At 49.6% G+C, this 57671-nt stretch carries 60 protein-coding genes and 1 riboswitch (2 of these 61 only partly in view); of the genes, 26 read left to right on the top strand and 34 right to left on the bottom strand.

The genetic code is table 11. From position 1 onward, the window contains the following. The 11 genes from croR to FD09_RS05025 form a co-directional block, all read right to left on the bottom strand. Positions 1-136, bottom strand: partial view of a response regulator transcription factor CroR gene (croR, locus tag FD09_RS05075; RefSeq protein ID WP_057818986.1) — the 5' end (the start) only. Its footprint begins 554 nt before the window's first position; 136 of the gene's 690 nt are visible here — the first part of the coding sequence; the start codon lies at positions 134-136; its stop codon lies off the left edge, out of view. Positions 137-224: 88 nt separating this feature from the next. Beyond that, positions 225-587 carry a hypothetical protein gene (locus FD09_RS05070; protein WP_057818984.1) on the bottom strand — a complete coding sequence of 121 codons (363 nt, stop codon included), beginning with the start codon at positions 585-587 and terminating at the stop codon, positions 225-227. A 343-nt stretch (positions 588-930) separates the two neighbouring features. After that, entirely contained in the window at positions 931-2412 is a 1482-nt protein-coding gene (gene guaB / locus FD09_RS05065; protein ID WP_057818982.1) for an IMP dehydrogenase, read from the bottom strand. 130 nt (positions 2413-2542) lie between these two features. Continuing rightward, complete coding sequence (locus FD09_RS05060) at positions 2543-3316, bottom strand: DUF1129 family protein (RefSeq protein ID WP_057818979.1); 774 nt, start codon at positions 3314-3316, stop codon at positions 2543-2545. A 26-nt stretch (positions 3317-3342) separates the two neighbouring features. Beyond that, positions 3343-4443 (bottom strand): redox-regulated ATPase YchF, encoded by a 1101-nt coding sequence (gene ychF / locus FD09_RS05055; RefSeq protein ID WP_057818977.1) that lies wholly within the window; start codon positions 4441-4443, stop codon positions 3343-3345. A gap of 58 nt (positions 4444-4501) precedes the next feature. After that, on the bottom strand, positions 4502-4747 hold the full coding sequence (locus tag FD09_RS05050) for a DUF951 domain-containing protein (RefSeq protein WP_057818975.1): 246 nt from the start codon (positions 4745-4747) through the stop codon (positions 4502-4504). A gap of 24 nt (positions 4748-4771) precedes the next feature. Further along, positions 4772-5644: a ParB/RepB/Spo0J family partition protein gene (locus FD09_RS05045; protein ID WP_057818973.1), complete on the bottom strand. Its 873-nt coding sequence runs from the start codon at positions 5642-5644 to the stop codon at positions 4772-4774. Further along, the gene (locus FD09_RS05040; protein ID WP_057818971.1) at positions 5634-6401 is read right to left on the bottom strand and encodes a ParA family protein; all 768 of its coding nucleotides are present in this window, start codon (positions 6399-6401) and stop codon (positions 5634-5636) included. The genes FD09_RS05045 and FD09_RS05040 overlap by 11 nt, the downstream gene beginning before the upstream one ends. A 15-nt stretch (positions 6402-6416) precedes the next feature. Beyond that, complete coding sequence (locus FD09_RS05035) at positions 6417-7415, bottom strand: nucleoid occlusion protein (RefSeq protein ID WP_057818969.1); 999 nt, start codon at positions 7413-7415, stop codon at positions 6417-6419. Positions 7416-7426: 11 nt separating this feature from the next. Beyond that, positions 7427-8188: a 16S rRNA (guanine(527)-N(7))-methyltransferase RsmG gene (rsmG, locus tag FD09_RS05030; RefSeq protein WP_057818967.1), complete on the bottom strand. Its 762-nt coding sequence runs from the start codon at positions 8186-8188 to the stop codon at positions 7427-7429. A gap of 89 nt (positions 8189-8277) precedes the next feature. Further along, entirely contained in the window at positions 8278-8856 is a 579-nt protein-coding gene (locus FD09_RS05025) for a GNAT family N-acetyltransferase (protein ID WP_057818965.1), read from the bottom strand. 367 nt (positions 8857-9223) lie between these two features. Here FD09_RS05025 and FD09_RS05020 point away from each other — a divergent pair, with 367 nt between their 5' ends. The 3 genes from FD09_RS05020 to FD09_RS05010 are packed head-to-tail and all read left to right on the top strand — an operon-like array spanning position 9224 to position 10691. After that, a complete protein-coding gene (locus FD09_RS05020) occupies positions 9224-9613 on the top strand; it encodes a DUF4430 domain-containing protein (protein ID WP_420806839.1) in 390 nt (129 codons plus the stop codon). A gap of 10 nt (positions 9614-9623) precedes the next feature. Further along, a complete protein-coding gene (locus FD09_RS05015) occupies positions 9624-10151 on the top strand; it encodes an ECF transporter S component (RefSeq protein WP_057818962.1) in 528 nt (175 codons plus the stop codon). A gap of 3 nt (positions 10152-10154) precedes the next feature. Further along, entirely contained in the window at positions 10155-10691 is a 537-nt protein-coding gene (locus FD09_RS05010) for a cob(I)yrinic acid a,c-diamide adenosyltransferase (protein ID WP_057818957.1), read from the top strand. Positions 10692-10966: 275 nt separating this feature from the next. Here FD09_RS05010 and FD09_RS05005 read toward each other — a convergent pair whose 3' ends face one another. Continuing rightward, positions 10967-11395: a hypothetical protein gene (locus FD09_RS05005; RefSeq protein ID WP_057818954.1), complete on the bottom strand. Its 429-nt coding sequence runs from the start codon at positions 11393-11395 to the stop codon at positions 10967-10969. 166 nt (positions 11396-11561) lie between these two features. Here FD09_RS05005 and FD09_RS05000 point away from each other — a divergent pair, with 166 nt between their 5' ends. The 5 genes from FD09_RS05000 to FD09_RS04980 all read left to right on the top strand — a co-directional run bounded on the left by FD09_RS05000 (position 11562) and on the right by FD09_RS04980 (position 17109). Then, a complete protein-coding gene (locus FD09_RS05000) occupies positions 11562-12119 on the top strand; it encodes a CvpA family protein (RefSeq protein ID WP_057818953.1) in 558 nt (185 codons plus the stop codon). Between the two features lie 80 nt (positions 12120-12199). Next, entirely contained in the window at positions 12200-12889 is a 690-nt protein-coding gene (locus tag FD09_RS04995; RefSeq protein ID WP_057818951.1) for a type 1 glutamine amidotransferase, read from the top strand. A gap of 640 nt (positions 12890-13529) precedes the next feature. Beyond that, positions 13530-15818 carry a 5-methyltetrahydropteroyltriglutamate--homocysteine S-methyltransferase gene (gene metE / locus FD09_RS04990; RefSeq protein WP_057818949.1) on the top strand — a complete coding sequence of 763 codons (2289 nt, stop codon included), beginning with the start codon at positions 13530-13532 and terminating at the stop codon, positions 15816-15818. Then, positions 15796-16671, top strand: coding sequence for a methylenetetrahydrofolate reductase [NAD(P)H] (metF, locus tag FD09_RS04985; protein WP_057818947.1), 876 nt, complete (start codon positions 15796-15798; stop codon positions 16669-16671). Before metE ends, metF begins: the two co-directional genes overlap by 23 nt. A gap of 75 nt (positions 16672-16746) precedes the next feature. Next, complete coding sequence (locus tag FD09_RS04980; RefSeq protein ID WP_057818945.1) at positions 16747-17109, top strand: DUF1801 domain-containing protein; 363 nt, start codon at positions 16747-16749, stop codon at positions 17107-17109. 51 nt (positions 17110-17160) lie between these two features. On the opposite strand, the gene FD09_RS04975 is transcribed toward FD09_RS04980, so the two are convergent. Both FD09_RS04975 and FD09_RS04970 read right to left on the bottom strand, forming a co-directional pair. Continuing rightward, on the bottom strand, positions 17161-17481 hold the full coding sequence (locus tag FD09_RS04975; RefSeq protein WP_057818943.1) for a hypothetical protein: 321 nt from the start codon (positions 17479-17481) through the stop codon (positions 17161-17163). 179 nt (positions 17482-17660) lie between these two features. Then, positions 17661-19118 carry an NCS2 family permease gene (locus tag FD09_RS04970; RefSeq protein WP_057818941.1) on the bottom strand — a complete coding sequence of 486 codons (1458 nt, stop codon included), beginning with the start codon at positions 19116-19118 and terminating at the stop codon, positions 17661-17663. Positions 19119-19369: 251 nt separating this feature from the next. On the opposite strand from FD09_RS04970, the gene FD09_RS04965 reads away from it, so the two are divergent. The 9 genes from FD09_RS04965 (at position 19370) to FD09_RS04925 (ending at position 26311) form a co-directional block, all read left to right on the top strand. Next, positions 19370-19846: a DUF2975 domain-containing protein gene (locus tag FD09_RS04965; RefSeq protein ID WP_057818939.1), complete on the top strand. Its 477-nt coding sequence runs from the start codon at positions 19370-19372 to the stop codon at positions 19844-19846. Between the two features lie 13 nt (positions 19847-19859). Beyond that, positions 19860-20072, top strand: coding sequence for a helix-turn-helix domain-containing protein (locus FD09_RS04960; protein WP_057818936.1), 213 nt, complete (start codon positions 19860-19862; stop codon positions 20070-20072). Between the two features lie 78 nt (positions 20073-20150). Beyond that, positions 20151-20849 carry an EAL domain-containing protein gene (locus tag FD09_RS04955; RefSeq protein ID WP_235812211.1) on the top strand — a complete coding sequence of 233 codons (699 nt, stop codon included), beginning with the start codon at positions 20151-20153 and terminating at the stop codon, positions 20847-20849. Between the two features lie 37 nt (positions 20850-20886). After that, positions 20887-22254 carry an FAD-dependent oxidoreductase gene (locus tag FD09_RS04950; RefSeq protein ID WP_057818935.1) on the top strand — a complete coding sequence of 456 codons (1368 nt, stop codon included), beginning with the start codon at positions 20887-20889 and terminating at the stop codon, positions 22252-22254. Positions 22255-22259: 5 nt separating this feature from the next. Further along, on the top strand, positions 22260-23402 hold the full coding sequence (locus FD09_RS04945) for a GGDEF domain-containing protein (protein WP_162261478.1): 1143 nt from the start codon (positions 22260-22262) through the stop codon (positions 23400-23402). A gap of 59 nt (positions 23403-23461) precedes the next feature. Continuing rightward, on the top strand, positions 23462-23611 hold the full coding sequence (rpmG, locus tag FD09_RS04940; protein WP_022529859.1) for a 50S ribosomal protein L33: 150 nt from the start codon (positions 23462-23464) through the stop codon (positions 23609-23611). A gap of 73 nt (positions 23612-23684) precedes the next feature. Continuing rightward, on the top strand, positions 23685-24194 hold the full coding sequence (locus tag FD09_RS04935) for a GNAT family N-acetyltransferase (RefSeq protein ID WP_201782854.1): 510 nt from the start codon (positions 23685-23687) through the stop codon (positions 24192-24194). A 193-nt stretch (positions 24195-24387) separates the two neighbouring features. Then, positions 24388-25296 (top strand): glycosylasparaginase, encoded by a 909-nt coding sequence (locus FD09_RS04930; protein WP_057818928.1) that lies wholly within the window; start codon positions 24388-24390, stop codon positions 25294-25296. Between the two features lie 121 nt (positions 25297-25417). After that, entirely contained in the window at positions 25418-26311 is an 894-nt protein-coding gene (locus FD09_RS04925) for a cation diffusion facilitator family transporter (protein ID WP_057818926.1), read from the top strand. Between the two features lie 59 nt (positions 26312-26370). Here FD09_RS04925 and FD09_RS04920 read toward each other — a convergent pair whose 3' ends face one another. From FD09_RS04920 to FD09_RS04875, 10 genes are all read right to left on the bottom strand, one after another. Further along, the gene (locus tag FD09_RS04920; protein WP_057818924.1) at positions 26371-27201 is read right to left on the bottom strand and encodes an ABC transporter permease; all 831 of its coding nucleotides are present in this window, start codon (positions 27199-27201) and stop codon (positions 26371-26373) included. A gap of 2 nt (positions 27202-27203) precedes the next feature. Then, positions 27204-28145 carry an ABC transporter ATP-binding protein gene (locus FD09_RS04915; protein WP_057818922.1) on the bottom strand — a complete coding sequence of 314 codons (942 nt, stop codon included), beginning with the start codon at positions 28143-28145 and terminating at the stop codon, positions 27204-27206. 1044 nt (positions 28146-29189) lie between these two features. Beyond that, positions 29190-29597: an Asp23/Gls24 family envelope stress response protein gene (locus FD09_RS04910; protein WP_157053684.1), complete on the bottom strand. Its 408-nt coding sequence runs from the start codon at positions 29595-29597 to the stop codon at positions 29190-29192. A gap of 33 nt (positions 29598-29630) precedes the next feature. Next, the gene (locus FD09_RS04905; protein ID WP_235812210.1) at positions 29631-30071 is read right to left on the bottom strand and encodes an Asp23/Gls24 family envelope stress response protein; all 441 of its coding nucleotides are present in this window, start codon (positions 30069-30071) and stop codon (positions 29631-29633) included. Between the two features lie 34 nt (positions 30072-30105). Further along, a complete protein-coding gene (locus FD09_RS04900; RefSeq protein ID WP_057818921.1) occupies positions 30106-30288 on the bottom strand; it encodes a DUF2273 domain-containing protein in 183 nt (60 codons plus the stop codon). A gap of 16 nt (positions 30289-30304) precedes the next feature. After that, positions 30305-30847 (bottom strand): alkaline shock response membrane anchor protein AmaP, encoded by a 543-nt coding sequence (gene amaP, locus FD09_RS04895; RefSeq protein ID WP_057818919.1) that lies wholly within the window; start codon positions 30845-30847, stop codon positions 30305-30307. A 235-nt stretch (positions 30848-31082) separates the two neighbouring features. After that, positions 31083-31508: a hypothetical protein gene (locus FD09_RS04890; RefSeq protein ID WP_057818917.1), complete on the bottom strand. Its 426-nt coding sequence runs from the start codon at positions 31506-31508 to the stop codon at positions 31083-31085. A gap of 105 nt (positions 31509-31613) precedes the next feature. Beyond that, entirely contained in the window at positions 31614-32828 is a 1215-nt protein-coding gene (locus FD09_RS04885; protein ID WP_057818915.1) for a homoserine dehydrogenase, read from the bottom strand. Beyond that, positions 32815-33948, bottom strand: a complete 1134-nt coding sequence (locus FD09_RS04880; protein ID WP_057818913.1) for a homoserine O-acetyltransferase/O-succinyltransferase family protein — start codon at positions 33946-33948, stop codon at positions 32815-32817. Before FD09_RS04880 ends, FD09_RS04885 begins: the two co-directional genes overlap by 14 nt. A 33-nt stretch (positions 33949-33981) precedes the next feature. Next, a complete protein-coding gene (locus FD09_RS04875; protein ID WP_057818911.1) occupies positions 33982-35346 on the bottom strand; it encodes an aspartate kinase in 1365 nt (454 codons plus the stop codon). Between the two features lie 188 nt (positions 35347-35534). On the opposite strand from FD09_RS04875, the gene FD09_RS04870 reads away from it, so the two are divergent. Then, the gene (locus tag FD09_RS04870; RefSeq protein ID WP_057818909.1) at positions 35535-36620 is read left to right on the top strand and encodes an aspartate-semialdehyde dehydrogenase; all 1086 of its coding nucleotides are present in this window, start codon (positions 35535-35537) and stop codon (positions 36618-36620) included. A 49-nt stretch (positions 36621-36669) separates the two neighbouring features. On the opposite strand, the gene FD09_RS04865 is transcribed toward FD09_RS04870, so the two are convergent. After that, positions 36670-38331, bottom strand: a complete 1662-nt coding sequence (locus FD09_RS04865) for a glycoside hydrolase family 13 protein (RefSeq protein ID WP_057818907.1) — start codon at positions 38329-38331, stop codon at positions 36670-36672. 969 nt (positions 38332-39300) lie between these two features. On the opposite strand from FD09_RS04865, the gene FD09_RS04860 reads away from it, so the two are divergent. The 4 genes from FD09_RS04860 to FD09_RS04845 all read left to right on the top strand — a co-directional run bounded on the left by FD09_RS04860 (position 39301) and on the right by FD09_RS04845 (position 43340). After that, positions 39301-40137, top strand: coding sequence for a MetQ/NlpA family ABC transporter substrate-binding protein (locus tag FD09_RS04860; protein ID WP_420806838.1), 837 nt, complete (start codon positions 39301-39303; stop codon positions 40135-40137). 32 nt (positions 40138-40169) lie between these two features. Next, positions 40170-41513: a M20/M25/M40 family metallo-hydrolase gene (locus tag FD09_RS04855; protein ID WP_057818903.1), complete on the top strand. Its 1344-nt coding sequence runs from the start codon at positions 40170-40172 to the stop codon at positions 41511-41513. Between the two features lie 85 nt (positions 41514-41598). Beyond that, positions 41599-42660, top strand: coding sequence for a methionine ABC transporter ATP-binding protein (locus FD09_RS04850; RefSeq protein ID WP_057818901.1), 1062 nt, complete (start codon positions 41599-41601; stop codon positions 42658-42660). Further along, on the top strand, positions 42660-43340 hold the full coding sequence (locus FD09_RS04845; protein WP_057818899.1) for a methionine ABC transporter permease: 681 nt from the start codon (positions 42660-42662) through the stop codon (positions 43338-43340). The genes FD09_RS04850 and FD09_RS04845 overlap by 1 nt, the downstream gene beginning before the upstream one ends. A gap of 74 nt (positions 43341-43414) precedes the next feature. On the opposite strand, the gene FD09_RS04840 is transcribed toward FD09_RS04845, so the two are convergent. The 4 genes from FD09_RS04840 to FD09_RS04825 are packed head-to-tail and all read right to left on the bottom strand — an operon-like array spanning position 43415 to position 47277. Further along, positions 43415-44329, bottom strand: coding sequence for a DNA/RNA non-specific endonuclease (locus FD09_RS04840; protein ID WP_057818897.1), 915 nt, complete (start codon positions 44327-44329; stop codon positions 43415-43417). A 2-nt stretch (positions 44330-44331) separates the two neighbouring features. After that, entirely contained in the window at positions 44332-45114 is a 783-nt protein-coding gene (locus FD09_RS04835; protein ID WP_057818895.1) for a YibE/F family protein, read from the bottom strand. Further along, the gene (locus FD09_RS04830) at positions 45114-46205 is read right to left on the bottom strand and encodes a YibE/F family protein (protein ID WP_057818893.1); all 1092 of its coding nucleotides are present in this window, start codon (positions 46203-46205) and stop codon (positions 45114-45116) included. The genes FD09_RS04835 and FD09_RS04830 overlap by 1 nt, the downstream gene beginning before the upstream one ends. Beyond that, on the bottom strand, positions 46195-47277 hold the full coding sequence (locus tag FD09_RS04825; protein WP_057818891.1) for a zinc-binding alcohol dehydrogenase family protein: 1083 nt from the start codon (positions 47275-47277) through the stop codon (positions 46195-46197). Before FD09_RS04825 ends, FD09_RS04830 begins: the two co-directional genes overlap by 11 nt. Before the next feature lie 193 nt (positions 47278-47470). On the opposite strand from FD09_RS04825, the gene FD09_RS04820 reads away from it, so the two are divergent. Both FD09_RS04820 and FD09_RS04815 read left to right on the top strand, forming a co-directional pair. Then, positions 47471-48472, top strand: coding sequence for a sodium:calcium antiporter (locus tag FD09_RS04820; protein ID WP_235812209.1), 1002 nt, complete (start codon positions 47471-47473; stop codon positions 48470-48472). A 32-nt stretch (positions 48473-48504) separates the two neighbouring features. Continuing rightward, positions 48505-48762, top strand: a complete 258-nt coding sequence (locus FD09_RS04815; RefSeq protein WP_057818887.1) for a hypothetical protein — start codon at positions 48505-48507, stop codon at positions 48760-48762. Here the strand turns inward: FD09_RS04815 and FD09_RS04810 are convergent. Continuing rightward, on the bottom strand, positions 48736-49638 hold the full coding sequence (locus FD09_RS04810; protein ID WP_057818884.1) for an ROK family protein: 903 nt from the start codon (positions 49636-49638) through the stop codon (positions 48736-48738). The genes FD09_RS04815 and FD09_RS04810 overlap by 27 nt on opposite strands. Before the next feature lie 161 nt (positions 49639-49799). On the opposite strand from FD09_RS04810, the gene FD09_RS04805 reads away from it, so the two are divergent. Continuing rightward, positions 49800-51209 carry an MFS transporter gene (locus FD09_RS04805; protein ID WP_057818882.1) on the top strand — a complete coding sequence of 470 codons (1410 nt, stop codon included), beginning with the start codon at positions 49800-49802 and terminating at the stop codon, positions 51207-51209. Positions 51210-51940: 731 nt separating this feature from the next. Here the strand turns inward: FD09_RS04805 and thiT are convergent. Continuing rightward, positions 51941-52540, bottom strand: coding sequence for an energy-coupled thiamine transporter ThiT (thiT, locus tag FD09_RS04800; RefSeq protein WP_057818880.1), 600 nt, complete (start codon positions 52538-52540; stop codon positions 51941-51943). 48 nt (positions 52541-52588) lie between these two features. Further along, positions 52589-52684: riboswitch (TPP riboswitch) on the bottom strand. Between the two features lie 135 nt (positions 52685-52819). On the opposite strand from thiT, the gene FD09_RS04795 reads away from it, so the two are divergent. After that, positions 52820-53719: an alpha/beta hydrolase gene (locus tag FD09_RS04795; protein WP_057818878.1), complete on the top strand. Its 900-nt coding sequence runs from the start codon at positions 52820-52822 to the stop codon at positions 53717-53719. Between the two features lie 45 nt (positions 53720-53764). Here the strand turns inward: FD09_RS04795 and FD09_RS04790 are convergent, their stop codons facing one another. The 3 genes from FD09_RS04790 to FD09_RS04780 form a co-directional block, all read right to left on the bottom strand. Continuing rightward, on the bottom strand, positions 53765-55162 hold the full coding sequence (locus FD09_RS04790) for a zinc ribbon domain-containing protein (RefSeq protein ID WP_083487540.1): 1398 nt from the start codon (positions 55160-55162) through the stop codon (positions 53765-53767). A 269-nt stretch (positions 55163-55431) separates the two neighbouring features. After that, positions 55432-57315 (bottom strand): ABC transporter ATP-binding protein, encoded by a 1884-nt coding sequence (locus FD09_RS04785; protein ID WP_415650093.1) that lies wholly within the window; start codon positions 57313-57315, stop codon positions 55432-55434. After that, positions 57305-57671, bottom strand: partial view of an ABC transporter ATP-binding protein gene (locus FD09_RS04780; protein ID WP_057818871.1) — the final stretch only. Its footprint extends 1400 nt past the window's final position; only the last 367 of its 1767 coding nucleotides appear in the window; its start codon lies beyond the right edge, outside the window; its stop codon occupies positions 57305-57307. The genes FD09_RS04785 and FD09_RS04780 overlap by 11 nt, the downstream gene beginning before the upstream one ends.

The following is a 57671-nucleotide window of genomic DNA, read 5'->3' as shown; positions in this document are numbered from 1 at the left end:
CGGGATTGGTGGCCAGCTTGGTCATTGCCTCCTTACCGGAATACGCCAAGACAGAATCATAGCCCTCGTTTTTTACATAAATATTCAGCAATTCTACAATTTCTTTATCGTCATCCACAATTAGTATTTTGGTCATAAAAGCACTCCGTTCACCTTAGAATAAAATCACTGTTTTTATGATAGCAAACCAAGATTAAGAAAAGCTGAAGACGACTCAAGTAATTTCACTCGCCCTCAATGTCTGCCAAACGATCCAGCCCTTTTTGCAAATCAGTCATCGTGATCCCCGCAGCCGCCCGCTTCTCTGGCGTCAATCGCGTCAACGCATCATACAGCCACAGGCCCAATTTAACATATTCATCGGTTTCCATGGCATATTGAATCTTCAAAAACTTGCTTAAGGCGCCCTGATAATCTTCCTCTGTCAGCATCTTGCGAAAACTCTCTTGGTAGGGCAGCGGCGGCTTATCTGCCGGAAAAATCACTGCCGACTCCGGATCCCCCTCGGCGCGCTTACCCAAAATATACCCCATACTCCCTGCAATACCTTTAATCTGCCGCAGTAGAAAGTCTGTTTCTTCAGCCATGTTGAACACTCCTTCAAGATTCAAGATAAAGAATGTGATAAAAGCACATTGGATCGTGACATATCTAGTGCCAATGCGGAGCAAGCGAAGGTGGCAGGGGGCTCAGCCGTGCAAACCACACCGCACGCGGTTTTTGCGCGCGGATGTGGTTAGGCGTCTTGAAGACCGCGCACTTTGCGGGCTTCAAGCGCCGTCACAGCGTTCCAGCCCCCCTGCCACCGTAGCTTGCGGAGCATTGGCACGGCCGGCAAGGACAACTCTTCCCCTGTTACTGCCATTGTATCCTAGTTTTGCAGGCAAACAAAAACCGTTGCCTGCGATAAGACAACGGTTTATTAAAAGATTAAGCCCGACTATAATTCGGTGCTTCCTTGGTGATCTGCACATCATGCGGATGACTCTCCCGCAAGCCCGCGTTCGTGATCCGAACAAATTGCGCGTTGTCCCGCAGGCTGGCCAAGTTTTCCGCCCCCACATAACCCATGCCAGACCGGACGCCGCCCATCATTTCATACAATACATCAGCGACAGCACCCTTCGCTGCTACCCGGCCTTCGATACCTTCCGGCACCAGTTTCTTCGTTTCGTGCACCCCGCTTTGGAAGTAACGATCAGAAGAGCCTTGGGCCATGGCTGCTAAGGAACCCATGCCTCGATAGGACTTGAAGCGGCGGCCTTGATAAATTTCAAACTCGCCCGGAGCTTCGTCGGTGCCAGCCAGCATACTGCCCAGCATGACGGCCCAGCCACCAGCAGCTAAGCCCTTGACAATATCACCGGAGTACTTGATTCCCCCATCGGCGATGATGGCCTTGCCGCGTTTGCGGGCTTCTGTAGCTGCGTCATAAATGGCGGTAATCTGGGGAACCCCAACACCGGCAACAATCCGTGTAGTACAGATCGAACCGGGGCCGATGCCGACTTTGACAATATCGACGCCAGCATCGAATAATGCGGCCGTACCTTCGGCGGTGGCAACATTCCCGGCAATCAAGGTCTTGTTCGGGAAAGCGGCCCGAATTTCCTGAATCTTCTTCAACACACCAGCGGAGTGACCATGGGCAGTGTCGATGATGACAGCATCCGCGCCTGCCTCAAACAGTGCGCTGGTCCGTTCCATTGTGTCTTTGGTCACTCCGACAGCACCAGCAGCAAGCAGGCGGCCGTGACTATCTTTGGCAGCCTGGGGATAGTTTTTCACATTTTCAATATCCTTGATCGTGATCAACCCGCTGAGGCGGCCATCGTTATCAACCAACGGCAATTTTTCGATCCGATGTTTCTGGAGAATCAGTTCTGCTTCGTCTAAAGAAGTCCCGACTGGTGCAGTCACCAAGCGGTCTTTAGTCATGACGCTATCGATGGTGACAGAGTAGTCATCGACAAAACGCAGGTCCCGGTTGGTGACGATGCCGATCAATTGGCGAGATTCTTCGTTGTCCACGATGGGCACGCCGGAGATGTGATACTTTTGCATCAAGGTATCGGCGGCTAGCACCGGCCGATCTGCGGTTAAGAAGAACGGATCAGTGATGACGCCGCTCTCACTACGCTTAACTTGCAGCACTTGGTCCGCTTGGGCCGTGATGGTCATGTTCTTGTGAATGACCCCCAAGCCGCCCTGCCGGGCCATGGCGATGGCCAACGGGGCTTCTGTCACGGTATCCATACTGGCCGAAAGAACCGGAATGTTCAGCTTCAGGTTATCAGCCAACTGTACGGACAAATCCACATCCCGCGGTAACACATGGCTTTCCGCCGGAATCAATAACACATCGTCGAACGTTAACCCTTCTTTGGCAAACTTGGTATCCCAATTAGACATCGACTATACCTCCAGAAATTTTTACCTTGTAGAATAACAGGAACAATTCGAATTGTCAACACTGCATTGATAAATAAAAAACGAACGATTGCATATGAAATGTAATCGTTCGTTAATTGTTAATCCATAATTATTTGCTTGGCCGCGGCGGTAAGCTCGGCGCGAAAATCGAGTCTTTGACGTGGAAATAACGGCGGAATACATACCGGCCACCCAAAGCAATGGCTGCAAAAATAATCAGCCCTATTGGCGGCAGGATCGGATTGATCACAGCCGGAATAAATGGTGCCAGTCCCAACACAGCGAAAACGACAACGATCACAAACATGACGTAAACAATTGTCTTGCCCATCTTAGGTCGTTCACCCTTGGGAATGCGCATATAGTCATTCAATTTAGTCAACGCAAAACCCCAGATGATAGAGATCATAATGATGCTGATCAACCCCCCGGTGGATCGATTGGTGGCGCTGGATGTCTTGGTAAACATACCCACGATGCCGTACATCCCTGCTAAAGCGCCCATAAACATCAAAGTGCTGTCCGTGAGTTTCTTCCAGAATGGCGTCTTTTGAACCGGCGCCGGTTTATGAATGATACTGTTGGCTTTCACTGTGGGCGCACCATACAACTGGTTGGCCGGTGTGCCGCGGCGCTGGGCCTTCAAAATATCCGGCAGCAGCGGCGCCATTTCTGTATCAATCTTTTGGTCTGAATAGCCCTCATCGCTTAATAACTTCCGCATCTTGAAGACATAATCGCTATTTCGTTTGGACAAGTTATCGGTGATTTCTTGCACACTCATGGTATCGATCTGTTTGTCCATTTCTTCTAGTTTACTTGAATTTGCCACCCGCTCCTGTTGCTTATCGTGGGCTTGGGCGTTACGTTCCCGTGGATCCAATTGCACACTCTCCTCATTGCTACGCATTAAACGTTGAACCGGAACTCAATGATGTCGCCATCTTGTACCAGATATTCTTTACCTTCCAACCGTAACCGGCCGGCTTTGCGGACGGCTTCCATGGAACCATACTTATCTAAATCACTGAATGAAACAGTTTCAGCCCGAATGAAGCCTCGTTCAAAGTCGGAATGAATGACCCCAGCCACTTGCGGTGCCTTCATGCCTTTGTGGAATGTCCATGCTCGGGTTTCAGGACCACCAGCGGTGAAGAAGGTAGCCAGGCCCAGCAAGTGGTAAGACGCCCGGATCAAGCGATCCAAACCGGATTCTTCGACGCCCTCTGCCTCCAAGAAGTCCTGCTTATCCGCATCGGGTAATTCAGCGATTTCTTCTTCTGTTTTGGCAGAAATTGCAATGGCTTCCGCATTGTCTTTGGCTGCGTAATCTTTTACAGCTTGATAATACTTGGATTGATCTGGGTCGGCCATGTCGTCTTCGGCGATGTTGGCCACATAGAGCACCGGCTTGGCGGTGAGCAGGAACAACCCCTTCACGATCTTTTGCTCATCCTTGTTGAATTCGATGGACCGGACTGAACCGCCCTCTTCAAGGACAGGCTTAATCTTTTGCAAAACCGCAAACTCGGCGAGGGCTGCCTTATCCCGGGTCTTAGCCACTTTTTCAACCTTGGAATACCGCTTGTTCACGGAGTCCAGATCGGCGATACTCAATTCCAAGTTGATGGTTTCAATGTCGTCCACCGGATCCACTTTGCCGGTGACGCTGGTGATATCATCATCATCAAACGCCCGCACAACATGGACGATGGCGTCCACTTGGCGAATGTTCTCCAAGAACTTGTTACCAAGGCCCTCACCCTTGCTGGCGCCTTTGACAATCCCGGCAATATCCGTGAATTCAAACGTGGTGTGGACAATTTTTTTAGCCGGAATAATCTCATCAATCCGGGCTAACCGTTTGTCGGGTACTTCGACCATGCCCACATTGGGGTCAATGGTCGCGAAGGGATAGTTGGCCATTTCGGCCCCGGCCTTCGTAATTGCGTTGAACAATGTAGATTTGCCCACATTGGGCAAACCCACGATACCTGCTGTTAAAGCCATTGCAAAATTTACCTACCTTCATCAATTATCATTCGTTGCGGTGGATGAGCAATCCGGTTTAGGGCTTTGTGTCATCCAATGGCCGCGGTTGTACATAATGGGGCTCATTAGCCACATCCACCGCCGCGGCAGTAACCAAAACCTTCTTCATTTTCTTCGTGAATTCTGTGCGGGGCATCATAATCATGTGTCCACAGCCCATACATTTCACCCGAATATCCATGCCCAGGCGCAAGACTTCCCAGCGGTTGGTCCCACAGGCATGAGGTTTCTTCATTTGTACCAGATCACCAAGGGCAAACACATTCTGGCCTCCTTCGTCAATGCGTTAGTCGTCTAAACTGATCGAGAGCATATCCAGGATCCGGTTCAAGTCATCTGTGGAAACATAGGGAATTTCAATGCGTCCCTTGCCGGCTTTGCCTTCCTGAATCGCCACTTTGGTTTGGAACCTCTCCCGCAATTGTTTCTCCGTGGCCGCCACAAACTTGGAACGGTGGGGCTTGGCAGTCCGCTTTTGCGGTTGTGTGTGATTCATTTCGCTGACCAATTTTTCCAGTTGGCGAACAGTCAAGGATTCTTTGATCGTCTTTTTGGCCACCGGAATAATCTGGGTCTTGTCTTTCAAGCCCAAAAGTGTCCGGGCTTGACCCATGGACAATGTACCATCCGCCAATTGGCTCTTCACCGGTGTTGGCAAAGACAGAATCCGTAAATAGTTGGCAATATAAGGTCTGCTCTTGCCTAACCGTTCGGAGACTTCTGCTTGCGTCAGATGCAGGCGTTTGAGCATCATGTCATAGGCTTCGGCCTCTTCCAACGGATTAAGGTCTTCCCGTTGCAAGTTTTCCAAAATGGCCGCCTCCATCATGGTGCTGTCGTCCAATTGCCGAATAATAGCTGGAATCGTTTTCTTCTGGGCAATCTTAGACGCCCGCAAGCGCCGTTCACCGGCGATCAATTCATAGCCGTTGACACTTTTGCGCAAAATGACCGGTTGTAATACCCCATTTTGGACGATTGAGTGCGCCAGTTCCTGCAACCCCTCATCGGTAAACCGTCGCCGTGGTTGATACGGATTCGGTCGAATATCCGCCACCGGCAGTTCTTCCACCATTTCTTGCGCCTTATCGGCGGCATCCATATCGGCGAACAGGGCATCAATGCCCCGGCCGAGTCCTTTACGTTTCTTAATCGCCATAGCGGCGCACCACCTCTTTTGCCAATTCCCGATAGGCTTTTGCACCCCGAGAACTGCTATCATAATCAATAATCGACTCCCCGAAGCTCGGAGCCTCTGCTAACCGCGTTGCCCGCGGGATCACAGTCTTGAAAACCTTGTTTGCAAAGTGTTGCTGCACTTCGCTCACCACTTGCGCAGACAAATTCGTCCGGGCATCAAACATCGTCATTAATACACCCAAAATATCCAAATCTGGATTAAAGTGTTTGCGCACTAGGTCAATGGTTTGCAACAGTTGGCCTAAGCCCTCCAATGCATAATACTCGCTTTGGACTGGAATCAGGATCTGGTCGGAGGCCGTGAACCCATTAATCGCCAACTGCCCCAATGAAGGGGGACAATCAATTAAGACATAATCATAATCGCCCAACACCGGCGCGAGACCGCCTTTAAGCCTAGTTTCTCGGGCAATTTGAGTCGTCAACTCCACTTCCGCCCCAGCCAGTTGCAATGTGGCCGGTACAATATCTAAACCCGTCCGAGACGTGTGTTTGATAGCGGGCGCCAGGGGCGCTTCGTCAATCAGTACCTCATAAATATCATGGGTGATGTCGCTCTTGGCAATGCCGACCCCGCTGGTAGCGTTCCCCTGAGGGTCAATATCCACCAACAAGACCTTGCTGCCCATTTCTGCTAAAGCGGCACCCAAATTAATGGCGGTCGTCGTTTTTCCCACGCCGCCCTTTTGGTTGGCTACTGCCACTACTTTTGCCAAACCGGCACCCTCCCCTTACGCTTCATTTTCTGCTGATGCTGATGCTTTAGATGATTTTTTGGCGGCTGATTCTTCTTTGGTGGCCACCGTAATCGTAATATGGTGACCAGCGGCATCATCGCTTTCTTGAATCGTGACCGGAATACCGGCCTCACGCACCATGGCAACAGATTTTTTGATCGTATTGATGGCCACCCGGGGATCTGTATTATGCGCACTGATCGGTTTGCGTGTCTTCGGTTTGGCCGCAGTCGGCTTATCGGACACATTCCCCTCATCTGGCGCCTGAGCCGGAACCGGTGCATCACCCATTTCAGCCGGTGCTTCCATCCCCTGGGCGACAGGTTCTGGATGTAATAAATGATCGACTAACTCTTCGGTCTCTTTCACGTTGAGATTGTCCTGCAGCACTTTATGCAACGCCAACTGCTGCTGAATATCTGACAACGCCAAGAGCGCGCGGCCATGCCGTTCGGTGATCTCGCTATCCATGATGGCCTCTTGAGCAGCCTCTGACAGCTTCAACAGGCGCAGTTTATTGGCCACAAAAGATTGAGACTTACCCAACTGTTGGGCCAAACATTCTTGGGTCAAATCGTTCAGCTTCATCAAAGCCGCATATGCCTGAGCCTGCTCAATGGGCGATAATTGTTCCCGTTGCAGATTCTCAACCAACGCCATTGAAGCCGTTTCTTCGTCATTCATTTTTTGGACGATTGCCGGTACCTCTTGCCATTGTAATTGTTTCACCGCACGAAAGCGGCGTTCACCAGCAATGATTTCATAGTGGTGCGGTTCATACTCGCGCAATACAATGGGCTGCAGCAGGCCGTGATCCTTAATCGTACCCGCTAACTCGGCAATCCGGCTTTCGTTGAATGTCTTGCGCGGTTGAAACCGGTTGGGCACAATCGCGTCCACCGGGACCATGATCACTTTATTCACGGTCTGTTTATTTTGTTCTGCCTGTTTTTCTTTTGACTGATCGTTTTTTTTAAAGAAAGAAAAAGCCATAAATATAATGCCTACTTTCGTGTTCTGGTAATGGGGGCTGATTTTGCTGCCGTTAATGGTTCTGCATGCGGCGTCCCCGCCCGCCGCGGATATCGTTTCGGGGTATGGCGTGTTTTGCGATAGACCAAAATGTGGCGCTCACCGGCATCTTCAGGTAAGGTCAAAGCCACATCGTTTTCCAAATGGGCGCCTAACTTATTGAGGGCATAGGTGGCATCGGCTTCTTCGCCGGCGGCGCCACTACCCTTCATCGCCACAAAAATACCGCCCGGCTTCACAAAGGGTACCGTGAGCTCTGCTAACACGTTCAACGGGGCCACTGCACGCGCAGTCACGACGTCAAAAGCTTCCCGGTATTGACTGCGCTGATTCCCGGCATCTTCCGCGCGAGCGTGGATTAAGGCGACTGGCGTCAGGTCCAACTCGGCAACGACATCGTTCAAGAAATTAATGCGTTTTTGGAGAGAATCCAAAATTGTTAAAGATAATTGCGGAAAAGCGATCTTCAGCGGAATACCAGGCAACCCAGCTCCAGAGCCCACATCCAGTACGCTCAACGGGTTCGTTTGTAATTCAGGAACGGCCTGAACCAGGGTCAATGAATCAAAGAAGTGTTTCAGATACACCTCGCCCTCCGCCGTAATGGCGGTGAGGTTCATTTTTTCATTGGCTTGGACCAATAATTGGTAATATCGATGAAAGGCTGCTATTTGGTCCGCCGATAACGAAACACCGTTCGTAGCCAATTGTGCTTGAAAATTTTCCGGGGTCATTTTTATCCTCCGCTGCTGGCTTTACCGTGAAACACAGAATGTTCCACATTCCTCAACTTTACATGACTGCGCCTTGAATTGCAAGGGGTTTAGGGCTGCTTGGGCAGGCGAAAACCGGGGCGCTGGCGCAGTGTGCTAAACGGCACAAATGCGGCGAGGGCTTGATTGCCTGCACGCAATTGTTTCGTTAACCAGATGATGTCCCACCATTGGCTGAACTTGTAGGCAAAATGGGGGAAGACGGCTGCCTGGGTAAAACCGCGGCTTGTGTGAAAATCCAAACTGCGCGCATTATTGGCTGTGATACAGGCACTGACATTGACCACATGCTGCATCGTCAGTATTTTGGCCATCATGTCGTAGAGGGCACTGCCGACGCCATGGGTCAGATCGTCATGCCGCACATAAATGGCCAGTTCCACAGACCAGTCATACCCAGTCCGAAGACTGTAGGCCCCAGCGTAGGCGTAACCGAGTACGTCATTATCTTCTGTAATGGCAATTAAATACGGGTAGCGGGTCAGGTTTTGGGTCATCCGATAGGCAAAGGTGGTGGCATTGGGTGCGGTACAGTCCATGGTGACCACCGTGTGATCCACGTAATATTGATAAATCGGGGCCAGCGCATGAGCATCTGAGGGTTCAGCAATGCGGATCTGAAAAGCCATGACGATCACTTCTTTCGATTAAGTATTTCGTTACCAGTTTAACCGCATTAATAGGTAGATACAAACGCCAAGAAAGAGGAAATACATTTTTTCTAACCACAACATATTGATGTAAAGCAGCAATCAATATACTATATCTAGTCTGCTTTGCAATTCTTTATTGAAGGAGTTGTCATTAACAGGATGGGGACTATGATCAAGGGACTATTGGACTGGTGGTCAAGACAGATTGCACTAGGCGGGCATGCCCGGTAAAGTAGAGAGGGCGGAGCCGACCGGTTACACAAGTTTCGGTAATGGTCCAGTCCACTACCGCCATGCCAAAGCCGACTGATAAGTAAACGATACAGAGGAGTGATTTTTTGTGATTAAGAAGTTTTTCCGGTTATTGACGATTGCGATGACCTTCACCCTTTTATTGGCAGGGTGTTCAACGGCCAGTTCGAATGCAGCTAAGAAGAGCAGCACTGAGAATACAGCGACCGTGACGTATACGTTGAAACAGAATAATAAGCAGTTTGCTAAAAAGACGGTGACAGTGAAGAAAACGGCGACAGTACTGACTGGGTTAGAGAAGGCTTGGACTGTGAAGCAGTCCAAGGGTTTTGTCACGACGATTGATGGCAAAAGTCAGAATCCAGTGAAGAAGACATATTGGCTGTATACGGTCAATGGTAAGTCCGCAACCAAAGGTGTGACTCAAACCAAGGTAGCCAATAAGGATAAGATCGTCTTTTCGCTGACGCCGACGAAATAGGTGATGATGAATGACCACTGCCCGGAATAGGACGCGGCAAGTTACCCTGCTAGGCATTTTGACTGCGCTCTGTGTCGCCCTGCGCATCGTGAAGATCCCATTCCCTAACGTGCAACCGGTGACTGATATTTTGATGATCGTCACGCTTTTATTAGGCGTCAGTGCCGGTTTGCTGCTGGCCGTCAGCACGATGGTCATTTCCAACATCTTTTTGGGGTTCGGTTTGTGGACTTTGCCCCAGATTGGTGCTTATGCGCTATGCATCTTGCTGGTGGCTTTGGTGAAATGGCTGTTGCCGCTGACCCGGTGGTTTTGGTTGCAGTTGGTGATTGCCACCGCACTGGGGTTTGTCTACGGTTTCCTGATCTCCATTGGTATGGCGGCGATTGGCAGCCTCGGGGGTGTTGGTTTTTGGGCGTATTACTTAGCGGGGATTCCCTTCGATGCTTACCATGCCGTGGGCAATCTCCTGTTTTATCCATTATTGATAAAGCCGCTGACCATCACGTTGAAAAAATATTGGGAACGGGAGGTCTAAAGATTGAAGATATATACGAAAACTGGCGACAAAGGCACCACCCGGCAAATGACCGGACAGTTTGTGCCTAAGTATGATCCGCAAATTACGGCGCTGGGGAACCTGGACGAGTTGGATTCTTGGCTGGGCTATGTCGCCGCCATCGCTCCCACTGATACTGCATGGGTAGTCCCCACCCTCCAAGACTTGCAACGCCAGCTCTATGAACTGCAAGCTGATATCAGCGTCCCCCGCCACGATACAATCCGGGAAAGCGACGTCGCGGCCTTGGAACAGTCCATCGATAAAATGATGGCGGCGATGCCAGCGATTAAAGCTTTCATCCTTCCTGGTGGGACCCCTGTGGCGGCTGCTTTACAATACGCCCGCACAATCGCTCGCCGCGCCGAACGAGCTGTGGACGAGCTTAACGACCACGGCCAATCGCTACCGGCACCCGTCTTACATTATGTTAACCGGTTGTCTGACTATTTCTTTGCGTTGGCCCGTTATGTCAATTGGCGAGCTGATCGTGAGGAGACGTTGAGTCAGCAAAAATAAGACATATAAAAAGGCGGCTCCCTGATTTTGAACAGGATGCCGCCCTTTTTAATCGCGTTGTTTTTCGTAAACGGGCTCCGCCGACCAGAAGCTAGGAGATAAGAGCGGGCGGGCATAAAACCTAAGACCGGGTTTTCTGTACTCCCCGCAAACGGGCTCCGCCGACCAGAAGCTATGTCAGAAGGCAGGACCGGCAAAAAAACCTAAGTACGGGTTTTTCTGCCGGTCCTGCCTTCTGACGCCGCTTCTAACCGGTCGGCTGCGCCCTCTACCCTCTAGTCAGCCGTTAACTCCCGATTCGGCTTGCTCTTATCCTTCTTAGCCTCTTCGTTCATCTCGTCAACCCACTTCTTGGCATGCTCAACCGCCTCATCGTCGATCTGCTGCCAGTTATCGTGCTTGGATAACTGCACCACATATTCATCCGGGCTGTCGTTAAACACACTGCGATTGTTCAATGTAATATTGTATTCGTCAAAACGATACTGATCACCGAAATGCCGGATCTGCAGTGTGAAATAGCCAGATTCATAAGTGTGCGTATTGTCTGGTTCTTGGTAAAGGACTTGCAGTTGACGATCTTTGTCCTTAAATTCGAACTGCTTTAATACCTTCAACAACTTTAGATAATGAGTGTGCAAATCCGCCAACTGAGCATCACTCAGATCGTCGTCAAAGGCGATCTTCTTACCTGCTAATTCCATACTGCCATCTTCTCTTTCGATATAGTCTTGCAACTTTCATTCTAACAGGAAAGAAGTTTCATGCAAGAGAGTGCGAACGACTGGGGAGTTCATCGGTCCTAGGTCCCTTTTACCGAAGTACATTTCGTGGTGCAATAAGGAAGCAACCAAAGAAAGGAATTTGGCTATGCTGATTAACATTGTCCTCGTGCTTATTTTCGTTTTTGCCATCGTGCGCGGCTGGTCTCGCGGGATTGTCGCCCAACTCTTCCATTTAATCGGTTCCCTAATCGTGTTCTTTATCGCCTGGTGGTATAACAAACCTCTTGGCCAATGGCTGGGCAGCGTATGGAGTCAAAACCATCCCGCTGACACTGCTTTTGCTGGTGCCGCGGGCAACGTCATCGCATTTTACTTAATCATGACGCTGGGCGGACTATTCATCTGGTGGATCACCCGCAAAACCCGCTGGGTCACGCATTTCCCAGTGATTCACCAGATCAATGCTCTCTTAGGTGCGGCGCTTAGCCTCCTGGTCACAGTCATTTTTATCACCCTAACTTTGGCCGTGCTCAGTCATTGGCCAAACAATGATATCCAAATCCAAATTTTGAACTCTTCCATCGCCCAATGGTTGCTGGTTCAATCCCAGGCCATTTGGCAAGACGTGCTGGCCTGGCTGTTCCACATTTCTGCCAGCGATTTGAGCACTGGGCTATCCGTACTTTTTGGTCAATCCCTATAACGAGTGCGCCTCAAGTGCATCGCGGGGGAATTCGTGATAGAGTACAATCAATGTAGAAACGTTAAGGAGGCAGGCACCACATGTCAGAACCAATCAAAATCGCGTATTTATACGAAGACTTGATGAATACTTACGGTGATTCCGGCGATGTCAAAATTCTTCGCTATTTGCTGAAGGAGCGCGGATATGACACCACCGTGACCAATGTCAGTCTAGGCGATGAATTCAACGCCAACGATTACGACTTCCTATTCTTTGGCGGCGGCCAAGACTTTGAACAAACAGTGGTGGCTAAGGATTTGCAACGGCATCGTGAAACCATCAAGAATTACATTGAAGCCGGCAAACCCATGCTGTGCATCTGTGGCGGCTATCAATTCTTGGGTACCTATTACAAGATGAGCGATGGAACCGTCATCAACTGCCTTAACATCCTCCCTTTGCACACTGTCTTCAAGGCCGATGCCCGCATGATTGGGGATACCAAATTCATCACCCAATTCGGTCCCGCTCAAGCCTTCGAAAATCACTCTGGCCGGACTTATTTTGACGACAAAGAAAAGCTTAAACCCTTCGGCACCATGGTGGAAGGCTACGGCAACAACCCCGAAGATGGCGTCGAAGGCATGCGCTATAAAAACGTCATCGGCAGCTACTCCCACGGCCCGCTGCTTAAAAACCTCAACATCGCCAAAGGCATCGCCGACCTAATCGTTCAAAACCACCAAAACCGCGTGGCTAACGACAAAAAGGTAGCTGTTACTGCTTAATAATATTGACTAAGGGTGGCCTGCATTTCATTTCGAAGAATGCACTGTCTCTGAATGTCATCTATGACTAGTGCCAATGCGGAGCAACCGGAGGGTGGATGGGGCTCAGTGGTGGAAACCGCAATAAACTTGCCCCGATCCTGGGCAAGTTTATATGCGGTTAGGCGACTTTGAGACCGCGCCCCTCAGCGGGCTCAAAGCGCCGTCACCACGTTCCAGCCCCATTCACCCGCAGGTTGCGCAGCTTTGGCACGGCGGATAGGCTTCCAATTTATTTCACCTAATTCCTTGACAAGAACATTTTTTATTTGTATGCTACGTTCAACATTTAAAAGCGATGAAGATGAGTAGCTGCACGGACCGTTCTCCAGAGAGTGACCACATGGTGCGAGGTCATAACGGAAAGTCAGTGAACATGGTCTTGGTGACGCGGATCGGTGAGCTTTTGCAAATCGATCATGGGGACGCCCATTATAGCGTTTAGGTCTCGCCCATATTTAGGCCGGACCGAGTGAGGCAGTGTTTGCGAGAACACTGCGAAACCAAGGTGGTACCACGGTAAGCCGTCCTTGGCCGTTACAAAATTTTGTAATGGTCAAGGACGGCTTTTTTCATTGCCCAACAATTTGGAGGAATTCATATGACGACAACAATTATCGGTTATCCCCGTATTGGCGAAAAACGTGAATTGAAATTTGCGACCCAGAAGTATTGGAAACACCAAATCACCGCGGATGAACTCAATACCGCTGGTCAGGAACTGCGCCAACACCACTGGCAAACCATCCAAGCCGCAGGGATCGATCAAGTCCCCACTGGTGACTTCTCTTTCTTCGATACGACCTTGGACACGGCCGTATTGCTTAATTTGATTCCTGCTCGTTTCAAAAAATTAGCATTGGCCCCGTTGGATGAATACTTCGCACTCGCCAGAGGATATCAAGGCGTTGCTGGTGATGAAAAGGCGTTGAGCATGAAGAAATGGTTCAACACCAACTATCACTACATTGTCCCAGAATTCGACAACGATACCGAGATTCGGGCCCAAGGCACCAAATTGTTCGAGGAATTTCAAGAGGCCAAATCGTTGGGCATTAATGCCCGCCCTTCTCTGATCGGTCCTTACACCTTATTACGGTTAAGCCGTTTCCTGGACGGCCGTACCCCGGACGACTTTTTACCATCCTTAGCAGCCGCCTATGCCGAAATCGTCACCCGGTTACATGGATTGGGCGCCGATTGGATTCAATTAGACGAACCAGCGTTGGTTTACGACCAGGATGCCCATGATTTGGACCGGTTCACCCAACTGTACGACACGATTTTAACCGCCAAGGGCACTAGCCGGATTCTGTTACAAACCTACTTTGGTGATGTCCGCGACTCCTACAAGCTGATCAAGACACTCCCATTTGATGGTCTTGGTTTGGACTTTGTTGAGGGACCGGAAAATGCTGCCATCATAGAACAAAACGGCGTGCCAGAATCGCTGACCCTGTTTGCAGGGATTGTCAATGGGAAAAATATCTGGCGTACTAACTATCAACAGTCCCTGGCTTTCTTGGCCAACTTAAATCGGCTGACGGACCACGTTGTTTTGTCCACTTCATCCTCACTACTCCATGTTCCTTACACTGTCCGACATGAACACCATATTTCCGAAGATGAGAAAAAATATTTGGCATTTGCCGAGGAAAAATTGACTGAATTAGTGGAAATCGACCATATCCAAGCAAACGGCACTGACACTCTTGCTTATAAGGAGAACACCGCCTTGTTCGCAGTGCCTCGTTATGCCGAGAACAAAACACTGAATGCCAAGATTGCTGCACTGACTCCAGCTGATTACCAACGGACACCAGAACGGGCCACTCGCTTAGCCATTCAAGCAAAGGAACTGAATCTGCCCGTTCTGCCCACCACAACGATCGGCTCCTTCCCACAGACCGCCGCGGTCCGCCGCAATCGGGCCAAATTCCGCCGTGGCGAAATCGATGAAGCGGACTACACTGCCTTCAACGAAGAAGAAACTAAGCGCTGGCTCAAATTCCAAGAAGAAATTGGGTTGGACGTCCTGGTGCATGGTGAATTTGAACGCAACGACATGGTGGAATACTTCGGTGAACAATTGGCCGGGTTCCGTTTCACCGATAACGGCTGGGTGCAATCCTATGGCACCCGGGGCGTTAAGCCGCCGATCATTTGGGGTGATGTTGCTCGGACCCACCCCATCACCGTCGATACCACCGTCTTTGCCCAGAGCCAAACCGATAAATGGGTGAAAGGCATGCTCACTGGGCCTGTGACAATTCTGAATTGGTCCTTCCCCCGAGAAGATGTCCCCAACAAACTCTCGACAGAACAAATTGCCCTGGCCCTGCAAGGGGAAGTATTGGATCTGGAAAAGCACGGTATCAAGATTATTCAGATTGACGAACCAGCGTTGCGGGAAAACTTGCCGTTGCGGCAAAGCGACTGGTATCGCAAATACTTGGATTGGGCCGTTCCTGCTTTCCGCTTAGTCGCCAGCAAAGTGCAGCCCACCACGCAAATTCACACGCATATGTGCTATTCCGAATTCGGCGATATTATTCAGGCCATTGATGACTTGGATGCCGACGTGATTTCTTTTGAAGCTTCTCGAGCGGACTTTACCCTATTGGACGTGTTAAAAAAGGTGAACTTCCAAACGCATGTGGGTCCTGGGGTTTACGACATCCACTCCCCCCGAATTCCTTCAGAAAGTGAGATTGTGGACATTATCCACCATATTTTAGAAAAACTCCCTGCAGAAAATATCTGGATCAACCCAGACTGTGGATTGAAGACCCGGGAAGAACCGGAAACCAAGCAAGCATTGATCAATATGGTTGCCGCCGCTAAACAAGTGCGCGAGGAATTAGCCCATGAAAATCAACCAACTCTTTAAGGAAAAAACGCGGCCGGTAATTTCTTTCGAAGTTTTCCCACCTCGGAAAAATGCCACCGCGGCATCTCTCAAGCGAATGGGTGAAACCCTGGATGTGCTCAGCGGCCTGCACCCCGATTTTGTATCGGTGACCTTCGGTGCAAACGGCACGATCCAGCAAACGGGTTTAGCGACAGCGAGTTATATCCGGAAAACTTATGGCATCGAAACGGTAGCGCACCTACCCGCCGCTCAATTAGCGGCGCCCCAAATTCACCAACTGCTGGCCGACCTAAAAAATCATGGCATAGAAAATATATTGGCTTTGCGCGGTGACATTCCCGCCAGCGGCCGGGTCAGTAACGATTTTCCTCATGCGTGTGATTTAGTCCGTTACATCCATGAATGCGGGGACTTCAATGTTTTGGGCGCATGTTATCCTGAAGGCCATCCGGAATCACCCGATCTGCCGACTGATATTCACTATTTGAAAGATAAGGTCGATGCCGGCACCAGCCAGTTGATCAGTCAACTGTTTTTCGATAATCAGGTCTTCTACGACTTTGTTGATCAGGCCCGTGCCACTGGTATTCAAGTGCCGATCGAAGCCGGCATCATGCCCGTCATCAATCAGCACCAGATCGAACGGATGGCAACCATGAGCGGCGTCGCGCTACCGGAGAAATTCACCACGATGATGGCCCGCTTCCAAGATAATCCCGCCGCCATGCGTGAGGCCGGTATTGCGTATGCAGTGGATCAAATCATTGATTTATTGGTACATGGTGTGGACGGCATTCATCTTTACACGATGGACAATGCGGACGTGGCCAAACGGATTTTTGCGGCTACGGAACAGGTCCTCCACGCCTAAGTTTCCCAGAGATTGCCCCGCACCAATCCCGCTTTAGCGTTATACTGAAGGTATAGTGATTTAAGGGGGCATACTATGCCAGAGAAACCAGACGTTAAGGACGTGCCAGATTATCTCAATCAAGCCAGTGTGGATGCACGCGGATTATTGACCGCTTTGGATCGTTTCATCACCAAGGAATGGCCAGGGGCGGAACGCGTAATTAAATACGGCCAACCATTCTATAAATGGAACGGCCAGCGGATCAGCATTGCGGAGTATCAAAAACACGTATCCGTTTCATCTAATCAGGTCCTGCCCAAGAAACTCGCGGCTGCTTTTGTCAATGGCGGTTACGAGGTCGGCGACAAGCGCGTCAATATTGCCTTTCATCAGGATATCCCAAAGGAACTGCTGCACCAATGGTTCCAAGAGATTATTGAAGCTAATAAGTTGTAAGCAAAAAACGAGGTTCAGCAATTTGCTGGCCTCGTTTTTTTAATGTCATCTTCAGTATTTTTCGGAGGAAACCGAAATTTTATGGGCTTGATCAATCGTCACGGTTACCCGCCCAATATGAGGATAGCGCCAATGCATCACCTGCCGATGGTGAACGGTGTCGATGACTTGACTGTTAGGTTCACCGAGTTTGTCCACGACTGCTTGGCGGTGCATAGTCTGGTGGTGGAGCTGATGGGCTTGCCGGCGAACTTGGGTGAAGCGCGCCTGGTTAGGATTGTCTTTTGCGCCTGCGCTGTGCAAGCGGATGAGTGTGAGGGTACAGAGCAAGATGATGGCGAATACGCTGAGCCAGCGGCCGATATGACGCATATGGACGATCCCCTTTCGTTATCTATCGTACTGAAATAGGTATCCTTGTGCGCTAACAGTTTTGCAAGATAGAAATTGGCGCTGCCACCGTGCCAAAGTTACGGTTGAAATCGGCTTCAGAATAGCAAAAAGCCCTGTGGGAAAATTTCCACAGGACTACTGATGCGTTGTTTAGGGTGCTAGATAATCGCCAATACCACGAAGTTAGCCACAAAGAGGATCGTGACGACCCAGAGGATCGGGTGGACATCTTTGGCTTTGCCGGTGATCAGTTTGATCAGGCAGTAAGTGATGAAGGCAGCAGCGATGCCGTAGGAGATGTTGTAGCACAGACCCATGAAGATAGAGGCCATGAAGGCTGGGATGGCTGCAGTGATATCAGTCCAATCGATATTCTTGAAAGATCCAAGCATTTCAATCCCGACCAAAATCAAGGCCGGTGCGATCGCTTGGGTCGGCACGATGGAAATAATCGGTGCAAAGAGTGCACTGATTAGGAAAAGAACGGCGACCGTGACGCTGGTCAGCCCCGTCCGGCCACCAGCTCCGATACCGGCACTGGATTCGACGTATGTTGTGGTATTAGAGGTACCAAAGATTGCCCCAATAGAAGTGGCGATGGAATCAGCGAACAAAGCCTTATCCATTTTGGATGAAAAGCCCTTGCCGTTTTCCATATCCGACATATCTTTGTCTGAAAAGATGCCGGTCCGGCGACCGGTACCGATGAAGGTTCCTAACGTGTCGAAGGTATCCGAGAAACTGAACGCAAAGATGGTCATCAGCACCAACGGTAAGCGGCCAGTGGAACTAAATAACGAGCCCATCCCAGGATTGCCAAAGGCAGCGCCGAAAGTGGTCCCTAATTGGTGGAAGGCATTACCCAATGAATTCGCACTGGCCAGGTGCAGGTTGGTCACCCCCATGGGAATGCCAATAATAGTGGTCAAGATAATGGTAAGGATGATGGCGCCTGGGACTTTTTTCACGACTAGAATGATCGCGATGAATAGACCGATTAATGCTAATAACGCACCAGATTGTGTGAAGTTAACCAGTGCTGGAACGATCCCGCCATTGGAGACGACTGAGGTGACGCCGCCTTTGAAGTGGGTAGCTGCTGCTGAATACGGTTTTTCATTGATTGTGGCAATGCTGCTGGCATCGCTCGTGAATTGCAGGATATTAGCGTTCTTTAAACCAATGTAGGCCACAAAGACACCGATCCCCGCACCCATGGCATGTTGCAGAGCTTCGGGAATGGCCGTGATAATCATCTTCCGGACTTTGGTCACGGTAATGGTGATGTTAATCAAGCCACAGATGAAAACCAGGGCTAACGCCTCTTGCCACTTGAAACCAAGGGCGAAAACAACAGTATACGTAAAGAAGGCATTGAGCCCCATCCCAGGTGCCAGTGCATAAGGCACGTTGGCAAACAAGCCCATGAAGGCAGTCCCGATGACGGAGGCGACAATGGTGGCCAGAAAAACGGCCTGACTGGGCATGCCAGTTTGCGATAATACGGATGGATTGACGAACAAAATATAGGACATCGCGAAAAATGTGGTGACTCCAGCCAAAATTTCACGACTGGTGTTGGTATGATTCTCCTGAAGTTCGAAGAAGTTGTCCAAGATATATTCCTCTTTTCGAATTGATATGCCTATTATACCGATTGATTTCAGATAGAACAAGCCAATTTTGGAACGAAAATATATTTTTCGTTTTTATTGTTCGTGTTTTTATTGGATGCTTGGTCACGCAAACCCGAACAATCAATGCTGCCGCCTTGTATTTATCGCTAATTAATAAATTTTTATCGTTTATCAATAACAGTCTGTGAGATACTAAATGATGAAAAACACGAAAGAAAGTTGGGTTAACCATGAAAATACGTTCTTGGTTGTTGCAATTAATGTTGGTGGCTGCTTGTTTGGTAGTGACTCTTTTTGCCGTCTTCTTATTCCCTCGGTTCCCCGCCCGGTTGTATCAAGTTTATGGAAATCAGATAACGGCATGGTTTTTTGGCGCCGGAATCTATGGGGCTGCGGTGAGCTTTTATGTTGCAGCTTGGCTGGCTTCACGATTACTCTTTGCCGCTGATCACAATCAGGCCTTCACCACCCGCGTGGTCCAATTGCTGCGCTGGCTAAAGTGGTCGACCGCAGCAATGACATTGGCTATATGTGGGACTTTGCCGCAAATTTATGTGGCCACCCAGAGTGAAGATGCGCCGGGGATGATGCTCATTGGTCTTTGCTTCACGGCTGTTCCTCTGGTTGTCACCATTTTCTTGGCAATTTTGCAGCGGCTGTGGCAAACCGCGTTGCAGTACAAGGAAGAAAACGACTTGACAATATAGGAGGGCGCAAGCAATGGAAATTCAAGTGACCTTAGACATGATGCTGCTCAAACGCCATATGACCTTGACTGAGTTGGCCGCCGCCGTGGACATGACCATGGCCAATTTATCTATCCTTAAAACCGGAAAAGCCAAGGCGATCCGATTCTCCACCTTGGCCAAGCTTTGCGCAGCTTTAGACTGCCAACCCGGGGATATTTTAGTCTACGATAATTCCCACTTTTGACAGTCCTCTCAGTTGTGTAATCGGCTACTTTCCATTAATATTAAAAATGACGAATGTTATTTTAGGGGAGTTACTTGCATGCCGAAACCATATGGGATTTATCGTTACTTTATTCAACTCCAATTAGACAGCGTGAATAATGCCGTCATTGGATATGAATTATTAATGAAGCAGTATACTGATGAGGGTTGGCGGCCGCCGCAAAGTTTTGCGGCCATTCCCGCCGCCACCATCGCGTCGGTCCTGGTGGCCACCACCGAGAAGGTCCGCTTAAAAGTGGGCTCTGTCTCTGTCAATTTGAATCGCACGCAGATGCTGAACGAGGAAATCAATACGGCCTTGATCAAAGCCCAAAGTCTCTTGCGCCCGGTGCGGTTAAATGTCGAATTGACAGAAGAAGAAACAGATATAGACATCTCCATTGCCCAAATGCTGCCGATGATCAGTCAGTACGATGCCCGCGGTATGGAAATCAGCCTGGACGATGTCGGGACTGGGCAAAATCAAGTCGCCGATGTGAAACCATTACTCCCTTATGCCAGCGAGATGAAATTTGCGCTGCAAAACTTCTCTGTCGGTATTGATGATCCACAATTACAAAAGAAGTTGATTTTTTGGCGGGATATTGCTGCTGCCCACAAGTTACGGTTTATCGTTGAAGGGATCGAAGACGCACATGATGATGCGGTTCTTGATCAACTGGATGTGACCTTCAGACAAGGTTACTTTTACGGCAAGCCGACTTTGTTAAAAGTTAAGCCAGACGATCCAGATTAATTACAGGCATTACATAGAATAGAAATGGGGATAAATTGTGAAAGTCGTTATCGTGGGGTGTACGCATGCGGGGGTTGCTGCGGTACGCCAGATTCATCAGGAACATCCTGACGCCCAGGTCACTGTGTACGAGCGGGACAATAACGTATCCTTCCTTTCCTGCGGTATTCCACTTTACTTAAGCGGCACCGTGCAGCGATTAGAAGACATGTTTTACGCCACTCCGGCAGATCTGAGCGACCTGGGGGCTACTGTGCGCATCAAGCACGATGTCTTAAAAATTGATGCCGCCACCAAGACTTTAACTGTGGAAAACCTGGAGACCCATGCCGTTTTCCAAGACCGCTATGATAAACTAATTATGACCACCGGTTCCTATGTAATCGTCCCGCCGCTCATTGGGATCGACCATGAGCGGGTCCTTTTGTGCAAAGATTATTGGCAGGCACAGGCAATTCATGATACGGCCAAGAAACACAAGCATGTGACTATAGTGGGTGGCGGCTATGTCGGTGTGGAACTGACCGATGCCTATGCCCGGACGGATCACGATGTCACACTGATCCAAGGGAACAATCAAATTCTCAATCACTATATTGACCAAAACATCTCGGACATAGCTACCGCATTACTGGCTAGCCATGGCGTCGACATTCACCTGAACAAGCGGGTGAAATCATTTCGGGGAAACAAGGAGACCGGCGGCGTGATTATTGAAACCAATGATCAGGATTATCAAGCTGATTTGGTCATTGTGTGCACGGGTTTTATGGCCAATACGGAATTGTTGCGCGGACAGGTCGATATGGACAAACATGGCGCCATTATCACCAATGATTACCAGCAAACATCTGACCCAGATATTTTTGCAGCAGGGGATGCCTGCACCGTCCGGTTTAATCCCACTGGTCGAAATGCCTATATTCCCTTGGCCACCAATGCGGTACGACAAGGGATGCTGGCCGCTCGGAACTTGTTTGGGCCAGTGCAAAAGTTTATGGGCACCCAAGGATCCACCGCCATGCTGCTCTTTGACCACACTCTGGCATCTACTGGGGCCACTTTGCGCACCGCATTGGAAGATGGTTTAGACGCAGCTTCTGTGACTTATGAAGGCAGCTATCGGCCGGACTTTATGCATCCCAATGCCCCAGTAACGATCGACTTGGTTTATGAACGGCCCACCCGACGCATTCTTGGTGCCCAATTCTGGAGTACCCATGAGCTGACCCAAAGCGCCAATGCGGTCTCCATCGCGATTCAAAACCGCAACACCATCGACGATTTGGCCTATGTGGATATGCTTTTCCAACCCCACTTCGACCAACCGTTTAATTATCTCAACCTGGTTGCGCAACAGGCCATTGCTCAAGAACAGGCCGTCGCAGCCAAGAAACAGGAATGATGTCAGTGTTACCCACAGTTTGGGCTTTCCAACCGTTATTAACTGGTATCTTCGTGATGCTAGGAATTGTGATGCTCAACCGACTGCTATTACAGTCGGTGATTTCTTATACCATCAATCGGCATCAGCGGATTGACTATACTGTGGGTTTATTGAACTTCGTGTGCGTCCTCTATTTCTCGGCACTGGCAATCTATTTTCAATATCTCGGCCATCGAACCAATTCCATTGAATTGCTGGCCAACTTTCGCATCTTAGTCATGGTGTACACTATCATTTACCTCGGTCGTCGGGGTGGTTTGATTGTGGTAGCAGTTAACGCACTGTCGCGATTTGTCTTCTTTGGCTGGACCCCTGGGACCTGGGAAGAATGGATTGTTTCTACGCTCCTCTACGCGGCAACGGCGTTTGTCTTAACCAATGCGGAACGCACACGGGCAGGCCAAATGTGGGTGTTTTTGTGGTTAGATATCATTGGCGGGGCATTTTGGTTGATCGCTTATTTTCTTCCATTACATCGGTTCGGCCATTTAACAGCCCTCGAAGCACTCACTGAGTTCTTGAGCTTTGTCATCTTCAACTGGCTGCTCGGTTATGCCTTGCGCGTACTGGATAGCGAAACGACGCGGCTCAGCACCATGACTTACGCGGCCACTTATGACCACTTAACCGGACTGCGCAATTTTGGTGTTTTTGAACAAGATTACCAGCGGCTGTATAAAGAATATCAGCAGCAGGAACGTCCCCTGACGATGATTGCCTTAGACATTGATTGGTTTAAAGCATTAAACGATGCCCACGGTCATCTCGCTGGTAACAAAGTCCTCACGACGCTGGGGCAAATCCTTAGTCAAGAGACCATCACCTACCCCACCGCTCGCAGTTATCGGGTGGGCGGTGAAGAGTTCAATATTTTATTGCCAGGGGTTTACTTGGAGGATGCCGCCAAGCTGGCCAAAACCATTCAACAGCATATTGCTTATACGGATGTCCAGGTGGACGACATCACCGTCAACGTCACGATTTCCGTGGGCGTGGCGCAACTGCGGGAAACGGACGAATCCGCCAGTGATTTCTATGAACGCACCGACCGAATGTTGTACCAGTCCAAGGGGCAGGGCCGCAATAAGATTACAATCGATGATTGACTTTTCTGACCATTCTTGTATCATTAACAAGTAAAACTATACGCGAGGGGTGAACGAATATGCGTAACTGGATTATGCTTGAAAACAAAGAAACTGGCGAAAAGATTTATTTGACTTCAAAGAACAAGCGGAACACTCCGGATCGGCTGAAGCTGACGAAGTATTCACCTAAACTGCGTAAGCGCGTGGTATTCACTGAATCCAAATAATCAATACGTTGATCGAGCACCGTGGCAGTTGGTTTTCACCAATTGTGGCGGTGCTTTTTATTTTAGATAGGATGTGCGGACTGTGTTGTATCTCAAAGCGGCCAATCAAGCGGATGCCGAGGCAGAGTTTGATGCCTTAACTCATTTGCCCAGTGAACATGGCTTTACGAATGTCTATGCGGGTATGTCCCGGGAAATATTTATGACCACCGGACTGGCTCAATTACTTAACAATCCAACAGGTATTAATCTGCCAAATGGCTACGTGCCGGAAACTGACTTTTTCTTGTGGTCCGACGACCACATTGTCGGACTTTTTAAGGTACGCCATTACCTCACTCCCGCCTTGCGTCACGGGGCTGGCCATATTGGTTATGCGATTCTGCCAGCCTTTCGCGGCCGGGGTTATGCCAATCAGGGTCTCGCGCTGGCGATCCAAGAGGCCCGGCAAATTATTCACGAGGACGAAATATATTTATCCGTCCACCGAAACAATCCTGCTTCCCTGGCCGTCCAATTGAAAAACGGGGCCGTGATTGCAGGTGAAAACGGGGAAGAATACTTTACCCGGATCAAACTATAATTTGTGGCTTATTATTCTAAAAAAGGCTGGTATTTCAGTCGTGTAAGCGCTACAATGTAATTGTTCGTTTGGGGAGAAGGTTGGACTCGTACAGCATGTGCGAGTTCTCTTTTTTTGCCCGCAAAATGGCCCCCGGTCGTTCTGGTGTGGGATAATGTAACGGTATTCAACTCAATACTGGAGGATGATTGTGATGTCAATAACCATGATCGGTACGTGGGAGATGGCCGCCACCGGACTTGCCGCCGCCATGCCCCAGCTGCAAAACGATGCTTGGGCCGGCGATGCGGTGGTCACGGCCATTAAAGCTGTAGAAGATAATCCCAACTTTCAATCTGTGGGCTTTGGTGGATTGCCCAATGCCGCCGGAATCGTCGAAACCGATGCGGCCTTTATGAACGGCGATAATTTCCGTATTGGGGCGGTTGCCGGCGCCCGGGATATCGCTAACCCAATTGCCGTCGCCCAAGCACTGGCTCAAGAACCGGCCAATAATTTGCTGGTGGGCACCGGAGCCACTGAATATGCCAGCACCCACGGTTTTGTTTTAAAAAACATGTTGACCCCCAAGGCAGCGCAAAAATGGACAGAAAAGCAGAAACAATTGGCAAACAGTGAACTCAATCCCTATGATGGTCACGATACTGTTTGTATGCTGGCCCTGGACAGTCAGCAGCGCATGGCAGTGGGCACCTCAACTTCGGGTTTATTCATGAAACGAACCGGCCGTGTTGGTGACTCCCCTCTCCCCGGTGCCGGCTATTACGTCGATAGTCAGATTGGCGGTGCCGCCGCAACAGGTATGGGCGAAGATATCATGAAAGCCAGTTTGAGTTATGAAACCGTCCGCCTCATGGGTACCGGCCTCAGCGCCACTGAGGCATTGCGCCAGGCGGTTTATCCGTTTATTGCCAAGCTTCAAGATCGGGGAGAAAAGCCGCGGGAATTTTCTTATGTGGCATTGCGGGCCGATGGCGACTTTGGTATTGCCACAAATGTTCCTTTCCCCTTTGCTGTGGCGCAAGCGGATGGTCCAGTCCAGGTGTACAATGCGGCCCCCAATGGAGATCACCCCATAATCACCCCGCTCAAAACAAACTAATTACCCACACCAGCCTGTTTTTTCAACTCGCTGGTGTTTTCTTTTGCTCGCGGTGTTACAATACATATGAAGATATGTTCATGTATTCATATGTTGTCGAAAAATTGGGAGGTGCATTTTTATGGCACATGTTCACGCTGAACCGCCGAAGGATCATACGGCGGCCTTCAAATGGGGCATTGGCTTAAATGCGGCATTTATTATCATTGAGGGCGGTGTCGGACTCACCATGGGGTCATTAGCCCTGGTAGCGGATGCCGGACATAATTTATCGGATGTCTTAGGACTTGTAATTTCTTGGGTGGCCATGATTCTCAGTCAACGGGCCGCTACTAAAAAATTTACGTATGGCTACAAACGGTCGTCCATCTTAGCTGCTTTGCTCAACGCCATGATTCTACTCGTGGCCATTGGCGGGATCATCATTGAAGCCGTCCAGAGAGTTCAGCACCCGGCGCCGGTCTCAGGTTGGTCAGTGATCATTGTCGCCGCTGTCGGCGTGGTCATCAACGGATTGACTGCCTTTCTATTCTTATCGGGGCAAAAGAACGATCTGAATATTCGTGGGGCTTTCTTGCACATGGCCGCCGATACCGCCGTTTCTGTGGGTGTGGTCATTGCTGGGATCGTTATGCTGTTCACCGATTGGTACTGGCTTGATCCGGTCATCAGTTTGATTATTGCGGTGATCATTTTAATCAGCACCTGGCATTTGTTCATGGACGCGACCCGGCTTTCTCTAGACGTTGTGCCGAAAAACATCGACTTAGACCACGTTAAACAATCCTTATTGAAAATGCCCAGTGTGATTGAAATTCATGACCTGCACATTTGGCCGCTGAGCACGACGGAGAATGCGTGCACCGTTCATTTGGTCCGAGATACCATGGATGGCAACAACGCGTTTCTAGAACGCTGTGATCGTCTATTAACGTCTCAATATGATATCTGTCACGTGACCACCCAGGTCGAACTGGGCCGGTTGACCGATGAATCCACGGATCATTCCGTTTAAAACGAACCAGCATCAAAAAAGCAGCCTCCATTTGGAAGCTGCTTTTTGCTGTCCATCGATTAAGACAAGGAAACGTCTCGCCGGTTAAAGATGTAATCGGCAATTAGGTAGAAAATTGCGGTATAGACCAGTAAACCAATGATCCCACCCACTGGACTCAGCGCCGCCGGACTCGAAGACGCTTTGACTAGTGGATTGAAGTTTAAGAGGTTGAATGGATTCCATTTTAACCAGTACCAGTGTTTAGTCATCATTAACATCGTGAGTAATTCAGAGAAAATACCCACGACAAAAGTCATCAAGATACTGAAAGTGATCGCCAGTCCCTGCGAACGCATACCCGCGGCAAGAATGAAGACCAGTGCCAAGTAAATTGCATTGGCCAGGAAAGCCGTACCCACTGCGGCAATACCGTACACATAGGCATTCATTCCCTGAGTGACCGTCCGCGTCAATCCACCAAAGCCGAAGAAGGCACCGGTGAGTAAAATCGAGAACACATACACGGTCAGGCTGGAAATCAACAGATAGCTTAGCGAGGCTAAGAACTTAGAAAACAGGATGGCGTGCCGACTGTATGGTCGCGTCAAAAGAATTTTAATGGTGTTTTTAGAAAATTCTTCCGTAATGATGATGGCCGTGATGACAATGGCAAAAATGGAGACTAAACTATTGCCCATTGAGAAAATAGCCAAAAAGGCATCGGCCGCCTTGCTGCCGCCGCTCACCCCAGCTGTTGAAGCTGAATTAGCGCCGCTGGTAATCGCAGTATTCAACGCCTTCATGCCCCAAGCGGTTAATGCCGCCAAAGTTAAACTAATCAATAGCAAGATCCAAGAGGACTTTTTAGCCCACAGTTTACGCATTTCGTTTCGATAAAGATTAAACATGGTTACTTGTCCCCTTCCTCTTGTTTGGTCAACGCCAGGAAGCTTTCTTCCAGACTGGCCTGTTGCAGTTGCATGGTCGTGACCGGAATGCCGGCATTGAACAGGGTTTCTGCCAGCTTCTTCTGGTAATCATGGGGATCAATATTGGTATCCACTGTGATGTCAAAGGCATCATCTTTCCGCGTATAGTGCGCAGCCATTTGTTGCAAGATCACCACGGTGTCATCCGGCTTGGCAGTCACTAGACGAATGTGATTTGTCCCATGGGAAACCAGTTCATCCATGGTCCCGGTGTATGTGACCTCCCCGTGTTGTAACACCACTAAGTCATCCGCGAGCGCTTGAATATCACTCAAAATATGACTGGAAATCACAATGCTAGTGCCTTGATCACGTAATTGGCCCATCAGAATCCGAAAATCATGGGAACCGGCTGGATCAAGACCATTAAACGGTTCATCCAAGAGTAACACTTCCGGTTTATGCAAAATGGCCTGGGCCACGCCCAAGCGTTGGCGCATCCCTAAAGAGTATGTCTTCACTTTGGCATTGCCGTGGTTAGCCAGCCCCACTGTTTTAATGACTGCATTAATATCATCATCAGAAATCCGCTTGCGGCTCATATCTGCCAACAAGCGTAAATTTTTAAATCCCGATAGATAATTATAAAATTCAGGTGCTTCAATCATGGCCCCAACGTGACGAATGGCCTGTGTAAAGTTTTTTTGCACATCCTCGCCCATAATACTGACGCTGCCAGCGCTGGGACGCATCAAATGAACCATGATCCGCAGTGTTGTCGTCTTGCCTGCACCGTTTGGTCCCAACAATCCAAGAATTCGGCCCTTTTGAACAGTGAAGGAAACATCCTTCAGAATCTGGACATAATGCATCTTCTTGGACAGTTTATCGACCACGACGGTGTTGTCTGTCGTATCTGCCATAATAATACCTGCCTTCCTTAGAGTCGTTCACTCCATTAAGGAAAGCATAGCAGAAATGTGGGCGGGTTGAAACTTTCATGACTGTTTTTTCGACTTACAGAAATGCAACATTGGGGAAAATAGGATTGTGGTTTGGTTGATGATGGGGTGTGCTTTTCGTGAAACGGGCTCCGCGCCCCAGAAGCTAGAACACAAGGCAGGGCAAGCATAAAAGTGCGGGGATCGGCTGCCCGCATAAACGGGCTCCGGCCGACAGAAGCTATGTCAGAAGGCAAGACAGGCAAAAAAACTAAGGACGGGTTTTCTGCCTGTTCCGTAAACGGGCTCCGCGGACCAGAAGCTAGAACACAAGGCAGGGCAAGCATAAAACCTAAGTGCGGGGATCGGCTGCCTGCATAAACGGGCTCCGGCCTACAGAAGCTATGTCAGAAGGCAAGGCAGGCAAAAAACCTAAGGACGGGTTTTCTGCCTGCCTTGCCTTCTGACGCCGCTTCTGAACGTCGGCCTCCGCCCTCTGCATTAAAAAAACCGCTGGTTGGGGGACCAGCGGTAAAAGGAGTAAGGGTGGCTGGCGGTTGGGGGACCGTCAGCCTTTTTTTTCATGTTCACTTGGGGGGAAGGAAATGAAAAAAGTTGAATTATTGGGGTGGTTAAGAACTATCTCAACCGTTATCTATATTAACGGGATTTTATGAATAAAGTATGAATAACAGCCGTTATTCCATTTTTTACAAAAATATTTTGTATTTTCTGGGAAAAACCGGTCTGACAGTCTCCTTGAAGGTCAAGTTCTCGAATTCAGTAAAGACTTTGTAAAATAACTGTTCATTTCTGGACAAACAATTACTTGCACGATGCAAGTAATTGTTTCGAAGATGAATGATACCGGTCTCTTTGAGGGGATTAGCGCTAAAACGTCAAATATCACGAATTATCAATACTAAACAAAAGCAAACGTGGTCGCTGGTTTTCCGGCAATTAAAGAACGGATTTGATGGCAGAATGCATTTGCCATCAAATCCGTTCTTTTATGCGTATGCGATCTTACTTCTCGTCTTCTTGCTTATTACTTTCATTCCATTCTTCCCGCGTCAACATGTCCTTCACGTCCATCTTTACTTCAGTCACCTTCAGACCGGTTAACTCAGGAATAGTCTTGCATACTGTGGCTACCACCCGGTCAAAAATTGCCGGCGCACTCTTGCCATATTCCAAAACGGCATCGAAGGATACGGCTACTTCTTGATTTTCTTGGACATCCACGCTGACTCCGCGGGTATCGCCAGAAGTGAACATATTGGTCATGTTGTCCATCATGTTACCCTTAAGATCAAGTACCCCATCAATATCGCTAGCGGCACGGGCAGCGACCTTGGCCACTACATTATCGTTAAAGGAGAGCTCCTTATTTACATTCGTCATTGCTTTAGGATCCATCGTTGCTGTTGTCATTGAAAAACATCCTTTCTCATTTGAGTTATTCAGTTAGGCAGTGGCTTGTGCTGCTAATTTCTTTTGCCGGGCAATTTCATTATCAGACGCTTGTTTGCGCCACGCTTCCCGGGTCAGCACGTCGCTTACATGCACATTAAGTTCCACCACACTCAAACCGGTCATCCCCTCGATGCGTTGGCGCACCCGTTCACAGATTTGAGTGAAGATCTCTTGGGCATCGCGCCCGTATTCCAGTACCAAATCGACATCAATGGCCGTCTGTTTATCGCCCACTTCGGCACTGATGCCCTTCGTCAGATCGACACGTGAGCGGAATTTGTCGGCCAAATCATCGAAGAACCCGCCATTGAGTGCCAATACCCCATCCACCTCGCGGATGGCAATCCCGGCAATTTTGGTGATCACATTGTCTGAAAAAGTTAGTGTATCCACCGTCGGTGTATTCGTTACTGCCGTATTCGTCATTTCCATTCCCCTGACACCTCATTCCTTCTACCATTAACCGTTAGCTTTGCAACATGCGCTGAATATTCTTCAAAACTGGTAAAATTTCACCGCTTTGGAAGGCCCCAATGACCCAGCAGATCAATGCCACCACCACGATCAATAAAGCAGACCAAAACCCCGTGATGATAATCGCCGCGGTAATGAGACCCCCAATTAATGCAAAACGCATTGCTTGGCTCATATCATAATCACCTCTCTCAAATCACCCGTGCCCCTGCCGGTCGGCCAGAGGCCACTGTCACGCGTACTTTTTCCACTGGAATCCCCAGTGTGTTTTGCAGCGCGGTGCGGACGGTTTGTTCAATATCTGCCCCCAACTGCTTCAAATCCTGGTTCTGTTGGGTGAACGCTTCTACCCGAACGCGGGCCTTTTGCCCCCGTGCAAGTAAAGAAACCGCCACAGTTGCATTAACCACGGGATACTGACTCACGATAGCCCTTTCCACAGTGCGGGCCACCGCTGTTTCAGAAATGTGCAGCTGACCTTGATCCGTGTTGAACGTCAATTGATTCGTGGTGCTCTTGCGGAACAAAATCCGCGCAATGGTCCCGAGCAAGAACAATAATGTCCAAATACTCAAGATTGCTGCCACAGTGCCAATCCAAGATCGAGTGGTCATCCAGTTGCGCAATGGCATCAACCAATCGACCGCTGGCGCCGCCACAATCAGCAGCATTAATGGTGCAAGCAGTGCGCTCACCCCCAGGACAGTCAACAAGAGCTTCGTTCCAGAACGCATTGGTTCACCTCACCTTCCTGTTCTATCCGCCATACCAACTTCAGAGATCCAATTGCCAGCGAATTGCCAACTGGCCGTCATCTCTATATTCCCAGTGTAGCGAAGTGCTTCAGGGACCAGCAAGGCATACTTGGCGAGGATACTGGTCTAGTTAAAACAGGCGGCAAGGGCGGTGCATTCAAAAACAGCGTCCTTTCATCCCATGAATCGATGAAAAGACGCTGATTATTGATTACTAATTCTCCCGAGCCATCAGTCCGCGAATTGCCGCGGATAAGAGACTTGGCGGTACACTGCGTAATTCTTGCGACACTTCTTCATTATGCAATTGCGTGGCTAAGTGAGCCAAACTGAGCTGATCCGTATGACCGTCCCAGCACAATAAGATCACCAGCCAAAGTGGTCGTTTACTTACTTTTTCGTAACTCTCATCCGTGATGATCGGTGAAACGATCGTCATGGTGGGCTGACAGCGCAGATCGATATACTGAAACACTCGAATACCGTTGACTTCCGTCTTTTCATATCCTGGCCAAGGCGTGATCTGATTGATCATCTCACCTTTGTTAGTCACCATTTGGTTGGCCACCAAACGCTCGCGGATATGCTGAAAGATTTCTGGCACCTGATCCGTGGACACAGGTTCGAGCTCCACCCGCAAGACTGATCCCTCCTTCCGTGAAAATAATCTCGATCACTTCAGGCGTACCATAAAGTGGGAAAAATTAACAATAATATTTTAATTATAGCGGCGATTATCTACACATTAATCGCTTAGCACTGGAAATTGACGTAACAATTGTGTCGGATACTTTTCTTGCCAAAGTCTCACTTCTGCAACACTCACAGATTGTGTTAACGCATAAATTATGCCATTTGCACTAATCTGCCGATCAATCACGGGTAGTGTATCTGGCAGTGTTGATCCTTGCCACGCCAAAAATCGCTGTGCACGGTATGCCTCAGGCGGCAACAAAGATGGCCCAACGGCTATTAGTGGCGCAAACACAGGGACGCGTTGGGCCTGGATGGCGTGACCGACTGTCGCCAAATCTGCGATCACGGAGCCGGCGGTGGGCAATGCCCCCGCGCCTGGCCCCGCTAGCAGCATTTCTTGGAAATTGACCGAGTTAATCACTATGCCATTGTTTTCATTATCAATCCGACTTAACGGATGGTTCTGCGAAATTGCAAACGGGCTCACCGTGAGTGCCAGCGAACCCTGCTGCTGATCTGCCACGATCAATGGTTTAATCACCTGATACCAGTGAGTGGCTGCGGTAAAGTCTGTTGGACTCAGACCGGCGATACCTTGACAATTGATGTCTTGCGCACTCGGATGGACGCCAAACGCCACCCGCGCCAGAATCGTCAACTTATACGCCGCGTCAATTCCCGCCACATCGTTGATTGGATCGGCTTCCGCAAATCCCTTTTGCTGCGCTAGTGTTAATGCTTCTTGATAGGTCCGGCCAGCTTGGTGCATTTGGCTCAAAATGAAATTGCTGGTACCATTCGCAATACCGACCAAGCGGTGAATTCGATCATTCGCATAGGTGTGCGTTAACGTGTGCAGGATCGGCACGCCGCCCATCACCGCCGCTTCGTAAAACAGAGCGACCGAATGGGCTCGAGCAATGGTGCTCAGTTCATCCCCGTGTTGGGCAATTAAATCTTTATTGGCCGTAATGACATGTTTGCCCTGAGTGAGCGCCGTCTTCAACAATGGCCAGGTCGATTCGACACCGCCCATCACCTCCACCACCACTTGAATATGGGGATCCGTGACAATACTTTGCGGTTCTGTGGTCAGTGCAATCTCTGGATATTTTTGTTCCCGTGCAGCCGTGACGTGCCGGACTGCGGCCCGCGTCACTCGAAAATTGAGACCGGCCAAATCAGGATGAGGCTGCCGTAAAATTGTCAATACCCCCGCACCCACTGTCCCAAGTCCTAAAATACCCACATTAATGGTGTTCATTTGCTACCTCCTGCCTCAATTCAGTGGTCATAATGGACACGTTCGGATAGACCGCGCGCAGCACGCTGATGGCCCCCGGGATATCCACTGGCCGCCCCGGTCGGTCCACTAGCCAGACCAGCTCTGTCGCCGCAGTCATAACGAACAACAAATTATCGACATTAATCCCGTTCCATGCCACGTAATTAGTGGCCGGTACCGCCTCATCCAAGGGTAAATCGGCCGGCCCAATGACTGGGCCATTTGCTTGTTGCAGCCGGGTCCATGCTTGCTCCAGCGTCAATGGACTGATTCCCGTTGGCGAGGTGCTCACCTGATCGGTGAATGCAGAGTCTTGGTCGCTAAGTAATTGCAGCCAATGGCGGTAAAAGCGTACGGCATCCGGACGCCAATTGAATAACCAGCGGCCATCATCTAAAAAATAATGTTGCGGCCGCGGTGCGCGATCACCATGACGCCGCAAATCGCGAAAATACTCCTGGGCCAATGTATTCGCTGAATACTCAAAATGTCCCGCCACATAGGTGGCCGCATCATCTGGATCTTCCGTAATCACTGCCCCCAACGCTTTCGACCCTGCGACAATGCGGCCATGATGCACATCTGCGGCCGGTACGACAAAATACCGCGACTGAGGCATGGTGAAACCATCAACGGTAAAGACGCCTGTAATTTTATCCGGTATTTGATGGCCGACATAAGCCCCGGTGATCGCCCCTGCAGCATAGGCGCCCCAACACAAAAAGAGGCTTTGGCGCACATGGGTCTGACGCCAGGTCATCATTTCTTGTAATTCCGGCCAGTAATCCACCGCATCAAAGGAAACCTGATCTAACGGGGCCCCGGTAATAATGAACCCATCAAAAAATTGATCTCGAATCTGAGGAAAAGTGGCATAGGCGGCATGGATTTCTTGGGCATGATGGCGAATATGATGCGTCGCCGGAAGACAAAAAGTGACTGCCACGTTACCACCCGTTGCGATAAAAATAGACCGAAATTGCTGTTCTGTGACCGCCCGATTCGGCATTAAATTGAGTACCAAAATCCGCAGCGCCGTTTTTGCCGGCTGACTGTCGCGATCGCCGGTTAACCCATTTGTCAGCCACACACGTACCATACCAATCACCTCAATAGTTTATCTGTCTAGGTCCTATTTTTCTTCTTCACTCAGGGCATAAAGCGCCTGGACGGCGGCCGCGGCTTGGGTCGTATCGACACCAATTGTGAGATTGATCCGGGCCGCTCCTTGGCTGATAATCACCGGCGCGATTTCGACGGTGGCTAACTGGGTCAAAATGCGGGCAATGAGATCCGTTCGGTGGGATAAGCCCTCACCCACGACCTCCACGATCGCCAAATCTGGCAGCCACTTCAACCGATCAGGCGCTACCGCCGTGGTGATTTCCCGGGTCAATGCGGCCTCGATGGTAGTCGTGAGATGCTTTTTAGCAAAAATAATCGATAAATCGTCAATGCCCCCGGGCATCTGGTCATAACTGACGTGATATTTAGCCAGCACTTGCAAAATTTTCATCGTCATCCCAACTTCTCGGTTTAATAAATAGCGATGAATGTATAGCACCGTGTATCCGTCGCTGGCCGCGATCCCAGTGATCAAGTGATGGTGATTCACTTCTTTTGTGGGAGCAATCATCGTCCCGGGGGCCTCGGGATCATTGGTATTCTTGATGTTGATACGAATATTACCTTGGATTGCGGGAATGATTGCTTCATCATTGAACACCGAAAAACCGGCATAGGCCAGCTCTCGCATTTCCCGATAAGTGAGGGTATTAATCGGCCGGGGATGGGCAATGATATGTGGATCAGCCGCATAAATGGCCGAGACATCTGTGAAGTTTTCATACAAGGTTGCGCCCAATCCCCGGGCCAAAATGGCCCCGGTAATATCTGAACCGCCCCGAGCAAACATGGCTATGTGGCCCTGCTGATCAAATGCAAAAAAACCGGGTACCACGATGGTTTCCCCCGGAATTAAAGGGAAATCCGCCAACCGGTCATAACTGCTGGGCGCCAACTGTGCTTGGCGGGGCGATCCCACCACGACCATGCCTAAGTCGGCCGGCGATACACAGCGGGCATTGAGGTGCAGTTTGGCCATGATCTGAGCAATGAGATGGGCATTCATCCATTCTCCCTGGGCAAGAAAGGCAGCGAACAAAAACTCTGAATTGGGATAATCGGTTTCAGCAATCGTCTGTAAATGATTGCGAAAATGATCCCCCACTCGCTGACCGTCTAACTCGAAGTGGTCCGCAATGGTCATGTACCGGACCAATATTTGTTCTACCAAGGTGGTGGTGTCTTGACCAGCTTGAGTGGCGGTCGCTAATTCGCTCAATAAATCGGTCACCTTGACATCACCGCTGAATCGCTTACCGGGAGCTGAAACCACCATCACTTGCCGGGCGGGATCTGCGCGGACAATATTGATGGCCTTCTCCACTTCAGACCCTGTTGCCAGTGAGGAACCGCCAAACTTGATGACCTTCACGAAATAGCCGCCCGCTTCCCAATATAATTGACCTAAGTTAATCGATAATTCACTTTTTTGTCAAGTGCTTGACATCTAATGGCACGCGCAATAATGTTAGCACCATATCCAGAAGCGTTCATAATTTTGTCCCATCCCAATCTTTGCACTACATATTCACATATATTTTCAGAAAAAGGAGAATTGTTGTGGCAGAAAAAGAATATACTGTGGCCATTTTAGGGGCTACTGGCGCGGTGGGGACGCGGTTGATTAGTCAATTGGCTGTTTCTCAGATTCCAGTGAAACAGATCCGTTTACTGGCCTCTGCACGGTCGGCGGGCAAGCAGTTAAGCTTCAAGGGACAGTCCGTGACTGTTGAAGAGGCCACGCCAGATTCCTTTGCCGGAGTCGATTTGGTCTTGGCCTCGGCGGGTGGTAGTGTGTCAAAACAGTTGCTGCCGGCGGCTGTTGCGGCAGGAGCAGTCTGTATCGATAACACCAGTTATTGGCGCATGAACGATCACGTACCGTTGGTGGTACCAGAAGTGAATGCGGCAGCCCTGGCGAATCACCATGGCATTATCGCCAACCCGAACTGTTCCACCATCCAAATGGTGGTCGCATTAGAACCTATCCGCCAACAATTTGGTCTCCACCAGGTTATCGTTTCCACGTATCAGGCGGCCAGCGGCGCTGGGCAAAGTGCGTTGAACGAATTGTTGGCGGAGGCCAAGGCCTATGTCAACGATCAACCGATGGATGCCCAAATTCTGCCCGTCCGCGGTGGCGACAATCATTATCCGTTAGCCTTCAATCTTTTACCGCAGATTGATGTGTTTGAAGATGATGGCTACACCCACGAAGAGTGGAAAATGATTCACGAAACCAAAAAGATCATGATGAATGACAAGAATGCCGCATTGCCCAAAGTGACCGCTACCTGTGTCAGGGTCCCAGTACCTATCAGTCACGGTGAAACGGTGTACTTCGAAACCGATCAGCATCCAACACCCGCTGAATTACGATCAGTTTTAGCAAAGGCACCAGGCGTGGTTGTCCAAGATGATCCCTCCCACCAGCTTTATCCCCAACCTTTGAACGCTACTGGCAAACGGGATACCTTCATCGGCCGGATTCGGGCGGATGAGGAAAATCCAGGCGCGTACCATATGTGGGTTGTGTCCGATAATTTGTTAAAAGGTGCCGCTTGGAACGCCGTTCAAATCGGTGAGGAATTGGTCAAACGTGATTTGATTTATGTCCCGGCCGGTAGTGCCGCACTCTTTCAGTAAGCACCAAAAAAGCGTGATCCGCCTGATCACGCTTTTTTGATTGCTAAAATTACTTCGTCAGATAGACTTTGACTTCGTATGCCCGCAATTGCTTGCCTTGGTCATCATCATAGTTGCTCAGAATGAGTTGACTGTCTGGCAGTTCCGCGGCTTCGTCCCGCGTGACGGCTTCCTTAGTGAAGTTCGCTGTTAACTTCAACGTTTGTCCATCTAACTGACGGGTATACGTCCAGGTCTGCTCATCTTCCGGGGCCAATAATGTATAATCGCCATACGTGATGATCGGGTATTGTTTCCGCAATTCGTTCATCTTTTGATAGAAATAGAATACGGAATTCGGATCGGCCAACGCCGCCTTCACATTGACTGTGTCAAAGTTGGCATTGACAGCAATCCACGGGTCCACGCCTTCTGGTGCAAAACCAGCGTTGACAGAATTATCCCACTGCATCGGAGTCCGGGCATTGTCCCGGGAAGAATGATGAATGGCAGCCATCATTTCTGGATGGGTCAGCACCTTTTTCTCTTCTACCAGTTCCCGATAAGCATTCAGTGTTTCGATATCCCGATAATCCTCAATGGAGTTGAAGCTGGCTACATTGGTCATGCCGATTTCTTCGCCTTGATAAATATACGGTGTCCCCTGTTGGAAATGCAACACAGCCCCCAGCATCTTGGCAGAACGTTCCCGGAATTCCGGGGTGTCATTACCAAAACGGGAGACAACTCGGGGCTGATCGTGGTTATTCCAATACAGCGAATTCCACGCCTGACCATTTAATTCGGTTTGCCATTTACTCATGATGGTCTTCAACTGGCTCAACTGCCATGGCTGCGGCCGCCACTTACCGAGTTCCTTGTCGCTATCGATACCCATATGTTCAAATTGGAATACCATATCGAGCTCGTGGGTATTGAAACCGGCATATTGCAACGCGTCTTTCGGGTGCACGCTGGGCGTTTCACCGACGGTCATAATGTCGTATTTGCTCAATACCTGCTTGTTCATTTCTTGTAAGTATTCATGGACATGGGGGCCATTGGCTGGACGCCGAGGAACAGGATGCGCCGCCGACGGGGCAAAATCCTTGGTCTTAGAAATCAAGTTGATGACATCCATTCGGAAACCATCAATTCCCTTATCCAGCCACCAGGTCATCATGTCATAGATGCTCTTGCGCACCTTGGTATTGCGCCAGTTTAAGTCGGGTTGTTTCTTGGAGAAAAGATGCAGGTAATATTGGCCGGTAGTTTCGTCAAGCTGCCACGCGCTGCCCGAAAATGACGATTGCCAATCATTGGGGGCATGACCGTCGACGGGATCTTGCCAGATATAGTAATCCCGATACGCATTATCCCGACTCTTACGGCTTTCCATGAACCAGTGGTGTTCATCGGACGTGTGGTTAACCACCAGGTCCATCACGATCTTCAAGCCTTTGGCATGGGCATCCTTAAGTAATTTATCAAAATCAGCCATCGTCCCAAAGTCCGGCATGATGGATTCATAATTACTGATGTCGTAGCCGTTGTCATCATTGGGGGAACGATAAATTGGATTTAACCAAATTACGTCTGCCCCTAATTTCTTGATGTAATCTAGGCGCTGGCGTACCCCTTCCAGATCACCAATGCCATCGTCATTGGAATCCTGGAATGACCGCGGATAGACCTGATATACAACTGCTTCTTGCCACCAATGCTTGTCCATTGAAAAAACACTCCTTTTTGTCACGGGTCAAAACCCGTTTACGTCTGCTCAATCGTGCTGTGACACTGTTTTGAAAGCTAATTATGCTTAGCTTTCAATACTTCCACCATAGCACGAAAACGATTACGGCACTACGAAAAAACGCGAAAAAAACGTGTTTTGGGCACTCGTAACAAGTGGCGTGGATGAATTTGGGCAGATTGGAGAAAAGTGACTTCGACTTGGTACAATTAAGACTAGTAAGGGAAGCTGATGCTACGCTGGTAGTGCCAATTCGGAGCAATCGGAGGCTGAAATGGGCTGGAGATTGCGCAGCTTTGGCACGGCTGGCGAGGGCCCCCCTTTACAATCGCCCCCACAAACGGGTCGCTTCTAACCGGTCGGCTCCGCCCTCTGAACTAAATGCTTGACATTTCCTTTTCACCTGGCTATCATCATCTTTAACAATTCAAGTTGCGAAAAAACGACGAGAACAGGAAAGTAGCGAAGCTTAGACTGTACAGAAAACTCACGGTAGCTGAGAGTGAGGTAGTGCGGCGGCGCGAAAATGGCCTGGAATCGGTGCATCGAACCTTTTTGGTAAGACTGCAATGGCTGGCATCCATTATCATGCACGCGTATGACGGCACAATTGGTGTCTGTACGTTGGCGAGGCGTTTTGGTGTAAATCAAGGCGTGAATTAGAATGGTACCGCGGGAACTCCGCTTCTAGTTTTTATACTAGGAGCGGAGTTTTTTTGCATCCCACTTTCGGTCGACAGGGAGTCGGATGTGAAGACATCGTGTGTACGTAACTTGAATCCTGTCCTTATCTCAAACGGGCTACGCGGACCAGAAGCTAGGGGATAAGGGTAAGCAAGCATAAAACCTAAGTGCGGGTTTTCTGCTTGCTTACCCTTATCCCGACGCTTCTAACCGGTCCGCTGCGCCCTCTCTCAAAATTGGAGGAACATCATCATGAAGAAATCATTGAAAAGAACGTTAATTACCATCGCTTTGGCTTTGCCGTTATTCTTCTTACTCGCTGCTTGCGGCAGCAATAAGAGCAACAGTGCCGCTGGTTCATCTGCCGCTAAGACCGTTAAAATCGGGATCATGGGCAGTGATGACCGGATCTGGCAGGCTGTCGGTAAAGTCGCCAAGAAAAAGTACAACATTGACTTAAAGATCACTAAATTCACCGATTACAACCAACCCAACGCCGCGTTGAGCGACGGTTCCATTGATCTCAATGCCTTCCAGCACCAATTCTTCCTGGACAACTGGAACAAGGCCCACAAGTCCGACATCGTCAGCATTGGCGATACAGTCTTAGCACCGATCCGGTTGTATTCTAAGAAAATCAAGTCCGTCAAGGATATCAAGAAGGGTGACGAAATTGCCATCCCGAACGATGCCACCAACGAAGGTCGGGCATTGAATGTCTTAGCCACCATCGGTTTGATCAAGCTGGACAAGAAAGCATTACCGACAACCGCCGATATTACTGAAAACAAGTTGAACTTGAAGATCACTGCTTTGGACGCCGCACAAACTGCCCGGGCTTTATCGGATGCCACTGCCGCCGTTGTCAATGATGGTGTGGCTAATGATGCCGGATTGAATCCTAAGTCCGCATTGTACGTTGAAAAAGTCAACAAGAAGTCCAAGCCTTACATCAACATCATCGCTGCCAATAAGAAGGACGCCAAGAACAAGACTTACTTGGACTTGGTCAAGGCTTATCAAACAGAAGCCACCAAGAAGCTTTTGCAAAAGTACTATAAGGGTGCCGACATTCCAGCATGGGATATCACCCTCAAATAAATTTAAACAGCAGCCATTGAAAGGAGCTTTCTATGAGCGTCGATAAACAGCAAATCATTGATCAATTTACCCACTATTTAGCGGAGTATATTGCCATTCCTTCCGTTTCCGCCCAGAAAAAAGGGATTCCTGAAACTGTCGCCTTTCTCCAGCAACTGATCACCAAGATTGGCGGGCAAGCTGAAGTGTTTTCTGACTGGCCCAACCCAGTCATCCATGGCGAGTTCACTCCAGAGCATGTGACCGCGACCACGCCAACGATCCTTTTTTACAATCACTATGATGTGCAACCGCCAGAACCGTTGGACTTATGGCACTCAGAACCGTTTACCTTGACTGAGAAAGACGGCAAGCTGGTCGGTCGGGGCACCGCAGATTGTAAGGGCGACTTAATTGCCCGGTTGTGTGCACTGCGTATTTATCATGCGGAGCATGGCGACTGGCCATGTCGAGTGAAGTTCCTGCTGGAAGGTGAAGAAGAAATCGCCAGCCAGCACTTGGAGAAGTATCTGGAAAAATACGCCGATACCTTCAAAGCAGATGTTGTGGTTTGGGAATCCGGCAGCAAGAATGCGCAAGAGCAATTACAAATTACGGGTGGGAATAAAGGAATTTGCTGTATCGACCTCGTCGCCACCACCGCGGCAGAAGACATCCATTCTTCCACCGCCGCTTTCATTGAAGGTGCCGGTGTCCGCCTCGTCCAGGCGTTAAGTACATTGCGCGCAGTGGGCACCAATAAACTGCTCATCGACGGTCTCACCGACAAGATCGTCCCGCCCACTGACCGGGAGAAGCAATTAGTGGCTGCCGAAAACGTGGATGGTGCGGCGATCAAAACCGCCCACGGCTTAACTCGGCCTTTCCTAACTGACGATATTGCCGGTGCGGCCGCGTTCTCCCCCACCCTCAACATTGCCGGTTTGACCGGTGGATACGAAGGCGAAGGGGTCAAAACCGTTTTGCCCCATACCGCGCGCGCTAAACTCGACATTCGCCTTGTCCCAGATTTGGATCCAGAAGAAGTGGCCGATCTTGTGCGTGCCCACTTAAAAAAACACGGTTTCGCTGACATTAAGGTAGAATACTTGATGGGTGAAAAGAGCTACCGTTCTGGTCTTGATGCACCCTTAGTCAGTCGTATCACCACTGTCGCAAAGGCCATCTATGGCGATGATCAAGTCGAACTGCTGCCCAGTTCCGCGGGTACCGGACCGATGTATCTGTTCAATCATTACCTGCATGCGCCACTGCTGGCCTTTGGTATTGGTTATGCCCAGAGCGGTCCCCACGCCCCAAACGAAAACATCCGGATCGCAGATTATCATCAGGGGATTGACTTTCTGGATCATATTTTTGAAGATCTAGCCAAGTGACTGACCAGCTGAATAGACGCCATTACCGATCCGCCAACCCGGGTCGGTTTGTGCGTTCTTTCAATAGAAAGGAGTGGGCACCCCGATGAGTGAACCCATTATTGATTTAGAACACATCACGGTGACCTTCCGTGATAAGAAAAGCACCGTACATGCGGTCAAAGATGTCTCTTTACAAGTCGAAAGAGGTGATGTTTACGGGATCGTCGGTTATTCCGGCGCAGGTAAATCCACCCTCGTTCGGACCATGAACTATCTGCAATTACCCACCAGCGGAACGGCGGTGGTCAATGGCCAAACTTTGGGCAAACTGAATACCAGTCAGCTGCGCCAGGCACGCCGCAAGATCGGCATGATTTTTCAACACTTCAATCTGATGAATTCCCGTACCATCGCCGATAATATTGATTATCCCTTGCGGTACAGCCAATTGACCCGGCCCCAGCGGGAGAAGAAGGTCAAGGATCTATTACATCTAGTTGGTCTGGACGATAAGGCCGACGCATATCCGGCGCAACTCTCTGGCGGCCAAAAACAGCGGGTGGGCATTGCCCGGGCATTGGCCAACGATCCCAAGATTCTGTTGTGTGACGAAGCCACCAGCGCCCTTGATCCAAAAACCACCGGTGAAATTCTGGATTTGCTGAAACAGGTCAACCAAGATCTTGGGATTACCATCGTCTTGATTACCCATGAAATGGCGGCGGTGAAAGCCATTTGCCATCATGTGGCCGTGATGGAAGAGGGCGAGATCGTGGAGCGGGGACCATTGCTGGATATTTTCTCCAAACCACAAAAGCAGCTGACCAAAGACTTCATCAACACAGCAGCTCAACTGGATACGGCCCTTGCGGAAGTCCGGCGCCAGCCGGCCGTAATCAATCTCGCCGCTAACGCCCAGTTGCTGCATCTATCCTATGTCGGTGCCAGCACGGACCAGCCGTTGATTGCCGATCTGTATCAACAATTTGGTATCACTGCCAATATTTTGTATGGGAATGTGGAGTTTCTGCAGGATACCCCGGTGGGTAACCTGATCGTGATTCTCAGCGGCGATATCAGCAAGTTTCCGGCCGCCTTTGCCCAGTTGCGCCAAGAAGGCGTGACTGTGACGGTCTTGGATCCGAAGGGAGATGCGGTGGCCTAATGTCTTTCATCAATCAATTAATGCCTAACGTTTCCTTGATCTGGCCCCAGGTTTGGCAAGCCACTTTGGAGACGCTCTATATGACCGTTGTATCTGCCATTATTGCTGGATTTTTAGGCCTCATCGTGGGAATTTGTCTGGTGGTCTTCGACGAGTCCGGCATCGTTCCCCACCCGGCCACTTACAGTATTCTGGATAAGTTGGTCAACATCTTCCGATCCATTCCATTTGTAATTCTGCTGGCCGTGATTTATCCGGTCACCAAAGCTCTTGTCGGTACCGGTATCGGTAATACTGCCGCTATCGTTCCTTTGGTCGTCGGCACGATTCCGTTCTATGCCCGCCAGGTGCAAAACGCCCTGGTCCAAGTCGATCGCGGCATCATTGAAGCGGCGCAGGCCATGGGCGCTTCCAACTGGGATATCATCCTGCGGGTCTATCTGCGGGAGGGACTTCCGGATTTGATCCGCGTTTCTGTCCTTACGCTGATTTCCCTAATTGGCTTAACCGCTATGGCCGGTGCAGTCGGTGCCGGCGGTTTAGGTAACCTGGCCATTTCACTGGGTTATCAACGGTTCCAAAACGACGTCGTCTGGGTCGCGATGATCATCATCCTCATCATGGTCTTCATCGTCCAAGCGGTGGGCGATTGGCTGACCCGATTAACAACCCACAATTAAATTAAATAGATACTAAAACAACCCTTCATTTGGAATTCCATTGAAAGGCTGTTTTAGTATGCTGAGCTTTCGATTTATTGATTCAATGGCCGCACTTGCATGCTGCGGTTGATGGTGTTGCGCCCAGTGGCGTAATCAAACTGAATTTGCGGTTCTACGTTCCAAATATAAACATTGAAGTTCAATTGCCCATCCGCCGACACCGCTTGGGACCAATATCCCCGCGGCATCAACTCATCTCCGCGAAAGACAGTAGTGACTTGATAAATGACTTTAGTCCCCCGCCCCAAGGCATCACGCACCGCCTGTTCATACACCTGCATGGTCTTTTGATTAGAAAACTCGGTCTGGGTGGCTAAATTCTTCGGATTATCCGAGCTGCCTTCAGCCCCTTGCTGAGGTTGACCATCACTATTCAGGTTAAAGGTCATGGTATAGGCAATCAAGTGGCCGCGATTGACCACGGGAATGCGATCGCCATTAATCACCCGATATTCCTGATGCCATCCGGTTGGCTTCCAATTCTGAGCAGGCCGCCCAGCGGATTTCCCTAAATTACTCTGCTGCAAGTAGGCCGTCACAGTGGTAGTCCGGTTCAACCGGTCCAAATTACCATATGCAATGTGATTGTTTTGCCATGCAGATATGGCCAATGTACTTTTCCCATTATTGACATTAATCGCGGCTGGATTTCCCGATTGAAAAGTCAGATTGGCTAACGATTGATAGGTGGCCTGCCAATTACGATTACCAGTTTGGCTGGTACTGCTGCTGGTCGCCGTATCGCTGTTGTGACTGGCACTGTCGCTGACCACTTGACTGGTACTAGCTGATTGGCTAGTACCGGTTTGTCGATTGGCCGAACTCGCTCCACCACCGCCGAATTGATTGAATAAAAAGGCGACCAGTAAAATGAGCAGAATTGAACCAATGGTCGCAATAGGGGTTTGCTTGCGGCCGCGCCGGTGATATTTCCGTCGTTTTGCCACGGTTACTCTTTCACTTCTTTCTTTTTCTTATCTGCCTTACCGTGGCGCAATGACCAGCTCACGACCCATGTGGATAGAGGTACAGTGGCCACAACGCCCATGGTGGACAGAAGCACAGAGGCTGCTTCACTGATGAACAGTTTATCGTTTAACAAAAGGCCTGGCGAATATTTCAACTGAACAAACCAGATGAAGAGTGCCAAATAACTGCCGAAAAAGCCAAAAAACAATGTATTTAAGGCCGTGCCAATAATTTTACCACCAATCACCTGACCATCCGCAAATAACTGACTAGGCGTGATATTAGGCACCGTATCGGCGACTTCAAAGAGGCCGCTGGTCACCGCAATACTGGCTTCTGCTACAGCGCCCAACGCCGACAGCGTCAGGATGGCAACCACGATTTGGCCAAAGGGAACCCCAATCAGCAGTGAAAAACCACCGATGTCTTCCCCCACTTCGTTACCGAACCCTTGAATATTGGCAAAATACTGGATTAGCCAAGCTAACCCACATAATACCATCATGACCGCCAGGGAAACGACATAGGCAATGCGTGTGACCCGATTGCCTGCCGCACTGAAGAACACGATCACCGCTAGGATCACCGCACTCACGAGTAAGGTCGTGATGATGGGCGGAGCGCCCAACCCGAAAAGGGTCACCGTGATAAACAAAAGAACAAAGTTTAACACCAAACCAAAGAAAATCGTTAATCCACTTTTGCCGCAAACCGCGACCAACAACACTAGGAGAACCAGACCTAATGCACTGATGACATCCATTATCGGCGGCCTCCTAACCAAAATACGCTAAGAATACTGGTCAATGGAACAGTGATGACAATCCCAATGGCGGATACTAACGACTGAACCATTCCAAGATACATCGTCCAGGTGAACGTCTGGGCAAAACTATTCCCATTATCGAGATATAACACCGCCATCGGGAATGTGTCTGCCATAAAGATCATGAACAAAATGCTAATCAATGGTCCCACAATTTCGCGTCCGATATTCATACCTGAACGAAATAGCTGCCAGCGATGGACGGTGGGCGTCTCCACCACAATTTGAGCCAAGGCGGATGAAATATCTGATGTTTCATCCATGATGGCTCCCAGAGCGCCGATCATAATACTGGCCCAAAATATTGGTTTGGGCTGTTGGACGGTGTACGCCACTGCTTCATAGTGGAGTCCCTCTTCACCCGTTAAATGGAGCACTAAAATAAAAATGCCATAAGCGATAAAGGTGCCCGCCAATGTAGCGACACTGGCGACCACGAATTGTCGTTTCCAACCTAAAATCAATAACAATGTCACAATCGTAAACAAAACAGTCAAGATTGCAAAGATCCATAACATCGAAGCGCCGTACTGCAACAACTCCAGTTGGATAGCAATGAGGAAAAGACAGACATTGGCAACAACGCTAAAAATAGCAACTGCACCACGCCACCGCAAAATCGCCATCAACATCACCACAACCAACCAGGCCAGCAGCACAATGACAGTATCCCGTTTCTGGTTGGTAATCGATAGTTTAGTGTGTGTGTTGTTTTGCCACGTGATAAAAACCTGTTGCCCTGTCCGATACGGTTGATCCACTGCACCTGATCGGGTAAAAGTATTCCCCGTGGTAAAACTGCGGCCTCGCTGTGCACTGTTGAGCATCTTGACGGTCAATGTTTGATGGGTCTGCATATCCGTATTACCGTGCTCATCAGTGTTTTTCTTAGCCGCCCCATTATGTACGGCAGTGATCTGACCCACCGGTTGACTGTACCAACCTGCGTTCACCCGTGTGACCAGCAGCGCGAACGCTCCGGTCATGAGAATGACGATCAGTATCCACCACCAACGTTTATTCGACATACGATTGCGATTCCTCCAGTTTAACGTCATCTAATTCTTTTGCATCTCCATCAAACGGACCCTCTAATGTGATTTTACCAATGGTGTTCTTGGTTTCAAGCATCGCCTGGGCTTGGCGGAGATTCTGGGCGTTGATGCCATTGAATTTATAGGCAATCGTGGATTTAATCGTGCTGTCATCCACTAACTCGGCAATCCAACGCAAGATTTCACCTTGGGTGTTCATCCGATACGCATAATCGCTTTTAGCAAATACATACTCCCAGTCGATACTGACTGATTTGCCCTTCAACCAATCCACCGGCAAGGGCGTGTTAGAATCCACCACCATGCCCACATGACCCATCGGCGCAATCACATCCGCCACTGTCCCAAAGTATGGAACAGGATCGTAGAGTAATGCAATATAATCAATATAATCGTAACCGAGTTTTTGGACTTGGGAGGTCAAATCGTCATGGTAATCAGCCAACTGGGTCACGCCAAACTTCTGCAACCAGGGCCAATTCACACGGCTGGCCACGCCAATCACGTCCAGGCCTGCCCACTGGGCCAATTGAATCAAAATACTGCCCACGCCACCGGCTGCATTAACCACCATGATAGAACCATTATTCGCCCCCGCCGCTGGGCGAATATCCATCCGTTCAAAGAGCAGTTCCCAAGCGGTAATCGCGGTTAACGGCAGTGCGGCAATCTGCGCCAGTGAACCAGTCCGCGGCGCCTTGGCAATTAGATGTTGATCAATCACTTGATATTCTGCATTGGTCCCGTGGCGCCGGCGGGCACTCATATAATAGACGCGATCGCCAATGGCATAGTCGTGCACTTGGGTGCCGACTGCCACAATTTCACCTACCCCGTCGTAGCCCAATACATGGGGGCGAGTTTTGCCCCGAATGGCATGGCGAAAACGGACATCGGCCGGATTCATCGAAATGGCTTGCACCCGTACCAGCACATCATTATCTTGAACGGTCGGCAAAGGCAGCCACACATCTTGCAAACTATTGGGGTCACGGATCGGTAACGCCTGAAACGCAGCGACTGCCCGCATTTTAGTTGGCAGCATCCCACATCACCTCTGTTTAAAGTATATCAGTTAGTCGGACGGATATATGTCGCAATGCTCACATACGGCACAGTGTGAAGCGTTGGCGCCGTTGAATGCATGCGCTTAATCGGATATGCTAAAATAATTGTATGCAACTCGATTTTTCTCTTGAAAGGGGTCTTTTATGGCTGATTTTATTGCAACTAGCCCAATGTGGGTACTTATTCTGATTTTTCTTATGACACTGGCCACTTTAACCCGTGCCGCGGATGTATTGGTGGATCATGCAACCCATTTATCGCAGGAGGCCGGTGTCTCGGATGTGTTGGTGGGCGCGACTGTGGTCGCCTTGGGCACAACTTTGGCCGAAATTGCCATTGCGATCATCGCCATTATTCAAGGGGTCACTGATTTCTCGGTCGGTAACGCGACCGGGTCGGTGATCACGAATATGAGTATCGTCTTGGGAATCGGTGCGCTGACTGGGACGATTCCAGTGGCGCGAAACAACTTGAGCCGAATTCAACTGCTGCTCACGGGTTCATTATTGATGATTTTTGCTGCGTGCACGACCTTGCTCTTTGGTCCTGGGCATTTACCCCGTTGGGTAGGCATTGCCTTCTTGCTCATGATTCCCGGATACATCTATATGCTGATTCGGCAAAACCGGCGTGATCAAACAAAATCGGATACTGCGCTGGATCATACGGATGAAACGCCGCCGGTGACTGCTTCAGCGGCTAAATCGCCATCTAAATTACAGCATGTGCTGTGGATCTTCGGCTGCGGTATTTTGATTGCCATCAGTGCCAACGCCCTGGTAGATAGCAGTGGTGAAATTGCCAGCCGGATAGGCATCGACGAAGCCATTGTTTCAGCGACAGTCGTCGCGTTGGGGACAAGTTTTCCCGAAATCATTACGGCCTACATTGCAGCAAAAAACGGTTTTGGCGGGTTGGCATTCGGTAACATCATCGGTGCCAACGTGATGAATTTATTACTAGTCAATGGATTGACGATTGCCTTATCCCCCACCACTATATTTTTGCCTAAAGTTTTCTACTTGGTCACTTTCCCAATGCTGTTATTCGTTTTACTATTGGTAGGGTGGTTCGTCATCGACGGCCAACGGGATGAAATTGACCGCAAAGAAGGCGCCGCACTGGTCGGCGTTTATGTGATCTATGTACTGGCCTATGTATTCGTCATTTAAAGACGATTCTCTGCAAGAAAGTAGGAAGAAAAATGGAGTCCAATCAGATTGGGTGGTTCGCTGCCAGTGCCGTCCTGGGCGTGGCAAGTCTCATTAGTGCCATTATTGTGGCCAATCCCGCCTATCGCGGTTTCACAATTCTATTAGCGGGACTCATTGCCATGTTTTTGAGTACCGTGTTGTATTCGTTATATTTGACCAAAGAAAAACACCAGCGACGGCTGGTGTTGACGTTACTGGGGTCCGTGGTGGGTGCCTTGATATTAATTTATCTCGTGGTCATCCCGTAGATCAGCGTGTTCTGTCCAAAAGTCAGTTGCAGCACCAATCAAATTGGCTTGGCTGCGATAGTGGGCGAGTGCAATATCCGGCATGAACGGCGCAATGGGGACATGATCCAGAATTTTTTGAATGTGTTCTTTCACATGTGGGATCAAGAAGTCGGCTTGGGAAACTCCACCGCCAAGAATGACTTTGTCGGGATCAAAGGCATAGGATAAATTATAAATCGCCGTGGCCAGTGCCTTGTAAAAGATTTCCGTTTCCGCCTTTGCCAACGAATCACCCTGCTCGGCCAAATTCAGTACATCTTTGCCGGAATACACCTGGCCGTCATCTTTGCGATCCGTGTAACGTTCCCCTAGGTGCACTGGTGAGCCAACCCGGCTGAGAATGTCCGTATCGTTCATCATCATGTAACCAAATTCGCCGCCAAACAAATGCCGGCCATGGATGACTTCGCCATTCACAATGACACTGCCGCCGATGCCTGTGCCGATCACCAGAAACAGCATGTTTTGACTTCCCTGAGCAGCACCACTAGCCAGTTCAGCAAGAGCCGCGCAATTGGCGTCGTTCTCAATGCTGACGGGCAGGCCGAAGCGTTCCGCCAATTCCGGTATGATGGGGAAATTATGAATATACTTAACCGCACTGGCGCCTTCAATGACGCCAGTCTTTTTGTTGACTGCGCCTGGCGAACTGATTCCTACCCCCACTGGTTGCCAATTCTTTTTGGCATCCGCCACAATTGCGCTCAAGGCGGAATAGTATTCTGGCAGCGTCGCTGGTGTTGGCACGCTGCCCTCCGCTGTTAAATGACCTTCGTGCATTATCCCGTGCTTAATTGATGTGCCGCCCACATCAATGACCACTAAATCTGCCATGTCGATTATTCTCCCTTTCGTCCAATACGCATATATAAATCCAGTTTAGCAGATTATGATGGCGCTTGCAGACATTTTTTCGACATGAACACGATTCCAAATGGTCTGTCTAGATTGTAATCATTATTAGGAAGGCATACATTGGAATAGAGGTGATTTTCATGGAAACACACGATGTTCGACTCACGGATACGCGCCAACGTACTGCCTTTATTGGCACATTATTACTGGGTACATTTGGCATGTCCATTAGTCAATCGTCATTATCAACTGCTTATCCCACACTCATGCGGGAATTCGCCATCCCAGCCAGCATGGTCCAGTGGCTTACCACTGGCTTCATGTTAGTCATGTGTTTACTCATCCCCACAAGCCCATGGCTGCTGCATAATGTCCCCTTTAAGAAATTATTCGTGGGCGTTGTCTTAACCTTTAGTGCAGGGACAATTCTGTGTGTCGTGGCACCCACATTCTGGCTGCTCGTCGTCGGCCGAATGCTAGAGGCCATCGCGGTAGGTATTATTTTTCCAGCCTATCAAAGTGTTTTACTCATTATCACACCCGTGCAACATCGCGGCAGCGTCATGGGGCTGGCCGGGTTGATCATGGGCAGCGCGCTGGCGGTCGGGCCCATTGTCTCCGGGGTCGTCTTAAACTTCACCAGCTGGCGCGGTCTTTTTGTCTTATTCCTGATCGTCATGGCTGTCGTGCTGGCGCTTACCCCTTGGGCGATTACCGATGTCGTTGGTCAATATCCCAGTGCCATTGACGGCCTTTCCGTGGTATTAGGATTAGGTTTTATTGGCGTTTTGTATGTTCTGACCGAAAGTGTTTCGGCTCACCCTCAATGGGGCTTACTGGCTGGCCTGCTTGTCGCCAGTATCGCCGCGGTCGTCTGGTTCGTGTGGCGGCAATTGCACCGCTCTAAACCATTGCTGAATCTGCGCGTCTTCACCAGTGGTATTTATACCAAATCAGTTTTCCTGACCGGTATTTCGTACATCGCATTAATTGTCACCACGATCCTGATGCCCTTGTATTATCAGGATGTACTTGGAACCTCTGCCCTGGTATCCGGTCTGGCCATGGTGCCGGCAGCCGTTGTGTTGGCTCTGCTCAATCCGATCAGCGGTCGTCTGCTGGACAAGATTGGCGGTAAATGGGTCATCCTGATCGGTCAGTCCCTTATCGTGATCGGTATGGTGGCCATGATCTGGGCCGCCAGCCAACGCTATTTGGTCTTATCTATTCTCATGGCTGCCTTCATCGAAAGCGGCAATGCCTTTGTCATGATGCCCAGTGTGACCATGGGGGCCAATGATTTGCCCGAAGACCTCGTGGCCCACGCCACCGCAGTCACCACCACTGCCCGTCAATTATTTGGCTCTGCAGGCGTGGCCGTAGCCACTGCACTCCTGACCTTATTCACTCGGAAAAACGCCGCATTGGGGAATATCGGCAGCCAAATTGCCGGCTTCCAGTGGACATTCGCCATCTTTGCCGTCATTGGTATTATTGGCGCTTTAATCACGTTCACTTTGCCAGATACGCGAAAAGTTAAGAAAGCCTAAAAGTGGCCAATAAGTCCTCAGTTTCAAAATTGCGTCGCGATTGCGTCACACTTTCTTCGCAATTTCCAGATATTATATAAAATGTCAAGAGGAAGAGGCAGCTTGTGTAAGTCCTCTATCTTGACTGCCAACAGGAGCAGCAAAACAACCAAGCTTTCTTCATGATGATTTTCCTCCCTTACAAGTCAAACTACCAACCAGAAAACACTAACAGCCTCCCCACTGTTGGTGTTTTTTTGTGGCCAGAGGGCAAAGTCGAGCGGTAGAAGCGTACGCATAAGAGCGGCGGGCCAGAAAACCCGCACTTAGGTTTTATGGCCCGCCGCTCTTATGCGCTAGCTTCTGCTCGACTTTGCCCGTTTCCACGGTGGTATGAAACACCAGAAAACCCGGTCTTAGGTTTTATGTGCCTTCGCTCTTGTGCACTAGCTCCTGGTCGGCGCAGCCCGTTTACGGGGAGGTGTCGGTTCCTAGGTTTCTGCGGCGTAAACGGGCGGAGCCGACCAGAAGCTATGTCAGAAGGCAGGGCAGGCAAAAAACCTAAGTGCGGGTTTTCTGCCTGCCCTGCCTTCTGACGCCGCTTCTAACCGGGCGGCTCCGCCCTCTCTCCAAAAAAAGAGACCAATCTCCAAAAGAAGACCAGTCTCTCCTGCGCCAATTAGTCCTGTGGTTGCCACTGTTGTGAGGAGTGTGCAAAAACACTGTGCAGACAAATCAGCGCATGGATTATATCACATTGCTTCAATATGGCGGTTATTATCGCTCACGCTAAACAACTGCGGCGCGATACTGACCAAAATTGCCAAAACAACAGCGGCGTAAACCAAGCCTAAGACACCACTGATGCCGTTCACGTATAGACTGAACAACCACACGTTCCACCCTTTTGGTGCGTAGCTGCCCCAGTAAAAGACACCCGCCACAAAGTGGAAGAAATACTTACTCAGCGTCCCAATAAACCCGCCAATAAAAATATAAACAATGGCCGTCGCGAGCTGCCGATTTTTTAACGCCTGAGCTAATGGCTGGGCGACTAACCCGGCCAAGCCCAGAACCCCGAAGGCCACGGGATATTCCATGATGATTTGCACGGGATTCAAAAGATTGCTGCCGCCCCGAAGCATGGCATCCAGGACACCCCAAATCACACCAGAGACAACGCCAATCTTCCAACCGCGACGTTCAGCGACCAATACCAGGGGTAAAATACCCCATTGAATCTGGATCCCTAAGCCACCAATATCGTGGGGAATATAACTCAAGGCCATCGCTAACGCCGCCATAATGGCCCCTTCAATTAAACCGCCTAAACTGATACTTTTGTTGGACATACAAAAACCTCCCTTGTATTCGATTCCCCAAACACAAAGAAGGTATTTTTCAATACCACTCACAATCCCTACGCTCGCATTAACGAACAGGTTCGAAGGGTCTGATCGCTCACTCTCAGCCAATTGGCTCCCCTTTGTGATGGTTCCTCATTTAATTGTCCTTGGTTATCTTACCATGGAATCAAGCCCACCGGTAGGGTTGTGCTTATTGTTCGTTTTTAGCCGTGATTATGCTATATTGGAATGGTCAGAAATTTGGTGAGGAAGCAGGGAAGCACAGTGAGTGGAGCAAAATGCCCGGACTGGCCATGGGGAGTTGCCGGCCTGATCACAGGACTAGGAATATTACCGTTATTAACCCGATTTCAACGGCGCCGGGTCGCAGCGGGTAAAGTCGAAGAAGAGGCATTGGCCAATACCCCACCCGCAGCAGATAAAAATCCCAACCAGATTCCCACAATTTACGTCCATGGTTTCCGCGGCGGTGCTCATTCCACTCAACAATTGGTGGAATCCGCTGCCCGGGCCACGCGACAGGACAGTTGGTTGCAGGTCATCTACGAACGGGGTGGAAAGATTCAGTATGCTGGAAATTGGACCAATGATCCTCACCCCATCGTCCAAGTGATTTTTAGGGATAACTGGGTGGGCACCCGCATCATTTCCCGCTACATCGAACGCATATTACCCATTTTACAGGAGCGCTACGGTTTCACCCAATATAATGCGGTGGGTCATTCGGTCGGCGCGACAGCCCTAGTATTTGCCGAAATGCGCAACTATGATAATCCGGATTTTCCCAAGCTCAATAAGTTGGTTCTGGTCGGCGGTCCCTTTGACGGCGTTGTGGCCTTGGGTGATCTGCCCAACATCAACCGTTTCAATTGGGCCGGCCGCCCTGTGTTGATGAATCCGACTTATCTGGAAATGCTGCTGCATCGTGATAAGTTTCCCAAAGATGCCCATGTACTCAATGTCTTAGGCAATATCGATAATGGCACCAATACAGACAAATACATCACTGTGATTTCAGCCAAATCCATTCGATATATTCTCGCACCCATCGTGAAGTCGTTCAATGAAATCGAAGTGCGCGGGATGCCGGGCGAACACAGCATGCTGCATGATGACTCGTTTGTTTTGGAAAAGATCAATAAATTTTTATTTGGCAGTCAATAAAAAAAGTGTCCCTCCCAAATTTTGGAGAGACACTTTTTTGTGTACTTACGAGCGCATCAAGTCAACCAGTCCAATGATAAATTCACCAAGCAAGGCGGCTAATGAGATATAGCCGATCAATGCAAAACCGGTGGAAACGATTTGCACGGTGGTAATGGCGCCTTGGTAGAACATCAAGGCAAACAATGCAGCGTAGCCAATCACACTGATCACACCCGCAATGAAACGAATGAGCGGTGAGGACGGCCGCTTCCAGAAGCTAAAGATAATGAACACGAGCGGACCGATGGAGGCCACAATTAGCATCAAGATCTGCATCACCAGCGAACCGGACAACTGCAATTTATCTAACAATGCCGTGCCCTTACTGAAATCAATCACGCTGGCTGTATTGGAAAAGTAACCAGGGACGTAACTACCGATTAAAACGATGACTGAGAAAATTGTCCCGAGGATGTCTGTGACCCCGATATGGGCTTTCACTGGTTGGGTATCTTCTGCTTGGTCAGTGTCCGTATCGTCGGTTTCCTGTTGGTCATCCGCAGTCTGACCATAATCCTGATTGATTGGGTCGTAATTGCTTGGCGCTGCATTGGCGCCTGCTTGGTCATCAGTGGCCGCATCCGCCACGGGTGTGCCCACATTGTCTGCCGCGGCTTCGCCACTCGCATACTGAGCCGCGGGCTGTTGGGGTCCGCCATAAATGTTTTGGCCTGCATCCGGACCCGGTTGAGCGGGTTGCTGGTAGGCCTCCTGATAATTCTGATTGGGTGCCTGCGGTTGGGCAGAACCCGAATTGTCCCAATTATTTGGCGCCGCATAGGCATTGCCGTAATCTGTATTGTACTGGGATGCCCCAAATGATGGTGCCGCACTTAAATTATCCGGCGCTGCATAGGAATTGGCCGCTGGTTGCCCAGCATTATCTTGTTCATTCGGAATTACCTCAGTCGGACTCGCAAACGCGTCCGCAGGCTGCTCCCAAGTTGGATTAGCGGCATAGTTGTCATAATTATCCGCTGCATTACCATCCGCCGGGCCGCTTGCCAATGGCGGCACTGCCGCATCGGCTCCGGTGAAATCAGTACCCTGCTCAGCCGCACCATTATCCTGCCATTCAGGTTGCACGGGTTGGTTATTGAACATCGGTTGTTGGGCTTGGAAATTATTATTGGCCGGTTCTGCACCGAGTCCCAAGGTACCGTTAGTCGGGATGCGCTGTCCCTGCTCACGCGCCGATGAAGATGGCTCATCACCAGCTTGCTGCACTGGCTGACCATCTTTTTGAATCGGTTGTAATAACTGTAGCTGGGCCACCCCCATGACCATCTGCCGTGCTCTGGCAGTTAACGGATAACCGCAATTCTGACAAAAATTCTGTTGCGAGCTCACAGGGTAGCCACAATTTGGACAATACTCCACCAACGACACCTCCAAAAACATCAACTTAAATACAGATACTCTTCACAAATAGTCTATCTCAATTATACCGGTATTGCGAGGGGAAAAACAACAGAGGGCAAAGCCGAGCGGTAGAAGCGTACGCATAAGAGCGGCGGGCCAGAAAACCCGCACTTAAGTTTTATGGCCCGCCGCTCTTATGTGCTAGCTTCTGCTCGGCTTTGCCCGTTTACGCGAAGATGTTGGCTCACCCCCGCAGCTAGCTTTTTATCTATCCTGTGCTAGTCTCCCCTTCGTTTACACGAAGACAACTATTCCAGCACCAACGACCCAGTGTACAACTGATAATACTCGCCATGATTGGCCATCAGCTGCTCATGATTACCCTGCTCAACGATCCGCCCCTGATCCAATACAATAATCAAATCAGAGTTAAAAATCGTTGACAACCGGTGCGCAATGACAAACGTCGTCCGGTCTTTCATCAAGTTATCCATCCCCGACTGGACTGCCCGTTCAGTTCGGGTATCAATACTTGCAGTAGCTTCATCCATGATCATCACCGGCGGATCAGCGACGGCCGCTCGGGCAATCGACAACAATTGCCGCTGCCCTTGCGAAAGATCTGAACCATCACCCTCAATCACCGTTTGATAACCTTTAGGCAATTCTTGAATAAATTCATCCGCATTCGCTAATTTGGCGGCCGCGATTACTTGATCATCCGTGGCGTCCAAATTACCCATCCGAATATTATCCATAATCGTATCCGTGAATAGATTCGTCTCCTGTAACACGATGGCCAAAGAGCGCCGCAGATCCGTCTTTTTGATCTGGCGGATATCAATACCGTCGTAAGTAATCGTTCCGGAATCAATATCATAGAACCGATTAATCATGCTGGTAATAGTCGTCTTGCCCGCCCCAGTAGCGCCGACAAAGGCAACCTTTTCACCCGCTTTGGCTGTTAGATTGATGTCATGGAGAATCTGGACACCAGGATAATAGGAGAAGTTAACATCCTTGAACTCAACTGCGCCTTTCACCGGCACGAGTTTCACCGGATCACCAGGCACTTGCCACGACCATGTCTCCGTATGCTCCTTGGTGGGAACCAGGTTACCGGCGGCATCCTTCTTGGTATTAGTCAAAGTGACGGTACCTTCGTCGCCTTCTGGCTTCTCATCCAGCAAACCAAAGATCCGCTCCGCACCAGCCAATGCCATGATGATGGAATTGACCTGTTGCGAAATCTGAGCCACCGGTTGAGTGAAGCCCCGGCTAAGCTGCAGAAAGGCAGCCAAACCGCCCAAGGTCAACGTAATCGTATGATTGATCGCCAATGTACCGCCCAACACTGCGGTCAGCACATAGAGCAAGTTAGACATATTTCCCATAATTGGGAATACCATTGTGGCGTAAGCGTTGGCCTTCGCCGAATCATTGCGCAGTGACTGGTTGTACTCGTTAAATTGCTTTTGCACCGCTTCTTCGTGGGAGAAAACTTTAACAACTTTCAACCCATTGAGAATTTCTTCGGCATAACCATTCACGGTCCCTAAGGCTTTTTGTTGAGCCGTAAAATAGCGTGAGGACCGGGAAAACAGTACCCGCACCAAGATGATACTCAAGCCCAAAACAGCCAAGGACAGCACCGTCAATAATGGACTGATTAAAATCATCATGATCAGTACGAAGGTCATCATGAACAGCGACTGGATGAATGTGGGAATACTTTGACTAATCATCTGCATCAACGTATCCACATCGTTGGTGTACCGGCTCATGATATCCCCGATATCATTACGGTCAAAATAGCTCATCGGCAATGTTTGCATGTGGGTAAACATTTCATCCCGAATTTGTTTCTGCACCCGCTGACCGATAATGACCTGAATCTGGGAGAAGATGGCGGTGGCAAACGCCCCAGTATAATAAATTGCCGCCATGATCGCAATTGCCTGAATCAGCGGGGCAAAGTTTGGTGTGGCCTCCTTGGTCAATGGCATGATGTAACTATCAATCAAAGTCTGAATAAACTTTGATCCCAACGAGGACGACAACGCCGCGACGATAATACTGACAATGGATACTACCCACATGGTGCGTGAGTTAGCGAAAGTGTATCGCAACAGGCGGCCTAGAGTCTGCCAAGTATGTTCCGGTCGGCGGCCTCGTCCCGTATTACTGCGCATCTGTCGCATTGCTATCCCCTCCTTCTTTAATTGTGTCCTGTTCATCCTTTTGCTGAGATGAATTCAGTTCTTGATAAATCTGATTCGTTTTGAGCAACTCTTGATGGGTGCCCACGGCATTGATCCCGCCATCATCCATCACAATGATTTGATCGGCAGCCGCAATGGACGTGATCCGCTGGGAGATCATGATTTTCGTCATATCAGGCAATTCTGTCCGCAACGCCGTCATGATTTTCCCCTCAGTTTCCGTATCCACGGCACTGGTGGAGTCATCCAAAATTAAAATTTTAGGCTTTTTCAATAGTGCCCGGGCAATGGTCAACCGTTGTTTCTGACCACCAGAAACGTTGGCC

This window comes from Schleiferilactobacillus perolens DSM 12744 (assembly GCF_001435585.1).
GTDB lineage: Bacteria > Bacillota > Bacilli > Lactobacillales > Lactobacillaceae > Schleiferilactobacillus > Schleiferilactobacillus perolens.
This window is presented reverse-complemented; position numbering and strand designations above follow the sequence as displayed.

Coding starts and splice junctions, on each gene's coding strand:
- rpmG (WP_022529859.1), top strand. CDS start 23,462: ATGCGTAACTGGATTATGCTTGAAAACAAAGAAACTGGCGAAAAGATT.
- metE (WP_057818949.1), top strand. CDS start 13,530: ATGACGACAACAATTATCGGTTATCCCCGTATTGGCGAAAAACGTGAA.
- FD09_RS04845 (WP_057818899.1), top strand. CDS start 42,660: ATGTCTTTCATCAATCAATTAATGCCTAACGTTTCCTTGATCTGGCCC.
- rsmG (WP_057818967.1), bottom strand. CDS start 8,188: ATGACCCCGGAAAATTTTCAAGCACAATTGGCTACGAACGGTGTTTCG.
- guaB (WP_057818982.1), bottom strand. CDS start 2,412: ATGTCTAATTGGGATACCAAGTTTGCCAAAGAAGGGTTAACGTTCGAC.
- amaP (WP_057818919.1), bottom strand. CDS start 30,847: ATGCGTTCTGGAACGAAGCTCTTGTTGACTGTCCTGGGGGTGAGCGCA.
- metF (WP_057818947.1), top strand. CDS start 15,796: ATGAAAATCAACCAACTCTTTAAGGAAAAAACGCGGCCGGTAATTTCT.
- FD09_RS04900 (WP_057818921.1), bottom strand. CDS start 30,288: ATGAGCCAAGCAATGCGTTTTGCATTAATTGGGGGTCTCATTACCGCG.
- FD09_RS05015 (WP_057818962.1), top strand. CDS start 9,624: ATGACCACTGCCCGGAATAGGACGCGGCAAGTTACCCTGCTAGGCATT.
- FD09_RS04820 (WP_235812209.1), top strand. CDS start 47,471: ATGTGGGTACTTATTCTGATTTTTCTTATGACACTGGCCACTTTAACC.
- FD09_RS04980 (WP_057818945.1), top strand. CDS start 16,747: ATGCCAGAGAAACCAGACGTTAAGGACGTGCCAGATTATCTCAATCAA.
- FD09_RS04910 (WP_157053684.1), bottom strand. CDS start 29,597: ATGACAACAGCAACGATGGATCCTAAAGCAATGACGAATGTAAATAAG.
- FD09_RS04810 (WP_057818884.1), bottom strand. CDS start 49,638: ATGGCAGATTTAGTGGTCATTGATGTGGGCGGCACATCAATTAAGCAC.
- FD09_RS04880 (WP_057818913.1), bottom strand. CDS start 33,948: ATGGTACGTGTGTGGCTGACAAATGGGTTAACCGGCGATCGCGACAGT.
- FD09_RS04925 (WP_057818926.1), top strand. CDS start 25,418: ATGGCACATGTTCACGCTGAACCGCCGAAGGATCATACGGCGGCCTTC.
- FD09_RS04805 (WP_057818882.1), top strand. CDS start 49,800: ATGGAAACACACGATGTTCGACTCACGGATACGCGCCAACGTACTGCC.
- FD09_RS04960 (WP_057818936.1), top strand. CDS start 19,860: ATGGAAATTCAAGTGACCTTAGACATGATGCTGCTCAAACGCCATATG.
- FD09_RS04915 (WP_057818922.1), bottom strand. CDS start 28,145: ATGGCAGATACGACAGACAACACCGTCGTGGTCGATAAACTGTCCAAG.
- FD09_RS04955 (WP_235812211.1), top strand. CDS start 20,151: ATGCCGAAACCATATGGGATTTATCGTTACTTTATTCAACTCCAATTA.
- FD09_RS04785 (WP_415650093.1), bottom strand. CDS start 57,315: ATGCGCAGTAATACGGGACGAGGCCGCCGACCGGAACATACTTGGCAG.
- FD09_RS05045 (WP_057818973.1), bottom strand. CDS start 5,644: ATGGCGATTAAGAAACGTAAAGGACTCGGCCGGGGCATTGATGCCCTG.
- FD09_RS04885 (WP_057818915.1), bottom strand. CDS start 32,828: ATGAACACCATTAATGTGGGTATTTTAGGACTTGGGACAGTGGGTGCG.
- FD09_RS04905 (WP_235812210.1), bottom strand. CDS start 30,071: ATGGAAATGACGAATACGGCAGTAACGAATACACCGACGGTGGATACA.
- FD09_RS05035 (WP_057818969.1), bottom strand. CDS start 7,415: ATGGCTTTTTCTTTCTTTAAAAAAAACGATCAGTCAAAAGAAAAACAG.
- FD09_RS04790 (WP_083487540.1), bottom strand. CDS start 55,162: ATGTTTTTGGAGGTGTCGTTGGTGGAGTATTGTCCAAATTGTGGCTAC.
- FD09_RS04850 (WP_057818901.1), top strand. CDS start 41,599: ATGAGTGAACCCATTATTGATTTAGAACACATCACGGTGACCTTCCGT.
- FD09_RS05025 (WP_057818965.1), bottom strand. CDS start 8,856: ATGGCTTTTCAGATCCGCATTGCTGAACCCTCAGATGCTCATGCGCTG.
- FD09_RS05070 (WP_057818984.1), bottom strand. CDS start 587: ATGGCTGAAGAAACAGACTTTCTACTGCGGCAGATTAAAGGTATTGCA.
- FD09_RS04995 (WP_057818951.1), top strand. CDS start 12,200: ATGTCAGAACCAATCAAAATCGCGTATTTATACGAAGACTTGATGAAT.
- FD09_RS05000 (WP_057818953.1), top strand. CDS start 11,562: ATGCTGATTAACATTGTCCTCGTGCTTATTTTCGTTTTTGCCATCGTG.
- FD09_RS04830 (WP_057818893.1), bottom strand. CDS start 46,205: ATGTCGAATAAACGTTGGTGGTGGATACTGATCGTCATTCTCATGACC.
- FD09_RS04825 (WP_057818891.1), bottom strand. CDS start 47,277: ATGCTGCCAACTAAAATGCGGGCAGTCGCTGCGTTTCAGGCGTTACCG.
- FD09_RS04930 (WP_057818928.1), top strand. CDS start 24,388: ATGTCAATAACCATGATCGGTACGTGGGAGATGGCCGCCACCGGACTT.
- ychF (WP_057818977.1), bottom strand. CDS start 4,443: ATGGCTTTAACAGCAGGTATCGTGGGTTTGCCCAATGTGGGCAAATCT.
- FD09_RS04920 (WP_057818924.1), bottom strand. CDS start 27,201: ATGTTTAATCTTTATCGAAACGAAATGCGTAAACTGTGGGCTAAAAAG.
- FD09_RS04815 (WP_057818887.1), top strand. CDS start 48,505: ATGGAGTCCAATCAGATTGGGTGGTTCGCTGCCAGTGCCGTCCTGGGC.
- thiT (WP_057818880.1), bottom strand. CDS start 52,540: ATGTCCAACAAAAGTATCAGTTTAGGCGGTTTAATTGAAGGGGCCATT.
- FD09_RS04855 (WP_057818903.1), top strand. CDS start 40,170: ATGAGCGTCGATAAACAGCAAATCATTGATCAATTTACCCACTATTTA.
- FD09_RS04975 (WP_057818943.1), bottom strand. CDS start 17,481: ATGCGTCATATCGGCCGCTGGCTCAGCGTATTCGCCATCATCTTGCTC.
- FD09_RS04835 (WP_057818895.1), bottom strand. CDS start 45,114: ATGGATGTCATCAGTGCATTAGGTCTGGTTCTCCTAGTGTTGTTGGTC.
- FD09_RS04965 (WP_057818939.1), top strand. CDS start 19,370: ATGAAAATACGTTCTTGGTTGTTGCAATTAATGTTGGTGGCTGCTTGT.
- FD09_RS05005 (WP_057818954.1), bottom strand. CDS start 11,395: ATGGAATTAGCAGGTAAGAAGATCGCCTTTGACGACGATCTGAGTGAT.
- FD09_RS04865 (WP_057818907.1), bottom strand. CDS start 38,331: ATGGACAAGCATTGGTGGCAAGAAGCAGTTGTATATCAGGTCTATCCG.